This window comes from Paenibacillus woosongensis (assembly GCF_009725165.1).
Lineage (GTDB): Bacteria > Bacillota > Bacilli > Paenibacillales > Paenibacillaceae > Fontibacillus > Fontibacillus woosongensis.
Window position 1 is genome coordinate 1 of the sequence record NZ_WNZW01000021.1, and the last position, 51,330, is coordinate 51,330.

48 protein-coding genes, 1 tRNA gene, 2 rRNA genes, 1 other RNA gene and 2 riboswitches are annotated in these 51,330 nt (G+C 49.5%); of the genes, 15 read left to right on the top strand and 37 right to left on the bottom strand.

All coding sequences use genetic code 11. The annotated features are described in order from the left end of the window. Positions 1 to 186: hypothetical protein (locus GNP95_RS26320; RefSeq protein ID WP_230873999.1), on the top strand; the 186-nt coding region annotated here is incomplete at its 5' end. A 116-nt stretch (positions 187 to 302) separates the two neighbouring features. On the opposite strand, the gene GNP95_RS24735 is transcribed toward GNP95_RS26320, so the two are convergent. From GNP95_RS24735 to ffs, 6 genes are all read right to left on the bottom strand, one after another. Beyond that, positions 303 to 566, bottom strand: coding sequence for a pro-sigmaK processing inhibitor BofA family protein (locus tag GNP95_RS24735; RefSeq protein ID WP_155613522.1), 264 nt, complete (start codon positions 564 to 566; stop codon positions 303 to 305). Between the two features lie 38 nt (positions 567 to 604). Further along, the gene (locus tag GNP95_RS24740; RefSeq protein ID WP_330163613.1) at positions 605 to 901 is read right to left on the bottom strand and encodes a DUF2508 family protein; all 297 of its coding nucleotides are present in this window, start codon (positions 899 to 901) and stop codon (positions 605 to 607) included. Positions 902 to 1,044: 143 nt separating this feature from the next. Further along, on the bottom strand, positions 1,045 to 1,644 hold the full coding sequence (recR, locus tag GNP95_RS24745) for a recombination mediator RecR (protein WP_055105465.1): 600 nt from the start codon (positions 1,642 to 1,644) through the stop codon (positions 1,045 to 1,047). 27 nt (positions 1,645 to 1,671) lie between these two features. Continuing rightward, complete coding sequence (locus GNP95_RS24750) at positions 1,672 to 1,983, bottom strand: YbaB/EbfC family nucleoid-associated protein (RefSeq protein ID WP_155613484.1); 312 nt, start codon at positions 1,981 to 1,983, stop codon at positions 1,672 to 1,674. A gap of 66 nt (positions 1,984 to 2,049) precedes the next feature. After that, complete coding sequence (gene dnaX / locus GNP95_RS24755) at positions 2,050 to 3,801, bottom strand: DNA polymerase III subunit gamma/tau (protein ID WP_155613485.1); 1,752 nt, start codon at positions 3,799 to 3,801, stop codon at positions 2,050 to 2,052. Between the two features lie 234 nt (positions 3,802 to 4,035). Next, positions 4,036 to 4,303: signal recognition particle sRNA large type (ffs, locus tag GNP95_RS24760), an RNA gene on the bottom strand. A gap of 147 nt (positions 4,304 to 4,450) precedes the next feature. On the opposite strand from ffs, the gene GNP95_RS24765 reads away from it, so the two are divergent. Continuing rightward, complete coding sequence (locus GNP95_RS24765; protein WP_155613486.1) at positions 4,451 to 5,713, top strand: stalk domain-containing protein; 1,263 nt, start codon at positions 4,451 to 4,453, stop codon at positions 5,711 to 5,713. A 95-nt stretch (positions 5,714 to 5,808) separates the two neighbouring features. Here GNP95_RS24765 and rpmE read toward each other — a convergent pair whose 3' ends face one another. The 8 genes from rpmE to rpoE all read right to left on the bottom strand — a co-directional run bounded on the left by rpmE (position 5,809) and on the right by rpoE (position 14,442). Beyond that, entirely contained in the window at positions 5,809 to 6,006 is a 198-nt protein-coding gene (gene rpmE, locus GNP95_RS24770; protein WP_155613487.1) for a 50S ribosomal protein L31, read from the bottom strand. 108 nt (positions 6,007 to 6,114) lie between these two features. After that, complete coding sequence (locus tag GNP95_RS24775) at positions 6,115 to 7,383, bottom strand: radical SAM protein (RefSeq protein WP_155613488.1); 1,269 nt, start codon at positions 7,381 to 7,383, stop codon at positions 6,115 to 6,117. A gap of 65 nt (positions 7,384 to 7,448) precedes the next feature. Next, positions 7,449 to 8,786, bottom strand: coding sequence for a transcription termination factor Rho (gene rho / locus GNP95_RS24780; protein ID WP_155613489.1), 1,338 nt, complete (start codon positions 8,784 to 8,786; stop codon positions 7,449 to 7,451). Between the two features lie 156 nt (positions 8,787 to 8,942). After that, positions 8,943 to 10,196, bottom strand: coding sequence for a UDP-N-acetylglucosamine 1-carboxyvinyltransferase (locus tag GNP95_RS24785; RefSeq protein ID WP_155613490.1), 1,254 nt, complete (start codon positions 10,194 to 10,196; stop codon positions 8,943 to 8,945). 185 nt (positions 10,197 to 10,381) lie between these two features. Further along, positions 10,382 to 11,236: a class II fructose-1,6-bisphosphate aldolase gene (gene fba, locus GNP95_RS24790; RefSeq protein ID WP_155613491.1), complete on the bottom strand. Its 855-nt coding sequence runs from the start codon at positions 11,234 to 11,236 to the stop codon at positions 10,382 to 10,384. Between the two features lie 254 nt (positions 11,237 to 11,490). Continuing rightward, positions 11,491 to 11,868 (bottom strand): response regulator, encoded by a 378-nt coding sequence (locus GNP95_RS24795; RefSeq protein ID WP_055105456.1) that lies wholly within the window; start codon positions 11,866 to 11,868, stop codon positions 11,491 to 11,493. 133 nt (positions 11,869 to 12,001) lie between these two features. Further along, positions 12,002 to 13,603, bottom strand: coding sequence for a CTP synthase (locus GNP95_RS24800; RefSeq protein WP_330163614.1), 1,602 nt, complete (start codon positions 13,601 to 13,603; stop codon positions 12,002 to 12,004). Positions 13,604 to 13,887: 284 nt separating this feature from the next. Then, complete coding sequence (gene rpoE, locus GNP95_RS24805) at positions 13,888 to 14,442, bottom strand: DNA-directed RNA polymerase subunit delta (protein ID WP_330163615.1); 555 nt, start codon at positions 14,440 to 14,442, stop codon at positions 13,888 to 13,890. Positions 14,443 to 14,923: 481 nt separating this feature from the next. Here rpoE and GNP95_RS24815 point away from each other — a divergent pair, with 481 nt between their 5' ends. Continuing rightward, positions 14,924 to 16,075: a S8 family peptidase gene (locus GNP95_RS24815; RefSeq protein ID WP_155613494.1), complete on the top strand. Its 1,152-nt coding sequence runs from the start codon at positions 14,924 to 14,926 to the stop codon at positions 16,073 to 16,075. Between the two features lie 231 nt (positions 16,076 to 16,306). Here GNP95_RS24815 and argS read toward each other — a convergent pair whose 3' ends face one another. The 5 genes from argS to speE all read right to left on the bottom strand — a co-directional run bounded on the left by argS (position 16,307) and on the right by speE (position 21,552). After that, positions 16,307 to 17,986 carry an arginine--tRNA ligase gene (argS, locus tag GNP95_RS24820; protein WP_155613495.1) on the bottom strand — a complete coding sequence of 560 codons (1,680 nt, stop codon included), beginning with the start codon at positions 17,984 to 17,986 and terminating at the stop codon, positions 16,307 to 16,309. A 1-nt stretch (position 17,987) separates the two neighbouring features. After that, positions 17,988 to 18,443: a YwiB family protein gene (locus GNP95_RS24825; RefSeq protein ID WP_230874000.1), complete on the bottom strand. Its 456-nt coding sequence runs from the start codon at positions 18,441 to 18,443 to the stop codon at positions 17,988 to 17,990. 153 nt (positions 18,444 to 18,596) lie between these two features. Beyond that, a complete protein-coding gene (locus GNP95_RS24830) occupies positions 18,597 to 19,607 on the bottom strand; it encodes a hypothetical protein (protein WP_155613496.1) in 1,011 nt (336 codons plus the stop codon). Positions 19,608 to 19,840: 233 nt separating this feature from the next. Continuing rightward, on the bottom strand, positions 19,841 to 20,710 hold the full coding sequence (gene speB, locus GNP95_RS24835) for an agmatinase (RefSeq protein WP_155613497.1): 870 nt from the start codon (positions 20,708 to 20,710) through the stop codon (positions 19,841 to 19,843). 14 nt (positions 20,711 to 20,724) lie between these two features. Further along, complete coding sequence (gene speE / locus GNP95_RS24840; protein ID WP_155613498.1) at positions 20,725 to 21,552, bottom strand: polyamine aminopropyltransferase; 828 nt, start codon at positions 21,550 to 21,552, stop codon at positions 20,725 to 20,727. Positions 21,553 to 21,832: 280 nt separating this feature from the next. Here speE and GNP95_RS24845 point away from each other — a divergent pair, with 280 nt between their 5' ends. From GNP95_RS24845 to GNP95_RS24855, 3 genes are all read left to right on the top strand, one after another. Beyond that, positions 21,833 to 23,887 carry a transglycosylase domain-containing protein gene (locus GNP95_RS24845; RefSeq protein ID WP_155613499.1) on the top strand — a complete coding sequence of 685 codons (2,055 nt, stop codon included), beginning with the start codon at positions 21,833 to 21,835 and terminating at the stop codon, positions 23,885 to 23,887. Positions 23,888 to 23,975: 88 nt separating this feature from the next. Then, positions 23,976 to 24,644 (top strand): DNA-3-methyladenine glycosylase, encoded by a 669-nt coding sequence (locus GNP95_RS24850; protein WP_155613500.1) that lies wholly within the window; start codon positions 23,976 to 23,978, stop codon positions 24,642 to 24,644. 263 nt (positions 24,645 to 24,907) lie between these two features. Then, positions 24,908 to 25,291: an ArsR/SmtB family transcription factor gene (locus tag GNP95_RS24855; RefSeq protein ID WP_155613501.1), complete on the top strand. Its 384-nt coding sequence runs from the start codon at positions 24,908 to 24,910 to the stop codon at positions 25,289 to 25,291. A 234-nt stretch (positions 25,292 to 25,525) separates the two neighbouring features. Here GNP95_RS24855 and GNP95_RS24860 read toward each other — a convergent pair whose 3' ends face one another. After that, the gene (locus GNP95_RS24860) at positions 25,526 to 26,059 is read right to left on the bottom strand and encodes a YwhD family protein (protein WP_155613502.1); all 534 of its coding nucleotides are present in this window, start codon (positions 26,057 to 26,059) and stop codon (positions 25,526 to 25,528) included. A 197-nt stretch (positions 26,060 to 26,256) separates the two neighbouring features. On the opposite strand from GNP95_RS24860, the gene GNP95_RS24865 reads away from it, so the two are divergent. The 6 genes from GNP95_RS24865 (at position 26,257) to GNP95_RS24890 (ending at position 32,322) form a co-directional block, all read left to right on the top strand. Continuing rightward, on the top strand, positions 26,257 to 28,242 hold the full coding sequence (locus tag GNP95_RS24865) for a M1 family metallopeptidase (protein ID WP_155613503.1): 1,986 nt from the start codon (positions 26,257 to 26,259) through the stop codon (positions 28,240 to 28,242). A gap of 139 nt (positions 28,243 to 28,381) precedes the next feature. Continuing rightward, the gene (locus tag GNP95_RS24870) at positions 28,382 to 29,203 is read left to right on the top strand and encodes a hypothetical protein (protein WP_155613504.1); all 822 of its coding nucleotides are present in this window, start codon (positions 28,382 to 28,384) and stop codon (positions 29,201 to 29,203) included. Between the two features lie 221 nt (positions 29,204 to 29,424). After that, positions 29,425 to 29,562: riboswitch (cyclic di-AMP (ydaO/yuaA leader) on the top strand. A 5-nt stretch (positions 29,563 to 29,567) separates the two neighbouring features. Next, positions 29,568 to 30,059 (top strand): C40 family peptidase, encoded by a 492-nt coding sequence (locus tag GNP95_RS24875; RefSeq protein WP_155613505.1) that lies wholly within the window; start codon positions 29,568 to 29,570, stop codon positions 30,057 to 30,059. 197 nt (positions 30,060 to 30,256) lie between these two features. Beyond that, positions 30,257 to 30,395: riboswitch (cyclic di-AMP (ydaO/yuaA leader) on the top strand. 4 nt (positions 30,396 to 30,399) lie between these two features. Next, positions 30,400 to 30,876: a C40 family peptidase gene (locus GNP95_RS24880; RefSeq protein WP_155613506.1), complete on the top strand. Its 477-nt coding sequence runs from the start codon at positions 30,400 to 30,402 to the stop codon at positions 30,874 to 30,876. Positions 30,877 to 31,219: 343 nt separating this feature from the next. Continuing rightward, the gene (locus GNP95_RS24885) at positions 31,220 to 31,717 is read left to right on the top strand and encodes a GNAT family N-acetyltransferase (RefSeq protein ID WP_155613507.1); all 498 of its coding nucleotides are present in this window, start codon (positions 31,220 to 31,222) and stop codon (positions 31,715 to 31,717) included. 245 nt (positions 31,718 to 31,962) lie between these two features. After that, positions 31,963 to 32,322 (top strand): c-type cytochrome, encoded by a 360-nt coding sequence (locus GNP95_RS24890; RefSeq protein WP_155613508.1) that lies wholly within the window; start codon positions 31,963 to 31,965, stop codon positions 32,320 to 32,322. A gap of 81 nt (positions 32,323 to 32,403) precedes the next feature. Here GNP95_RS24890 and GNP95_RS24895 read toward each other — a convergent pair whose 3' ends face one another. Both GNP95_RS24895 and GNP95_RS24900 read right to left on the bottom strand, forming a co-directional pair. Beyond that, on the bottom strand, positions 32,404 to 32,712 hold the full coding sequence (locus tag GNP95_RS24895; protein WP_155613509.1) for a 4a-hydroxytetrahydrobiopterin dehydratase: 309 nt from the start codon (positions 32,710 to 32,712) through the stop codon (positions 32,404 to 32,406). A gap of 218 nt (positions 32,713 to 32,930) precedes the next feature. Continuing rightward, positions 32,931 to 33,224 carry a hypothetical protein gene (locus tag GNP95_RS24900; protein WP_213595491.1) on the bottom strand — a complete coding sequence of 98 codons (294 nt, stop codon included), beginning with the start codon at positions 33,222 to 33,224 and terminating at the stop codon, positions 32,931 to 32,933. Positions 33,225 to 33,417: 193 nt separating this feature from the next. On the opposite strand from GNP95_RS24900, the gene motA reads away from it, so the two are divergent. Continuing rightward, positions 33,418 to 34,221, top strand: coding sequence for a flagellar motor stator protein MotA (gene motA, locus GNP95_RS24905; RefSeq protein ID WP_155613511.1), 804 nt, complete (start codon positions 33,418 to 33,420; stop codon positions 34,219 to 34,221). Further along, complete coding sequence (gene motB / locus GNP95_RS24910) at positions 34,205 to 34,993, top strand: flagellar motor protein MotB (RefSeq protein WP_213595487.1); 789 nt, start codon at positions 34,205 to 34,207, stop codon at positions 34,991 to 34,993. Before motA ends, motB begins: the two co-directional genes overlap by 17 nt. A 67-nt stretch (positions 34,994 to 35,060) precedes the next feature. Here motB and rluF read toward each other — a convergent pair whose 3' ends face one another. Further along, a complete protein-coding gene (gene rluF / locus GNP95_RS24915; RefSeq protein ID WP_330163616.1) occupies positions 35,061 to 35,765 on the bottom strand; it encodes a 23S rRNA pseudouridine(2604) synthase RluF in 705 nt (234 codons plus the stop codon). 70 nt (positions 35,766 to 35,835) lie between these two features. Further along, the gene (locus tag GNP95_RS24920) at positions 35,836 to 37,716 is read right to left on the bottom strand and encodes an ATP-binding protein (protein WP_155613512.1); all 1,881 of its coding nucleotides are present in this window, start codon (positions 37,714 to 37,716) and stop codon (positions 35,836 to 35,838) included. Positions 37,717 to 38,050: 334 nt separating this feature from the next. On the opposite strand from GNP95_RS24920, the gene tadA reads away from it, so the two are divergent. Then, complete coding sequence (tadA, locus tag GNP95_RS24925) at positions 38,051 to 38,542, top strand: tRNA adenosine(34) deaminase TadA (protein WP_155613513.1); 492 nt, start codon at positions 38,051 to 38,053, stop codon at positions 38,540 to 38,542. Positions 38,543 to 38,639: 97 nt separating this feature from the next. Here tadA and GNP95_RS24930 read toward each other — a convergent pair whose 3' ends face one another. The 13 genes from GNP95_RS24930 to GNP95_RS24990 all read right to left on the bottom strand — a co-directional run. Then, the gene (locus tag GNP95_RS24930; RefSeq protein ID WP_230874001.1) at positions 38,640 to 39,668 is read right to left on the bottom strand and encodes a DUF6612 family protein; all 1,029 of its coding nucleotides are present in this window, start codon (positions 39,666 to 39,668) and stop codon (positions 38,640 to 38,642) included. 145 nt (positions 39,669 to 39,813) lie between these two features. Further along, positions 39,814 to 40,641, bottom strand: a complete 828-nt coding sequence (locus tag GNP95_RS24935; RefSeq protein ID WP_155613527.1) for a YitT family protein — start codon at positions 40,639 to 40,641, stop codon at positions 39,814 to 39,816. Between the two features lie 337 nt (positions 40,642 to 40,978). Next, positions 40,979 to 41,131, bottom strand: a complete 153-nt coding sequence (locus GNP95_RS24940) for a small acid-soluble spore protein P (protein WP_155613515.1) — start codon at positions 41,129 to 41,131, stop codon at positions 40,979 to 40,981. A 997-nt stretch (positions 41,132 to 42,128) separates the two neighbouring features. Next, positions 42,129 to 42,217: transfer RNA gene (locus GNP95_RS24945), tRNA-Ser, on the bottom strand. Positions 42,218 to 42,279: 62 nt separating this feature from the next. After that, on the bottom strand, positions 42,280 to 43,563 hold the full coding sequence (gene serS, locus GNP95_RS24950) for a serine--tRNA ligase (protein WP_155613516.1): 1,284 nt from the start codon (positions 43,561 to 43,563) through the stop codon (positions 42,280 to 42,282). 162 nt (positions 43,564 to 43,725) lie between these two features. Then, positions 43,726 to 44,310 (bottom strand): pyridoxal 5'-phosphate synthase glutaminase subunit PdxT, encoded by a 585-nt coding sequence (gene pdxT / locus GNP95_RS24955; RefSeq protein WP_155613517.1) that lies wholly within the window; start codon positions 44,308 to 44,310, stop codon positions 43,726 to 43,728. A gap of 49 nt (positions 44,311 to 44,359) precedes the next feature. Next, complete coding sequence (gene pdxS, locus GNP95_RS24960; protein ID WP_155613518.1) at positions 44,360 to 45,241, bottom strand: pyridoxal 5'-phosphate synthase lyase subunit PdxS; 882 nt, start codon at positions 45,239 to 45,241, stop codon at positions 44,360 to 44,362. Between the two features lie 177 nt (positions 45,242 to 45,418). Then, positions 45,419 to 46,831, bottom strand: coding sequence for a D-alanyl-D-alanine carboxypeptidase family protein (locus GNP95_RS24965; RefSeq protein ID WP_330163617.1), 1,413 nt, complete (start codon positions 46,829 to 46,831; stop codon positions 45,419 to 45,421). 139 nt (positions 46,832 to 46,970) lie between these two features. Then, on the bottom strand, positions 46,971 to 48,428 hold the full coding sequence (guaB, locus tag GNP95_RS24970; protein WP_330163618.1) for an IMP dehydrogenase: 1,458 nt from the start codon (positions 48,426 to 48,428) through the stop codon (positions 46,971 to 46,973). Between the two features lie 324 nt (positions 48,429 to 48,752). Then, on the bottom strand, positions 48,753 to 49,340 hold the full coding sequence (gene clpP, locus GNP95_RS24975) for an ATP-dependent Clp endopeptidase proteolytic subunit ClpP (protein WP_155613520.1): 588 nt from the start codon (positions 49,338 to 49,340) through the stop codon (positions 48,753 to 48,755). A gap of 48 nt (positions 49,341 to 49,388) precedes the next feature. After that, positions 49,389 to 50,525: an RNA polymerase sigma factor gene (locus GNP95_RS24980; RefSeq protein ID WP_155613521.1), complete on the bottom strand. Its 1,137-nt coding sequence runs from the start codon at positions 50,523 to 50,525 to the stop codon at positions 49,389 to 49,391. 386 nt (positions 50,526 to 50,911) lie between these two features. Then, positions 50,912 to 51,028, bottom strand: a 5S ribosomal RNA gene (rrf, locus tag GNP95_RS24985). A 77-nt stretch (positions 51,029 to 51,105) separates the two neighbouring features. Continuing rightward, positions 51,106 to 51,330: ribosomal RNA gene (locus tag GNP95_RS24990) — 23S ribosomal RNA — on the bottom strand; the annotation flags it as partial.

Sequence of the window (51,330 nt, forward strand, 5' to 3'; positions counted from 1 at the left end):
CCATTAAAGTTTGACTTGCTCATTTTGAATCTGACGAGATCAGATTTGCATCTGACTCTATTATTTAGATTTCACTTCCGTGAAACCCGCTCACTCGTTGTTCAGTTTTCAAAGATCAACCTTGTTTTGCGTGTCACCGTTGTTTCAGCAGCGACCTTTATAATATATCATAGTCGCTCTTCTTAAGTCAATACTTTTTTAAAAAAAATATTTTGTTGACTGACCCCGACAAGCAAGGCCATTTGAAGAAGCGATTTATAATGTATCACAGAACTCAATTTAACGTCAACCACGAAATGTGATTATAACATTGTTAATTTAAGCCCAAGCAGCAAACCTACACCAGGCAGGCCAAGAATAAGCACCGTGCTGATCGTGACCGGATTCATCGGAATATATGTCTCCGTGAGCAGACCCGAGAAATTGACGATATATATTCCTAGTGCAGCCAAAACAACATGAAGGCCAAGGCGAGTGAGCCATGCCAATCCCAGCCTGCGCGAAAACACGATATAACCCAGCAGCAGCAATGACACGATAAGCACCAGAGACAGTATCATTTTCATCATTCGTCACCCCTCCTAGCAGAAACATATATCGCCTATTAGTCTCGAAGATAGAATCCGTCCTTTGAGTATGATCCAAATTGAAATGGCTCCCATACCACATTCGCCTGCTTTGCCGCTTTTAAGTGAACCTGATACCTTCTTTCAGCAGCTTCCAGCGTATATATAGCTATATCCACCTCGTCCGCCCCCACCGCCTCCTGAAGGGCACAATAAGCCTGCTCCCATTGTCGCCGGGCTTTCATTACCTCACGATACAATTGCTCCTTATATTCAAGCTCATTATCGTATTGTCTCATTTTCTTCCTGCTCAGCAGCCATTGCCTCAATTTCACGTTATATCCGCCCCCCCAAATCGGTATATTTCATGTGTATCGGGAAAGGGACAAACTTAGAACTACCTCGTACAAACGGGCCGTAAAAGTAAAAAGAAGCCCTGGTCATAAAACCAGAGCTTCCGAATCAACCTTCTTTAAAGTTATCTTAATTCACGCCGCCCCTCGAGCGCCTTGGATAAGGTTACTTCATCCGCATACTCCAAGTCGCCGCCGACCGGCAGCCCATGGGCAATCCGGGTAACCCGAATGTCGAACGGCTTCACTAGGCGAGAAATATACATCGCCGTAGCCTCTCCTTCAATGTTGGGGTTAGTCGCCAAAATCAGCTCTTTAACCCGCTCATCGCTAAGACGGTTAAGAAGCTCCTTTAGCCGAATGTCATCCGGACCAAGTCCTTCCATGGGTGAAATAGCACCTTGCAGTACATGATAGTAACCATCAAATTCTTTTGTCCGTTCCATGGCCACCAAATCCTTGGAGTCCTGGACTACGCAAATTACGGATGAATCCCGCGTCTTGTCCTGGCAAATCCGGCAAGGATCGGTATCCGTAATATTGCAGCATACTGAACAGTAGTGGAGATTCCGTTTGACGCTAACCAGTGCCTTGGCAAAATCAATCACATCGTCTTCCTTCATGTTCAGCACGTGAAACGCCAGCCTCGCGGCCGTCTTAGGCCCGATTCCCGGCAAATGAGTAAAAGCGTCGATCAGCTTGGCGATCGGTTCGGGATAATACAATGAGCGTGATCTCCTTCAGTCGTATAATTAGAACAGGCCTGGAATTTTCATTCCGCCTGTGAACTTACCCATGTCGTTGTTAGCCAGCTCATCCGCTTTGCCAAGCGCATCATTTACCGCAGTCAGCACCAAGTCCTGCAGCATTTCCACGTCGTCCGGATCTACAGCCTCCGGCTTGATATTGATGGACAGCACTTTCTTATGTCCGCTCACTTCAACGGTAACTACGCCGCCGCCAGCGCTTCCCTCGACGGTTTTGCTGCCGAGCTCCTCCTGGGCTTTCAGCATTTGCTCCTGCATTTTCTTCACTTGCTTCATCATTTGGTTCATATTGTTCATCTGTCCTACATCTCCTTCTTCTTAGTCATTTATATGTTAATCAGAATTGTACAAAAATCCAGCCTGTTACTCCTTCACAACAACGAGGTCGTCCCCAAACATGTTCAAAGCCTCGTCTACCCATGGCTCCTTGCCGCCGCCATCGTCCGAAGGCTCTAATTGAAACGGCTCCTCCTCTGATGTCTGTGACCCAGCGCCTTCAATACTGTCATTCCAGTCCTTGAGCATCATCGTTACTAGACGGTACGGTGAACCCATCACCCGCTCCATAACCATTTCAATGAGCTGCTTGTTCGCTGGCTTCTCTGTAGTTTCACGGTGAATATCGTTCTTGAATGCGACGAGGATGGCATCATCCAGCACGGAAACGGGCTCGCCGTTCACGAACCAGGCATGAATGGTAATCTTCTCTTCCTTAACCCCTTGGAGCACCTGATTCCATTTCCCCTGTACCGCCATGAATTCCGGGCTGCTTCGCTGAGCTAAATAGCGATCTATCCCTGCCGGGATCTTGGCCTTCGAGGCTACGCGAGGCGCTGTCGTCCGCGATGCCGGGCGATTCCCTCTGTTGTCCCCGTCTTGGCTTCCGCCACCCAGCCCCCCCTGCATTACGCGCTCAAGCTTCTTCTCCAGCTCCGCCACCTGCCGGCGAAGCTGCTGAATCTCAGATTGATCGGCAGGGGAGCTTGCAGCAACAGCAGAGACAGCCTGTACGTTAACCGCTTCTTCGCTTTGCGGAATGCTGCAGAGCTTCAAGAGAGCTACCTCAAACAGCGTCTGCGGCTGCAGCGCATATTTCATCTCGGTCTGATAATGGTTCAGCGTATCGATAATCCGGAACAACTGCGGGCGCGTAAACACTTCTGCCATCTCCTTGAATTCCTGGAGATCCAGCGCGCGCTCCGTCATTTTTTCCGCATTCGGCACCATTTTAATCATTAATAAATCGCGGAAGTAATACAGCAGATTCTCCATGCATTTATCAGCGCTTTTGCCTTCCTGCATAAGACCCTCAATCAACTGCAGCATACCGCCGACATCGCCTTCGATCAGCGTCTTCGCGATTTCCGCGAACTGCTTCGAAGGAATCCCGCCTGTCATATCCAGCGCCTGCTTGTAGGATACATGCCCATCTGAGAACGAAGCGATCTGATCCAGGATGCTCAGCGCATCCCGCATGCCACCATCCGACAACCGTGCAATATACTGGATAGCTTCATCCTCAGCCGTAATACCCTCCTGTTCACAAATCAGCTTTAGCCGCTCGCACTGCTCCTCCAGGGATACCCGGCGGAAGTCAAAGCGTTGACAGCGGGAAATTACCGTTGCTGGAAGCCGATGCGGCTCCGTTGTCGCCAGAATAAACATGACATGCGGCGGCGGTTCCTCCAGCGTCTTTAGCAGTGCATTAAACGCTTCCGTCGTCAGCATATGAACTTCATCAATAATATAAACCTTCTGCCGCACCTCGGTAGGGGCATATTTCACCTTTTCGCGCAAATCACGAATTTCCTCGACTCCCCTGTTGGAAGCGGCGTCAATCTCAAGTACATCCATAACAGCCCCCGCCGTAATCCGGCGGCAAGCGTCACATTCGTTGCACGGCTCGGAAGCCGGCCCCTTCTCGCAGTTCACGGCTTTGGCCAAAATTTTGGCCGCACTCGTCTTCCCCGTTCCCCGAGGCCCGCTAAACAAATAAGCATGCGACAGCCGCTGCTCCCGAATCGCGTTCTGCAGCGTGCGGATAATGTGCTGTTGTCCTACCATGTCCTGAAACGACTGCGGCCGCCAAGCACGGTACAGCGCAATATGCTCCATATGCGGCACCTTCTTTCTTCTTGAAACGATAATCGTCACTTTCCCATTATACTATACTCCAGGGACGAGAAAAACTTCTATCCGGACATGTCCCCGAGTAAAAGATTAACCCTTCACTCCCTTCAATACAAGCAGGAAGATTGCAGATGATTTCGGACGAAGGGATCCGGTAAATAAAAATAAAAAAACATCTCTGTCCCAAAGACAAAGATGTCGTTCTATAAACCTATGTAGCCGTGCACCTGTTATTGATCATTGCGATCCAAGCGGCACCTTTACGGCGCAACTCGAGACAGGCTTCCCCCCGGCACAAAAGTATGACTGCTTATGGCTGCTTCCTTCCGGACCTGACCAGGTTCACAGGTACTCATTGCGGAGGACCCGTCTGTCAACGTCTGCCGTAAAGACCGGACCTCACATCGGCAAGACCTCTAACAGGAATTCAACCTCGCTATAGCGGATTGCGAGTTACAGGGCACCGCTACCTCCCCATCTAGCACGGTGAAAATAAGTATAGCTCATACCTGTCCAAAATGCAACTGACGGTAAAAGTTGTCTATTTAAGATTATTCGTGAATACATGCCTTCTCTCTCAAAGTTTGATATATTTATAGAATAATATGGAACTTCATAGAGAGGATGTACCTTAATGAGAAGAATAGGCAAATTCGCCCTCGCCGCCTCAATATGGATTGGCACTCTTGGCGGAGTGACGTCGCTGCCGCAGCAAGCTCATGCCGACACCTCAATCCGCATCATGCTTGACGGATACCCCCTGCAATTTCCAGCCGAGCCTGTCATTAAAGAGGGAACTACTCTTGTACCGTTTCGCGCGATCTCAGAAGCGCTCGGCATTCAAGTAACTTGGGACGCAAACACAAAGAGCATCTCCGCCGTCAAAGGGAATGGTCCTAGTTCTGTTCGCGTACAGCTAACCCTAAACAGCAAGAAGTCGACTGTGAATGGATCCAGCGTAGATCTGGCGGTAGCGCCCCAGACTTCAGACGGGCATACCTTAATCCCGCTCAGCTTCTTCAGCCAGCAATTCGGCGCCCAAGTCAACTGGGATCAGAAGACGCGTACCGTCTCAATCTCCTCCCCGAAGCAGCGAATGTATACCATGGGCTTCTATGCCATCTCGTCCTTCTCCGACGCATCGGTCATACCAAGCCTGGACTCCGTCGCCTTCGGCTGGAGCCGGATTGACGAGAACGGTAAATTTACGCTAAGCGGAAAAGATTTCAAATGGCCCCAGCCTGCGGGAGACATCACCCCCGAGAGTTTGGTCAATGAAGCAGCCAAATCACGGACCCTTCCCTATTTAATGGTCTACTCGGGAGACGTTAGTGGCGAGTTAACCAAAATCATCGAGAATGCAGACGCCCGAAAACAGGCCATTACAGAAATGATCGCTGCCGCTAAAAACAATCAATTTCAAGGCATCCTGCTGGATTTCGAAGGGCTGGGACTTACCACAGACAAAGTGAAGACCCGCTCTTCCTTCACTGCCTTCGTTAAGGAGGTATCCTTGCAAGCCAAATCCGAGAATCTAAGGCTGGCTCTTGCGCTCCACCCGCTGAACTCCTCGTATCAAGGCTATGACTACAAAGCGCTAGGCCAAATTGCCGACGAAATCATCATCATGGCCTATGATTACCGCAGCAGCGGCGGAACAGGGCAGCCGGAGCCTGCCGATAAAGTGGATGAAGCGATTCGCCTTGCCCTGAAGGAGACGAAGAAGGACAAGCTGGTGCTTGGTCTGAACCTTAACAGCGAGAATACCCATTCAGTGAACACGCTGATCGGCTTAGCAAAGCGCTACAACCTCAAAGGCATAGCGATATGGAGACTCGGTTTAGTCAGCAGCGACGAATGGACACAAATGCAACAAAGTATCGAATTCAAAAAATAAATTCGGTAACGACAACAAATCCCCCGCCGGATGGCAGGGGATTTTCCATGTATTTCGCGATGCCGCAAACGCAGCATGTCTCTATCAAACGTAGATTAGATGCCGTATTTCTTCTTAAATTTATCAACACGTCCACCAGCATCCACGAATTTCTGTTTACCTGTGAAGAATGGATGGCAGTTGGAGCAAATCTCAACGCGCAGGTCTTGTTTCACAGAACCTGTCTCAAAGGTATTTCCGCAAGCGCAAGTTACCGTTGTCACGTGATATTTAGGTTGAATAGCTTCGTTCATGACTTCACCTTCTTTCCGCCCTGGGCCTCAAGCGTGCACAGAGTTATAATGACACATAACGTGATTATATCACGCCATGTTTTGTCGTGCAATTGGAATATATGAGGTTTACCCCCGTACTTTTACTCGTGCTAATTCAGCAGGGGGGACATGGGTATAAGAACCGATGACTACCTCCGGCAGCTCTTGCTGAAATATTTCAATCGCCTGCTTCATGCCGAATATATCCCCTTTTGCTGGAGGAATAAGCTGCAAATAGCTCTCCGGGTCAATATTAAGGTTGCGAAGCTGAATCAGGCGAAGCTTTGTACGACGGGCGAATTCAATCATCGCCTCGATCTCTTCCTCCCGATCCGTCACGCCCGGGAAAATCAAGTAGTTAATCGACGTATACACGCCCTGATCCGAGGCATAGCGGAGCGACTTCTCTACATTCGCCAAAGAATACCCGCGAGGCTTGTAATAAGCATTATAATGATCATCCAACGCACTAATTGTACTGACGCGCATCAAATCAAGCCCGGCATCGACAATGCCGCGGATATGGTCGCTCAGCCCCGCATTCGTATTGATATTGATATAACCCAAATCCGTCTGGCGCCGAACCTCACGGATCGCTTCGATGATCAGCTTGGCTTGCGTCGAAGGCTCTCCCTCGCAGCCTTGGCCGAAGCTGATAATCGATTCCGGGGTCTTCAAATGCTCCAGCATGATTTCAACGATTTCTTCGACGCGCGGGCGGAAGTTCATGCGCGTCTGCGGAGCGACGAACCCGCTGTCATCCGGCTGCTCCGAGATGCAGCCAAAGCAGCCCGCATTACAGGAGTACGACACGGGAACCGCACCCTCCCAGCGATTCAGGAACGTGTTCGAAGCAGTCAAACATTCATATCCCAAAGCACAATTCGAGAGATGCTCGTATAAGCGGTTCTCGGGATATTTTGTCCGCAGCGCCTTGACTTGATTCTTCAACTCCAGCGGATCGCAATTCAAAGGATTCCATTTCTCGGGATCATCAGATAAACGCGCCGTTACGTAAAATTGACCGTCCTTCCATACCACCGCAGAATATCCGAACAGCGGGAGCTTATATTCTTTATCCGTTTTTACATAACCGGGAAGACAGAGACGGGTAAATCCCTGTGGAAGCAGAGCCCCTACGGCCTGGACATCTCCAGGGACCGGCATCATTTCACCGGTGTCTGGATCCATCCCTACCGGCCTCGTCGAGGGAAGCCCTACCAGAGTCGCCCCTTCCGGCAGCGGAATGAGCTCATCCTCCAGAATTTCCACGATCATGTCCCCGCTGCGAGCCAGACCGTACATTGAGGGGTGATCATATACTTGCCCTTTGTTGTCTGCATATACTAAATACATGTCGTTCTCCTCTTTGCCTTTCGATTGCGGAATGCTTCAGCCATTCCATGGAGTCAGGCCTATTGTTAAGATGACGAACCCGATCCGGAGCCCGAAGGCGCAGCGGTACGGGTCGTACGGCGCGTGCTGCTTCCACTGCCAGACGAAGCTGAATTATTGCCAGCGGTATCGAAGGAAGCCAGAAACTCCGCGTTGGTTTTGCTGTCACGCAGCTTCTTCAAGAACCCCTCCACAAAGTCGTAGGAGTCGTTCATATTTTTACGAATGGACCAAATCGTATCAAGCTCTTCTTTCGTCAAGAGCACTTCTTCGCGTCTCGTTCCGGAACGGCGGATATCGATAGCCGGGAATATCCGGCGCTCTGCTAGCTTCCGGTCCAAGTGAAGCTCCATGTTTCCCGTCCCCTTGAACTCTTCGTAAATGATGTCATCCATGCGGGAGCCCGTGTCTACTAGAGCCGTTGCCAAAATAGTCAGGCTTCCGCCCTCCTCAACATTCCGCGCCGACCCAAAGAAACGCTTCGGACGATGGAAGGCCGCGGGATCGATCCCCCCACTCAGCGTACGGCCAGAAGGCGGAACGACCAGGTTATAGGCTCTGGCCAGACGAGTTATACTGTCTAGCAGAATAACAACATCCTTCTTATGCTCTACCAAACGAAGCGCACGCTGCAGCACAAGCTCAGCCACCTTGATATGGTTCTCAGGCAGCTCATCGAACGTGGAAGCGATCACTTCCCCCTTTACCGAACGCTGCATATCCGTAACTTCCTCCGGGCGTTCATCGATAAGTAACACAAATAGCTCAATCTCGGGATGATTAGTAGAAATGCTGTTGGCGATTTCCTTTAGCAACAGCGTCTTTCCTGCCTTGGGCGGTGCCACGATCAGACCGCGTTGTCCAAGTCCAACAGGGGCTAGAACATCCATAATGCGAGTGGATAAATGGTTAGGGGTTGTTTCAAGCACGAGCTTGCTTTGCGGATAAAGAGGTGTTAATGCCGGGAAGTGCAGACGCTCTGCTGCGATGGCCGGGTTCTCGCCATTAACGGCATTCACTTGCAATAGTCCGAAGTACCGTTCATTTTCTTTGGGAGCCCTGCATTTGCCGGACACCAGATCACCTGTCCTCAAATCAAACTTCCGGATCTGGGAGGCCGAGATATAAATATCCTCCGTGCTGGGCAAATAGTTGATCGGGCGGAGGAAGCCGTAGCCCTCGGGTAAGATCTCCAGGACGCCTTCCATGAACATCAGACCGCTCTGCTCCGCCTGAGCCCTCAGGATCGCAAAGATTAGTTCTTTCTTCTTAAGCTGGCCGTAATAAGGAATCTGATACTGCTTCGCCAGCTTGTACAGCTCGGTCAGTTTCATTTCTTCCAAGTCAGCGATTTGTAAATCCATATAGTATACCACCTATTCAATTTTTTCGTTATGCAGCAATGATTAATTGTCTATTACACTATGAAACCAGTATAAGTCTAAAAATCGGAAAATTGATAGACGCATTTTACTAATATTACCCGGTTCCAGCAAAAATATGCGACCGGCAGAGAACTTCTACTCTGCCTGACGCCACACATCGGCACCGAGTGCACGCAGGTTGGTCACAAGATGATCGTACCCGCGATCAATCAACTCGACGCCGGATACTTCTGTGACCCCTTCCTTGACGGTTAGACCCGCAATAACGAGCGCGGCCCCTGCCCTCAGGTCGGTCGCCTTAACTTTGGCTGCGTTCAGCTCGCCGCCCTCGATGATGGCCGAGCGCCCTTCCACGCGAATCTTCGCGCCCATCCGTACGAGCTCCGGGACATGCTTGAACCGGCTGCTATACACGAAGTCGCTTAATACACTGACCCCTTCCGCCTGTGTAAGCAGACTGGTCATCGGAGACTGCATATCCGTCGGAAAGCCCGGATAGACAAGGGCCTTCACGTCAACATGCTCGTACCGAGGCGCGCCAAGAACACGAATGGACTCGTCCATTTCTTCGACCGTAACGCCCATTTCGATTAACTTCGCCGTAAGCGCCTCAAGGTGCTTCGGAATAACCCCGTCGATGATCACATCGCCGCGGGTCGCGGCCGCAGCGATCATATAAGTACCCGCCTGAATCCGGTCAGGAATAATCGAGTGGCGGCAGCCGCTCATCTCCCTAACCCCTTCAATTCGGATCGTCTCGGTTCCCGCGCCCTTGATGCTGGCTCCCATCGAGTTCAGCAATGTGGCAACATCTATAATTTCAGGCTCTTTTGCCGCATTCTCAATAATCGTGGAGCCTTTGGCTCTCGCAGCCGCCAGCATAATGTTGATCGTCGCACCGACGCTGCACACATCCAGATATATTTTGGCGCCTCTCAGCTCTTTAGCCTGGAGATGGATGGATCCGTGCTCATTCGTAACCGTGGCTCCCAGCGCCTCAAACCCCTTAATATGCTGGTCGATGGGACGCGGTTCGAAGTTACAGCCCCCTGGCAGTCCAATCGTTGCCTCGCCAAATCTCCCCAGCATGGCGCCCATCATATAATAAGAGGCCCGCAGCTTCTTCACGGGGCCGTTAGGCATCGGAATAGGGCGAATCTGGCTCGGATCGATCTTGATTTTGCCGTCCGTCCAGGTTACCTTCGCTCCCAGCTCCTCCAATATTTCCGTATATACCGCCACATCGCTAAGATGCGGCAAATTATCCAGAGTTACTTCCGATTCCGCCAGGATGACGGCAGGAAGGAGCGCAATCGCGCTGTTCTTGGCTCCACTAATTTGAACGGTCCCCCTGAGCGGGCGTCCGCCATGAATCATTAACTTTTCCATAAGAAGAAAATCCCCCTGAAGCCGAAAATAGTTCCTCAATTCATTAGACATAAAACATCTTGCTCAATAGCACTCAACGATTCTTATCCATAATACCACTTATGTACTGAAATAGGAAAGACACCGCCCGAGGAGCGGTGTCTTTCTTATAATATGAATTGCAAACTGTGCCTGGAGTTATGGGCTTAGGCTTGATTGCTGGAACCGAACTCGCGCATTTTACCGATAACCGTTTGCTTGATAGCTTCGCGGCCAGGTTTAAGGAATACACGAGGATCGTAAGCTTCAGCCTTCTCGGCCAGAACTTCGCGAACCACTTTCGTGAAGGACATTTGGTTCTCTGTGTTCACGTTGATTTTGGAAGTACCGAGGGAAATAGCCTTCTTAATGTCATGCGTAGGAATTCCCGTACCGCCATGCAGAACTAGCGGGAGGCTAACCGCATTGCAGATCTCTTCCATTTCCTTGAAGCCAAGATTCGGTTCGCCTTTGTAAGGACCGTGTACGGAGCCAAGAGCCGGCGCAAGCGTATCGATGCCTGTCTCTTTCACGATACGTACGCAGTCATCCAGCTTCGCGTACATTACTTCGCCGATGACGTCGTCTTCTTGTCCGCCGACCATACCTACTTCGGCTTCAACGGATACGCCTTTAGCGTGCGCATATTCCACGACAGCTTTCGTCGTTTCGATATTTTTCTCAATTGGGCTGTGGGAATCGTCAATCATGACGGAGGTAAATCCGGCATCGATCGCTTCTTTACATTTGTCAATGCTCGAACCGTGGTCAAGATGAATCGCTACAGGAACTGTGATTTTCAAGTCTTCCATTAGGCCTTGCACCATTTTCACAACGGTGTTGAATCCGCCCATGTAACGAGCTGCACCTTCGGATACGCCAAGAATTACCGGAGATTTCTCTTCTTCGGCAGCTTCAAGAATTGCGTATGTCCACTCCAGGTTGTTGATGTTGTACTGACCCACTGCATACTTTCCTTTAAGAGCTTTGTTCAACATATCTGTCATACTTACTAATGGCATGGCTCCAATCCTCCTAGGACGTTTGTTTGTATTCATTTTGCCGACATTCACACGTAATTATTATAACACAACCCGACAAAAATACTATTCAAGCTTTTCCATCTATTTATGAAATTATGCCGCCAACCGATAGTTGATCCCCACCTAAAAACCTTACCCACATATGTAAAAAAAACTCCTTCAGGCGAAGGAAAACGAATTTCCCCTCGCTCGAAGGAGGCTGTCTTTACGACATATTTGATTGCTGCTTTCGCTTAAAGGACGGCGCCGCCCTTCAGCTCCATATTTACCGCCATTCTCATTTCATCAATGTCGAAAGGCTTCGTAAAATGCCTCAATGCGCCAAGCTCTGTCGCTTCCTTGATCATATCCAGCTCGCCATAAGCTGTCATCATGATAACCTTAATGGCCGGATTGACTTCCTTAATATGCTTCAATATCTCGAGTCCATCCATGCCGGGAATCTTCATGTCGAGAAGCACCAGGTCCGGTGAATCGCTGCGGACGATCTCCAAAGCCATCTTGCCATTAGCAGCCTGGAATGTCTTATAGCCCTCGCTGCTGAACACTTCCATTAATAAAATACGGATTCCGTTCTGATCATCGACAATTAACACTTTCTTCTCTTCCACTGAGACACCCTCCTACAAGTCTAGCCCTTGTAATTCTCATAAGGTATAATTCGCCTCGATTTAGGAAATCCCTTCTAATTTGGTAAAAAGATACTTAAAATCATTCGTGATTCCTAACAGGAAGAGAAAAGAATTAAGAATTATGCGCGATCGACGCCTTCACGAACTCGCGGAACAACGGCTGAGGCCGGTTCGGACGGGACGTGAATTCAGGATGGAATTGAACAGCCAGGAACCACGGATGGTCAGGAAGCTCGACGATTTCGACGAGACGGCCGTCTGGGGACGTTCCTGAAATGCGCAGGCCTGCCGCTTCCAGCTGTTCACGATAGTTGTTGTTGAACTCATAACGATGGCGATGCCGTTCATCCACCAGCTCTGTCTTGTAGCACTGCTCAGCCAAGGAGCCCGGCACTAGCTTACATGGGTACAAGCCGAGACGCATGGTTCCGCCCAGATCCTCGATATCCTTCTGCTCTGGCAGAAGATCGATCACCGGATGCGGCGTAGCCGGATTGATCTCCGAGCTGTTCGCGCCTTCCAGGCCAGCAAGCGCACGTGCAGTTTCAATGACAGCTACCTGCATGCCCAGGCAAATGCCGAAGAACGGAACTTTCTGCTCGCGGGCATAACGGATCGTCGTAATTTTGCCTTCGATCCCCCGGTCGCCAAATCCTCCAGGCACCAGAATGCCGCCGACGCCCTTGAGCTGCTCAGCTACATTATCTGCGGTAATTTCCTCCGCATTTACCCAGCGAACTTTCACTTCCGCATTGTTGTCAAAGCCGGCATGCGACAACGACTCTACAACGCTCAGGTACGCATCATGAAGAGCTACATATTTGCCGACGATTGCAATTTCAACCGTCTTCTCCAGTTTGTTGATCCGGTCAACCAGTTTTACCCACTCGCTCATATCTGGAGCCGGTGCATTCAGCTTCAAGTGATTGACGACAATCTCGTCTAGCCCTTCCCCTTGCAAGTTAAGAGGAATTTCATATAATGTATCCGCATCGCGGCACTCTACTACCGCATTGGCATCGATGTCGCAGAAGAGAGCGATCTTCGCCTTCATGTCTTCGGACAACTCATGCTCCGTGCGGCATACGATCACGTTCGGCTGAATGCCGATGCTGCGAAGCTCTTTGACGCTATGCTGGGTCGGCTTCGTTTTGACTTCGCCAGCAGCCTTGATATATGGGATAAGCGTGACGTGGATATACATGACATTGTCGCGGCCAACGTCGCTCTTGATCTGGCGGATCGCTTCCAGGAAAGGCAAGCTCTCGATATCGCCCACCGTTCCGCCAATCTCTGTAATAACCACGTCCGAGCCCGCCTCGCGGCCAGCCACGAATACACGCTCTTTAATTTCATTCGTAATGTGCGGGATGACTTGAACTGTTCCGCCGAGGTATTCTCCGCGGCGTTCCTTGCCGATGACGGAGGAATAGATTTTGCCCGTTGTTACGTTGCTGTTCTTGGACAGGTTAATGTCGATAAAGCGTTCGTAGTGACCAAGATCGAGGTCAGTCTCGGCCCCGTCATCCGTGACGAACACTTCCCCGTGCTGGTAAGGACTCATCGTACCCGGATCCACGTTAATGTAAGGATCGAATTTCTGGATCGTTACCTTTAAACCTCTATTTTTTAACAGCCTGCCGAGTGAAGCGGCCGTAATCCCTTTGCCTAGGGAAGATACAACCCCGCCTGTTACGAAAATATATTTTGCCACAGTCAAAAAACCTCCTACATAATAGTCCAGAAATTCAGGCGACTCAGATCATAGCGTAACCCATTAGCCCACGAATCATAGCTAAAATGGACATAAAAAAACAAAAAAGTGACACCCGAATAGGTCGGGGCACTTTTAAAATTTAGAACATATTTATAGGTTTGAATCATAAGCCCATGCAATAGTTTACCCGTTAGCATCTCCCCTGTCAAGTAAAGAAGAGAGCATTTCAAGAGGTTACAATTGTGGCAATTTCGTGCAAATTCAAAGGATGAAAATCAGGTTTATTTATCTTCGAATTCATCCTCGAATTCCTCATCTTCGGAATCCGAATCTTCGTCCTCTTCATCGAGTTCTTCATCATCGATCAGCGGCTCTTCATCGACTTCGTCGACGCTGTCATCGTCATCATCCGAGAACAGCTCGTCTTGATCGTCCTCTTCATCGATAGCATCGAAATCGTCGTCTTCCGTGAAATCGTCTTCCTCATCCGTGAAGTCCTCGTCTTCCAAATCGTCATCATCATCGTTAATGATGCGTGGACGCTTCGCATTCGCCACAGGATCCTCAGATTTCTCAATCGGATACCAGCGCTTCAAGCCCCACAGGTTCGTGCCTACGCAGGCAAATCGACCGTCAATGTTAATCTCCGTGTACAATTGAGCGATCGCTTCATTAATTTCTTCCTCCGACATATTGCGGACCTTCGCTACCTCGTTCATCAGGTCGCGGTAATAATACGGTGTATTTGCCGCTTTCAAAATCAAAAAGGCCAAGTCAACCATTGGAATTTCATGGACCTTCTCCGGGTCGATTTTCAAATTAAGTGGGGTACTCACCAGGCGGACACTTCCTCTCACGCAAAGTTCACTATACAGGTGCCGAAATCAAATTGGAACTTGATTCCTTCACTAACATATCCATATCACACCTAAGTAAAACCTATTTGGTATTAAGATGTCAAGTTTAATAGTGTGGTTAAAACGTGTCCAAATCGTGTATTGCCCTACGGCGCTAAATCCATTAGAAAAGACGGGAACAAATCGTTCGCCGTCTCTCGACTGTATCCGACCGAGAAAAAGGCGCGAGCCTTCTCTTCGGGTGGTCATGAAGACCATTAAGGCCTTCACTTCATCCTATGTCTATATTCTTCCTTTGGACACGGGACTTAAAGCCTTTTGCAGCATTTCTAACAATATTTTTATTATTGATAGCTCAGGCCTGTTTGCCCATTTCCTCGGAACAGGGCCACTTCCCCACTCCCGGTCAGCAGCTTCATCATAATATACTCCAACACGCTAACTCGGGAGGATATCATCTATGGATTACGCCAAATTACTGCGCTTTTTGAACGACTCCATCGACCCCTCCGGAAAAAGCGGGCGGCATATCGTCCGATTTCTGCAGCCAAGCCACTATTATGAGTTTATCCGTCAATGGTTCAAGTATCGGCACAAATATCCCGCCCTGCAGTCCATCCGTTCATCGCCGCTGCTGCAAGCCCTGTTTTGCCCTTTGCGTCTTCAGGAAGGCCAAATTGACTCCGAACCCGGGCTATATGTCGAAAGTGATTCCACCATCAGCGTTAATTCGCCAGCTTCCCGCACCAAAGAACGCGCCACCGAGATCCCTTGGGGTGTAAAGCGGATTGGAGCGCCTGAAGTGTGGTCTGTCTCAACAGGACATCGCATCCGTATAGCCGTCATCGATACGGGAGCGGATTACAGCCATCCCGATCTGCGTTATTCATTGGCACGCGGCATTCATTTGCTGAACCGTGCCAGTCTGCCTCATGACGATAACGGACACGGCACCCATATTGCGGGAACGATCGCCGCAGCCGGCGGCGCGCAGGGGATGATTGGCGTGGCTCCTCGTTCATTAATATATCCCGTCAAGGCATTTGATCATAACGGATCAGCGTACGTGTCAGATATTATCCTTGGAATTGACTGGTGCATCAGAAACCGTATGCACATTATCAACATGAGCTTCGGTATGAAGTCGACAAGCATATCCCTTAAAAATATTGTCAGGAAAGCCCATGAAGCGGGCGTCGTTATTGTCGCCTCCTCAGGAAACGACAAAAAACAGCGCACCGCGGATTATCCGGCAAAATATGCCCAGACCATTTCCGTCGGGGCTACGAACCGGGACGGGAAGGTCGCCTCTTTCAGCAATTACGGCCCTTATATCGACATTTACGCCCCAGGGGAAAAAATCACGTCCTCCTGGCTCGGTGGAGGACACCGCGAAATGAGCGGCACATCGATGGCGACGTCCCATGTCAGCGGCGCTATCGCTTTGCTGCTGGCGGCGCGTCCGAATCTTACACCGGACGAGATCAAGCAGCGTCTTCGCCGCACGGCGCGTCCGCTGGCTGGGTCGCTACCCCGGGGGCGGTCCAGGCAGGGCGAGGTCAGCGCAGTGCGCCTCCTACGAGGCAAAACATCGCGGCGCCGGCAGGGCTGACGCCAGCAAGATCCGGCAGGGCGGCCTGCAAGCTGCAGAGGAGTGCAGCCCTGCCGGACGCCGCACGGCGGAAAGCCGCCGCACAAAAAGCCGCCCTCTTCGCAGTCGCGAAGAAGACGGCTCCCGAGCCAGGCGGCTCGGCATGCGGGCAGCGCAGCAAGCGGCACTCCCGCCCATGCGCAGGCGCGACGACTCGCTGCTTGCCGCTGTTGCGGACAACCCTGGCCCGTGCTACATCCGTTCCGGCGCAGATACGCCGATCAGCTTCAGCACATTGGCCAGCACGGTACGCACGCCGCCAAGCAGCGCCAGCCGCGCAGCGGTCTGCTCCGCGTCCTCGGTAATGACGCGCTCCGCTTTGTAATAGCTGTGGAACAATGCCGCCAGCTCATACAAATAACGCACCAGGCGATGCGGCGCGAAGTTCTCGGCCGCTACGCCGATTTCTTCCGGCAGTTCGCCCATTTTGCGCAATAGATCGAACTCATGCTCAGCGGTCAGCTTGCTCAGCTTCACATCTTGGATGGCAGGAATCACGATGCCTTGCTCCTCCGCCTGACGGAAGATGCTGCAGATCCGCGCATGCGCGTACTGGACATAATAAACCGGGTTCTCATTGGATGTAGAAATAGCCAGATCCATGTCGAAATCCAAATGTGAATCCATGCTCCGCATTGTAAAGAAATAGCGAATCGCATCGACTCCGACCTCATCCATCAAATCGACCATCGTTACGGCTTTGCCTGTCCGTTTGGACATTTTCACCTTCTCGCCGTCCTGGAACAGGCTAACCATCTGAGCGATCAACACCGTCAGCTTGTCCGGATCGTTGCCAAGGGCCTGCATAGCCGCTTTCACCCGCGGAATGTAACCGTGGTGGTCGGCGCCCCAAATGTTAATCATCCGATCATAGCCGCGGTCGTATTTGTTGCGGTGATAAGCGATATCCGGCGTCAAATAAGTATAGGTTCCGTCGTTCTTCACGAGTACCCGGTCTTTATCATCCCCGTACTCCGTGGATTTAAGCCATGTCGCACCGTCCAGCTCATAAGTTTGTCCCTTGGTGCGCAGCTCCTCCAGCGACTTCTCCACCTGTCCATCCACGTACAGAGAGGTCTCGCTAAACCATACATCGAAGCCCACCCGGAAACGGCTCAGGTCGCGCTTGATCTTATCCAGCTCTTTCTCCAATCCGTACTTGCGGAGGAACTCCTCTCTTTCGTCCGGCGGAAGGGACAATAACGCATCTCCCTTCTCGGCAACCAATTCCTTTGCGAAGCCTTTGATATCTTCGCCATGGTATCCGTCCTCCGGCATTTCCACATCTTGGCCAAGCTCCTGCATATATCTCGCCTCGATGGATTTCACGAGGTTCGCGACCTGGTTGCCAGCATCATTGATATAATACTCTCGTGTAACCTCGTAACCGGCATAATCAAGCACGTTGCACAAGGCATCCCCCACTGCCGCCCCCCGTGCATGTCCTAAATGCAGGCTGCCTGTCGGATTGGCGCTGACGAACTCGACTTGTACCTTTTTCCCTTCCCCAAGCTTTACCCGGCCATACTTTTCGCCTTGCGCATAAATCTGCTCCAAGACAGGGTACAGATAGCTTTTGCTAAGGAAAAAGTTAATGAAGCCCGGACCAGCAATTTCCGCCCGTTCGACACCAGCTTGTTCATAATCGATGTTCTTCACGATTTCTTCCGCGATTTGGCGCGGATTTTTCTTAGCGATCCGTGTGAGCTGCATAGCAGCGTTCGTGGCGAGATCCCCGTGCGCTTTATCCTTCGGCACCTCCAATACGATAGCAGGCACCTCATCGCGATTTGCGAGTCCAGCAGCAACAACTGCGTTAAGAATCGCTTCCTTCACGGACTGATTGATTTGTTCCAAGGGATTAACTGTCATCTTAAACTTCCTCCTGTATATGTAAACTGATTACAAAGTGTCCGGTGATTTCTTCATGAACCCATAGGTCGTATTCCCAGGCTACCGACCCGCCGGACTCATCCAGACGAGAATCCAGCTTGCTTGTATCTGTAGATAAATTGAACCTCGTATAAGGTGACCTGTAGAACCCCGGCAGCCGCTTGCCCTGCTGGAACGTCTGCTCGGATTCCACCTCCCCGTGGCGCATGATTTTGAGCTCGTTCTGCGAAATTTTAATCGTGGCCCGCGTCGTACCGCCCGTTGGCCCTGGTTCAGGCTCGACATATCTGACGTACAGCGTGCTGCCCTTGCTTAATGTCTCGCCCTTGATACGCTGTTCTGAAGCCTCATCGCCTTGCTGGCTATTAATGACGATGACGGCTGGCTTCCAGTTCGGCACCCTATCATCTCCATCCATCAGCCTGTTCTTCAACATTTTCTTATTGTACTACTATATCCAGTTCAACGGTGCAATTCAATATTTTAGCTTCAGCAACGATCATTCAAAACTTGCGGGGAGTTCCCCGCCGCCGGTTCTACATGAAGAACACCGCTCTCACGAGCGGTGTCTCTAATTTAAAGGATTTAGTTAAAGCGGCTGGCTTAGAGCCATATATTTGACCTTGGAACCGTCGAAATGAAGATGGAACCGGAAATAATCCCCCGATTTATAACTCCATTTACTCGGCAGCTTCATCGGGTCTGCATGCAGTTTCTTGCCGACCTCTGCCGCCGTCAGCCCTACCTTCACTCCGCCGGGCGTCTCGTGAGAGCCGTCGCAGAAGATGATTTTGTTGTTAAGCACAAGAATTCCGTTACTAAACTTGCGAACCTCTTTGACTTCGCCTACGGCGTTATCGTAGTAAGGAATACTCCAGTCAGCGGTTTCGGTGTCCAGCCGTTCCTCCCATTCTGAATAGATTAAGCCGTCCACCGCGATCTGTTCCCTTTCAACCCCTTTGGGTTCCGACAATTCGGCTTGCTTCTCCGCTTCCAACCGGGCCCTTTCTTCAAAAGCATCAAACACCCCGAGCTCCGAATCGGGTTTCATCAGACCATGCATTAGCAGCAGCACCTGGTCATCGGCATAATATGCCTTCCCCGCGGATTCAAATGCGTTATTGTCCAAATTATAGGGTAATTCAATGATCCTCTGATCGCTAAGTGCAAATTGCAGAATAACCTGTCCTGCTGGGGAAGCCGTCTCTGTTGCCGCGGCCTGCATATCTGTAAAACGCAAAGATTGCAAGATCACGTACTGGCGTTCAAGCGGTAATTCCTTCTTCGTTCCCTTCCAAACCGCAAGGACGGATTTCACCTCTTCCTCCTGGAATGACAGGTGATCCAGCAAGTAAGGGGACAGTGCTTCTCCCTCTTGATCCTGATACTGAACCTGTTCCAGCGATATGTCAGATTGCTCTTCAAGGTCTGGCTTTACCGGCAGTTCCCCGTCAAGGGCAACACCCGCAGCGGAAGCATCCGTAACCTTCAACGCTTGATCCCGTTCCTGCAGCTTCACGATACCAATGATGAGAGCAGCAGCCAAGACGACCAAGCCGCCCGCCAACAAATAGCCCTTTAGATTGCTCTTTTTGTTCATCTTTCCTCCTTAACTGCCTGCCAGTTCATATGCTAAGTAAATATTTCAAATGCCATGTGATTAGACGCATAAATTGGGTAAAGGTTGCCATAATTTCTCACTAGACATGCAAAATAGTTCCAAGGGCATACACTGGGACAAACGCCGGTCAGAGCACAAAAATACCCTGCAGCCAGTTGCGCTGCAGGGTATTTCCAGCATTTGAATCTGAACAATAAATAAGCCATTTAAAACTACTTCACAAAGCCCAGCAGCATTTCGCGAATGAGCTTGGCAGCCACGATTTGCGTCTGCTCGGTCGGGTCATAGATCGGAGCAACCTCTACAAGATCGCAGCCGACGACGTTCACGTCGGATCTAGCAATCAAATGAACCGCTTCAAGCAGTTCCTTCGAGGTAATCCCCCCCGCTTCGGCCGTTCCTGTACCCGGGGCGCAGGACGGATCGAGCACGTCGATATCGATCGTTACATACACCGGACGCGAGCCCATTTTCGGAAGCTCGGTCTTCAGCGGCGCGGCTACCTCGAATGGATGGAAGTTAATATTCTGGCGTCCGTAAAGAAATTCTTCCTTCGATCCGGAACGGATTCCGAATTGATAAATGTTCTTGCCGCCCATCAATTCAGCCGCTTTGCGAATCGGCGTAGAGTGGGACAGCGGCTCGCCTTCATATTGATCACGAAGATCGGCGTGAGCATCAATATGAATTACAGCCAAATCAGGATACTTCTCATACATCGCTTGAATGACCGGCCAGCTGACCAAATGCTCTCCGCCTAGTCCGATCGGGAATTTCTCGTCTTTTAGCAAACCGCGAACATAGTCGCCAATCACGTCAAGACTGCGGGCCGCATTGCCGAAAGGCAGCAGCAAGTCCCCCGCATCGAAATAATCAGCGTCTAGAATGCTCTTATCCAAATACGGGCTGTATTCCTCCAGACCAACCGATGCCTGGCGAATGCGCGCAGGGCCAAACCGCGAGCCCGGACGATAGCTGACGGTATAATCCATCGGCATCCCGTAGATGACCGCTTTGGCATCCTCATACGACTCGGAACTGCAAATAAATACGTTGCCCGAATATGCCTGATCCAATTTCATTGCTGCACGCCCCCTTATTTCACGAGATCTTCTACGAATTTAGGCAGCACGAATGCAGCTTTGTGCAGACGCGGCGAGTAATATTTCGTATCGATCTCCGGAATTTGGGTCTCATCTACTTGAAGCGGATCATGGGTTTTGCTGCCCATCGTAAAGGTCCATAGACCGCTCGGATACGTAGGAATGTTAGCGCCGTATACCCGGACGATCGGGAAGATTTCCTTAACGTCCTTATTCACCTTTTGAATCAAATCCGCTTTGAACCATGGATTGTCGGTTTGAGCTACAAAAATGCCGTCATCTTTGAGCGCCTCGTAGATCCCTTGGTAGAAGCCGCGCTCGAACAATGGGGCTGCCGGACCTACAGGCTCCGTGGAGTCCACCATAATCACGTCGTATTTATTCTTGCTCTGAATAATATGCATATAGCCGTCATTTACTTGAACTTCAACGCGCGGGTTATCCAGCTCGCAAGCGATTTCCGGCAAATATTTTTTCGAATATTCAATGACCTTCCCGTCAATATCAACAAGTACAGCCTTCTCCACCTTAGGGTGCTTCATTATTTCGCGAATAACGCCACCGTCACCGCCACCGACAACAAGCACATGCTTCGGATCCGGGTGCGTAAACAACGCTGGATGAGCTACCATCTCATGGTATACAAATTCATCCTTCACCGTCGTCATGACCATATCGTCAAGCACTAGCATTCGTCCAAACTCTTCGGTATCAATGATCGCCAAATCCTGAAAATCCGTCTGCTCTCTCACCAATGTTTCCCGAATTTTTGCCGTAATGCCAAAGACGGGCGTCTGTTTCTCCGTAAACCACAATTCCATCGTATAACCCTTCTTTCCCGTTAGAATAGTGTTTAGCCGTCATATTAACCCTTACCGGAGGCCGGGGGCTGTCCAGATTCACTTCTCGCAAAGTTTCTCTTCCTATTGTACCAAACAAATTTGATTATATTAAAACAAGGTGAAAATGCAACTGTTTCTGGAAATCCGTAAAATCGATCTTCCCCATGCCTCCGCCATGAATATCTCCCCCAAACTTTCCCATACTGAACAGTAGCCGCATCAAGAGCGGAAAATCGAAGGTTGGAGGCGATTGAGAGCTATGCAAAGACTTGTCCGCAGCAGCAGACGGGGCTCGCACCGCAGAAGATTCCTTATATTCAAATGTTTCCTGGCCTGTGGCGTTACCATGCTGATCGCCTCCGGAGCGCTTATCTTCTATTTATATCAAGCGGATCTGCCGCTAGCATACTCCGACCGGCATTCACAGCTCCTCAGCCGCCAGGGCGAGGCTATCGCTGTCTTTTCCAGCTCCGACCGGAGCCGTTCCAACGTTGCGCTAAATCATATTTCACCATACCTCATTCAAGCGACGCTCGCTGTAGAAGACCGGCAGTTCTATAATCATTTCGGCTTTGATCTTAAAGGGATGGCCCGGGCCGTTCTCGTCAATCTCAAGGAGATGAACAGAGTGCAGGGAGCAAGCACGTTGACGCAGCAGCTCGCGCGAAACCTGTATTTATCGCACGAGCGTACATGGTCGCGGAAGCTGAAGGAAGCGATGTACACTGCACAGCTGGAAATGAAGCTGGGTAAGGATGAAATCCTGCAAATGTATCTTAACGAAATTTACTACGGCCACGGTGCTTATGGCATCGAGGCGGCAGCCCAAATGTTTTTCGGCAAATCCGCGGAACAGCTCAGCCTGGCCGAAAGCGCCATGCTGGCCGGTGTGCCGAAGGGGCCTACTTATTACTCCCCTTTCAATCAGATGAAGAATGCAAAGGACCGCCAGCGTCTCATCTTAAATGCCATGGTGGAAACGGGAAACATCACCGAACTTCAGGCGGAAAAAGCCTATGAGGAAATCCTCCAGTTCCAATCTCCGAAGCTGCGGACGACTGGAGATCAGGCCCCATATTTTCGCGACTACGTCCGAAATGTGATCATCAACGAGCTCGGATTCGATGAGAGCCTGCTGGAAAACGGCGGACTCAAAATATACACCACCTTGGATATGGATGCGCAAAAGGCGGCCGAGCTTGCCGTGACAAGCGAACTGAAGGACTCGCCCGATCTGGAGGCAGCCCTGATCTCCATCGACCCGCGCACCGGCCATATCAAAGCGCTCGTTGGCGGCGTGAACTATGTACGGAGCCAGTACAACCATGTCTTCGCAACGGCCCGTCAACCTGGCTCAACCTTCAAGCCGATTATGTACTTGTCCGCCCTGTCTTCCCGCAAGATGACAAGTGCCAGCAAATTCTCCAGCCAGCCGACCTTGTTTCATTATGATAACAACCGGAAAACGTACAGCCCCAAAAACTTCGGCGACAAATACTTGGGAGAAATCGATATGCGCCAGGCCATTGCCGCCTCGGACAATATTTATGCGGTCAATACAATCCTGACGGTTGGTGCCGATCAGGTCATTGAGTTAGGCCGGAAGATGGGGATTACCAGCCCGCTGAATGCGGTGCCTTCCCTGGCGCTGGGTACGTCGCCGGTCAGTCCGTTTGAGATGGCTACGGCGTTTGGGGTAATCAGTAACCAAGGCAAACAGGTCAAACCGGTTGCCGTACTGAAAATTACCGACGATGAGGGCCACATATTATATGAAGCTCCCTCCGCTGCCCCCGAGCAAGTCGTCGAGCCTGCCGCAGCTTACGTGCTGACCCATTTGCTGGAGAGCGTATTCGAAGCCGGAGGAACCGGAAACCGGGTGTCGGCGGACATCAAGCGTCCGGTTGCCGGCAAGACAGGCACGACAAGCACCGATGCCTGGCTGGTGGGATTCACGCCAGAGCTGTCTACGGCCGTCTGGGTTGGATATGACAAGGGGAAAATGCTAGGTACGGCTGAATCACGCAAGGCGGCCCCTATATTCGCCAAATATACCGAGAAGGCCCTGGAAAAAGTACCGCCAAAAATTTTTCCGATTCCCGACGGGGTTGTCAGCGTATATCTTGATCCCGCGACAGGCAAGCTTGCGACGGAGGATTGCCCCAGCAAAAAGCTGGAGGTATTTATTGAGGGCACAGAACCGACAGAGACGTGTGATGTTCACGGGGATAAAGAGCCTGAACCGCTGCCCGTCGAAGAAAAAACTCAGAGCCGCTCCTGGTGGAGCGATCTAAAGCGCTGGTGGATGGACTAGGCGCAAAGCATGCTGTAACATGTGAGATATCCTCATTCGGCACGCATAGGACGTACGAATGATGTACAGAAAAGGAGATCTCTTAATCATGAGCTTACCGTTTACCCCATACCCGGAAGGTATGACACTGCCTCCTGAATTCTACGACACGACAGCTCTGGAAGCAGCCCCCCGGCTAATCGGACATACGCTCGTCCGCCGAACCGAGGACGGAGATATCCGCTCCCGCATCGTCGAGACGGAAAGCTATGGCGGCATAGAGGATAAGGGAAGCCACGCTCACGGCGGGCGAAGAACCGCTAGAACGCAGATCATGTTCGGCCGAGGCGGAACAGCCTACATTTATCTAATCTATGGAATGTATCATTGCCTGAACGTCGTTACCGGTGCCGTCGATGATCCGCAGGCTGTACTGATCCGGGCTGTTGAGCCCCTGACAGCGGAGGATGAAGCTCTAATGCGTAAATATAGAGGCGCGGCGGCCAGGAAGCCCGTTGTTTTATCCGGAGGTCCAGGCAAGCTGTGCCGCGGACTTCGCATCGATAAATCGCTAAATGGCCAATCTTTGCTCGAGCAGGGCGGCCCGTTATGGATTGAGGCGGGCAGACCGCTGCGGAAGGAGACCATCATGCAGTCGCCGCGTATTAATATCGCGTATGCACAGGAGTATGCTGCTAAGCCATGGCGTTTTTTCCTGCGGGATAATCCTTATGTTCCTCTGCTTGATAAGAACATGAACGTGTTTCAAGAGTTTTAAACAACGGCGACCCAGACTACATGCGTTTGTGCAAAATTTACTTTCTAACGGTTCCTCCAACCCCTGTTCCAAAACAATTCAACTTTTGTTGAAGCATCTGCTGGAGCGCCTACTTGGCGCTTTTTTGCATTTATTTAGTTCAGTGCTCCGTCCGTACATTCAAGCGGACATTTGATTATAATGGGCAGCAGGAGTACAGTATACACAACATTCAAACAAACACTTGAATGTTCTTCTTAAAGAATTTAGGAGGTTCCTTACATATGACAAGTCCGATTCTAGTCCAAGCTGAAGTTCGCGAACAATCCCACCTACACAGCGGCATTACAGATGAACTTCGCAGCAGTCTCAATGAAGATGATATCCTCGGCATGACACAGATGTTCAAGGCGCTGTCCGATCCCAACCGGATGAAGATCGCCTACTTGCTGCAGCAGAGTGAGGAACTATGCGTTCGCGATGTCGCTTTGATTCTGAACAGCTCCGTCGCTACGGCCTCCCATCATTTACGATTATTAAAGCAAATGGACATTACGAAATCACGAAAAGAAGGCAAGAACGTATTCTATTCTCTGAAGGATCATCATATCCAAACGCTGATTACGATGACGCTGGAGCATCAGAAGGAGAAACATTGCCATGGGTAAGTCCCCCACTGTCTAAGGGCTGGATCGGGGCATGCCTTGATTGAAGGGCCTGTCCTGCACCTGTGCCCGCGCTGGCTGCTGACCCTCAGGATCGCGATCATCCGATATAAAGCCGGCATCGTCGCCTTCAGAAATCAAATAAGCACGCGTCCGGCTGAGGATCCCCTCTGAGCTGCGCGTGCTTATTTATATGACAATCTCGATGGATTGCTGTTTTGAATATGGAACTCGCTTCTATTCCGTCTCCAGAGCTGCCTTCAGCTCGTCTGAAGACTTCTCCCACCATTCTTCGTTGGTTTCTATGAGCAGCTTCTTCAGGGCGGCCTTTTCTTCCGTCCCCAGCCCATCCAAAATGACTTTGCGCTTTAGAGCATAGTCCATCTTGTTGACATGATCGGCAAGAATTTTCCATCCGCGGCGCGCTTCCGTATCGATCAGCATTTCGCAGGCAGTCATCCCGCCGTAAAATTGCCCCAGCTCCGGCGTCCGGTCCACGGCTACCCATACGATCCATACTTGGCGTCCGTTAGGAACGTCCTCCTTATTCGTCGAGAACTTGATGCCCTTCTCCACCTTACTCTTGGCATGCATAGCGCCGATATCGATGTAAGCTTCGTTCCCGTCGATGATGACCGGCGACATGCTGTTCAAATCGATGGAGCCTGCGCCGAATCCTTTATGCTTGCTCTTGTCATCGTTACTAATAATATTTAAGGCGAATATCTTCTTGCCCGTCTTCTGTGAAGTATCTTTATCTTTATTATCCATAATTCCCTCCACCTGGCTTGAGCGGTCGCTTGATCAGAACCTGAACAGCGTCCGCCGAAGGCAGTTTCTGCATGTATTCTTTCCTCATAGAGATGCTTGTTCAGCCGACATACACATTAATTTTATTTTAGCTAATAATCTCCCAAATGCAAACATATACATGCTGTAGATGCTTGTCAACAGGAGGTATCCATGGTATGACCCGTCGATCGATAATAATTAGTATGGCTATTCTTACCTTGTGTCTTTTAGGCGGTTCCATCATGTACATGCTTCATGACGACCACACGGACGCCCCCTCATTTGCCCCGCAGCAGGGCAAGACCGCCTCAGTGAAGGCCTCTTCTTCCCCGCAGGAGAGTATACAGCAGCCGACAGCAGAAATACTCAGCAACCGGGTTACAGAATACCATATTGACGTCAAGCTGAACGAACAGGAGCGAACGCTGACCGGCACCCAGACGCTCTCCTGGACCCATCCCGGGGAAAAAACGGTGAACGAGCTCTACTTTCATCTATATCCCAATGCCTTCGCTTCCTCAGAAACTACATTTATGAAGGAATCCGGAGGACGCCTGCGTGGAGATGTTATGCCGAAGGATGGATGGGGTTTCATCGAGCTGACCGATATCCGGACGATGGACGGCATTTCTCTCCTGCATCGGATTCAGTATGTCCAGCCCGATGACGGCAACCCGAGCGACAGGACGCTTGCCAAAGTGCGTCTGCCCATGTCGGTGCAAGGCGGCGAGACCATTACGCTCAAGATGAGTTTCACCGTGAAGCTTCCTAAAGTTTTTGCACGAATGGGCACCGCCGGCGACTTTGTGATGGCTGGACAATGGTTTCCCAAACTGTGCGTATACGAACCTGTCTCAAGAAGGGGAAGAAGCACGGAGGGCTGGAACCTTCACCAGTATCACGGAAATTCGGAGTTCTATTCCGATTTCGGCATTTACAGCGTGAATATCGACGTCCCCAGTGAGTATAAGGTAGCTGCTACAGGATTTCCGACCAAACCTGCAATACAGCGGGGCGAACGCAAAACCGTCCAGTATTACGCGGATGATGTGCATGATTTCGCCTGGGCCGCTTCGCCAAGCTTCATCTACGCCGAGGAGCCGTTCTCTTCGGAGGAGGTGCCAGGGGTGCGGATCAAGCTGTATCTCGATCCAGTCCACAAAGACTTGAAGGATCGTTACTTCTATGCCGCTAAGGTTGCATTATCAAACTTTAGCAAATGGTATGGCAGCTACCCCTACTCCACTTTATCCATCGTTGTCCCCCCGGCTGACGGGAATGGTGCAGGGGGAATGGAGTACCCGACCCTGATTACGGCGTTCGGGGCGACTGGCGACTCCCCTGGCTATGACGAGCTGGAGCGAACGGTCATCCATGAAATCGGGCATCAATTTTTTTATGGAATGGTGGCCAGTAATGAATTTGAAGAAGCCTGGCTGGACGAGGCCTTCACTTCCTATGCCGAAGACCGCCTGATGGAGCAGGAGTTCGGAATCACGACCAGCCTGCCGATTCAAGCCGCATTGATCCACGACCCTAAGCCGTTGACTCAACCTTCCTGGGAATTCGGCACAGCGGATACTTACGCTAGGAATGTCTATCACCGCGGTAAACTCGTTCTTCTGGACATCGAACGGCAGATCGGCAACAAAGCCATGAATCGGGCACTGTCCCTCTATGCGCATAGATATCGGTTCAAGCATCCGACCACGGCGGATTTTCAGCGGGTACTTGAGCAAACGACGGGGCGCTCCTGGAAAAATTATTTCAACCAGTATGTATATAATGGAAAAATGGCGGACTACGCCATAGAAAACATTGATATCTATAAGGCCCAGAAGGACAGCAATACTCTGTATGAGGCCGTCGTAGACATCGCCCGCAGGGGGGGAACCTATGCGAAGGTGCCGATCCTCTTCACCTTCCAAGACGGGCATACTGTACGTAAGGTCCTAGACGGGAAGGAAGAGCGTTCCCAATTGAAATTATCCTATAGGGAACCCCTCGCATGGGCCATGCTCGACCCGGATTACACGCTGGTGCTGGAGAATAAACATATTAATAACTATTTTAAAGCCAGCCTGGACGTGAAGGTCAGCACACGTGCCAATATCACCGTAACGAAGCTGATGGAAATGCTGACCAGCTCATTCCTATGGTAGGCAGCTTACGATGCCAGTTTTGTTCGGAGCCTACTCAGAGCAGTATTGCTCACAAAACTAGGTTCATGCTTACGATGCAAGTTTTGTTCGAGGCTTATTCAGTGCAGTGTTGCTCACAAAACTTTTAGGAGGGAATACCATGCCCTATATTCGCAATGGGTGGAGCAGCGTCAAAAGACAGTTCCCCTCCGTCATCATTCTGTTCCTGTATCAACTGCTGTGGGGAGTATTTCTATATCGGCTGGTCAATACGGCCGTGGTGCAGGTGCTGCACCGCTACCCTGACCCTCCTCCCCACGATCTAAGCCGGCTTCTTTTTGTCATCGAGGGGCAGAATAGATTTTGGCAAATTCCCGAGGTTCATCATTACTTATGGATGGTCATCGGCATGGTTTTGCTTCGCCTGCTGCTCACTCCTCTTGTTCAAGCGGGAATCTTGTATGGGCTGCTTCCTGGGGAGGAACGGGCGCCTGGCCTTCCGCTTTTCCGGGGCATGCAGAAATTTTGGAAGCCTGTGACGCTGTTCTACTTCATAGAGCTAGTATTGATTCTAATTCCTACGCTGTGGCTCTTGCCCAAAGCTTACACATCCCTGTCTCCCATTCTCCAGGGAAGCAGCCACATATCAGCTGCCGTCATCGCTATGGCTTATGTAGTCGGCTGGCTCTGCTATAGCTGGTTCATCCGCCAGACGGTGCTGTTCCTGCAATTCGGCTACTTATTTAGAGGCAATGCCTGGCCGTCCCTGCTCCTTTGCTGGAGGCATCTGCTTCCCGGACTTGGCATCTCCTTTATTCTCGCAGCCTCTTGCTCTATCATATTTATCTTATTCGGTACAGTATCCTGGATCTGGACGGGTCTGCTGGCCCTTATTTTGCAGCAAGCATATCCATTCTTCCGCAGCGTTTTCAAAATATGGAAAATATCCTCGCAATATTGTCTATGGCAACAAAAAAGTTAAAATTTCTTCATCTTCTCTCCTCCCTAGAGCCACAAGGCTTCCGCGCAATCGCGGGGGCCTTATTCTATGCTTGCTATATAATTCTCGCAATTTAACCATTGCCAAATGATCCCTGCCTTGTTACAATAACAACAGTACTTTTTAAGTAACAGATTTGTAATCATTTCTGTCATAATTCACAAAGATGCTTGACAGCATTGTCGAATAAGCTACAAAGGGTGTTAAAATCACAGCCGAATTCCCGTCACCGGGGAAACGGGGGAACCACTTTGGGTGAATTGATCTCGCTTCAGAGGGATCATAGGGGACCTTCAACCCGAATCCTTAAGCTAACCTCGTAGGCATTGGAAGGAGCATAACTTCTTTGAAGAAAAAGTTGGCTGTAGCTGCTGTAAGTTTGTCCATCCTGTTCACCTTAGGGGCTGGCAGCGCTTTCGCAGACTCTAAACTGGATTCAACCATCGAGTCCGCACTAGGCACGAAATATGTATCTGGCGGTACGAGCACCGATGGCTTTGATTGTTCCGGATTTACCTCTTACGTTTTCAAGAGCCTTGATATTAAGCTGCCTCGTACATCAGCATCCCAATACAATATGGGAACAGCTGTCAAGAAGGATGAGCTGAAGGCTGGAGATCTCGTATTCTTCAACACTTCCGGTAATGGAATATCCCACGTTGGTGTTATGGTTGATGGCGAGAGCTTCGCTCACGCTTCAACGAAGAAAGGCGTAATCATCAGCAAATTAAGCGAAGATTATTATGTCAAACGTTATGTCGGTGCCAAACGCATCCTAAGTACAGACAAGTACGAAGAGGTTGCAGTTGATGGCCACGATCATGACGATGTAGAATAATACGTCCAGAAAACCTGTAACGGTTCTTGCCGAACCCACCTACAGGTTTTTTTATTCTTAAATGGCGCAGGATAACTTTACCAACACACTGCAGCAGAGCCTTTCTTGCAAAAGATGGCCGTTTTTGTTAGAATAACCAAAGTGATAAGTTACAATCTTGTCATTATTGTTGCAAGTCGTTTCGTTTCGGGTGCATACAACTTGATAAGCCGAATTCCCGGCACCCGGGAGACGGGGGAACCATTTATGGGTGAATTGATCTCGCTACATAAGAGATGATAGGGAACCTTCAACCGAATCCTTAAGCTAACCTCGCAGGCCTTGGAAGGAGCACAACATCTTGAGAAAGACTTTGACAGCAGCGGCGACGAGCTTGGCTATTCTTCTTACGATGGGGACAGCAAGCGCATACGCCGACTCGGACACGACATTGAACAAAGCGGTTAATGCCGTCTACGGAACACCTTACAAGCTCGGAGGAACGACCGCAAAAGGTTTTGATTGCTCCGGATTTACAAGCTACGTCTTTAAGAAAATGGGTGTTAAACTAGCCCGCGTCTCGGCGGCGCAGTACAAACAGGGCACACCTGTTGCAAAGGACCAGCTCCAGGAAGGAGATCTCGTATTCTTTAATACCACCGGCAAAGGAGTATCTCACGTCGGTATTTATATCGGCGATGGAAAGTTCGCTCATGCCTCTTCTTCTAAAGGAATCCGCACTGACAAATTAAGCAACAGCTACTACAAGAAACGTTACGTCGGAGCGAAGCGGATCCTCAGCAAATACGGCTATGCTACCCATGCCGCTCAATCCTAATCACTCAACCGGATTTATGTCTACTGCTTTTACTTCATCGCCGCGACAATTCCTGCCAGAATTGTGGCGGCTTTTTGTTTGGAATTCCATCGGTCTACCTTAATAACGAAGAGCTAGGAAAAAAGGTTGCAGTCATCCGCGCCATAGGTACTATTTTTTTGACGCCTTGCTAAACCGTTTACACTATAAATGGATGACCCTTCCTCATAATTCCCTTGACCATCAAAAATCTCTTGGCTAGAGCCTTTACAATAAAATAAAATCCCGTTACAGTGATGGTAAAACGTTCGCGCCGGCGAAGTTCCATGGCACGGCATTTCCCATTTGTACAAGGAGGCGCAAGATGGATAAACGAGATATTCAGTTTCAGATCGTTCCTATGGAAGAGCATCATGGGGAAGCAATCAGTACTTGGCGCTACGATTCTCCCTATGATATCTATAGCTGGCTGCCTTGGGAACAAATGAAGGCTCTTGATGTTGAATTCGGCAATCCGGTCTTACGGGCAGAGCAGTATGTATCCGTTCTGGACGAGGAAGGAAATTTGGCCGGTTTCGCCCAGTATTTTCCCATGGAGAATGTCACCAGGCTCGGAATCGGAATGCGGCCCGATTTATGCGGCCAAGGTTTGGGTAAGTCGTTTGTATTAACGATCGTTAAAGAGGCGCAGCGACGCGCACCGTCCAACGTCATCGATCTTGAAGTGCTCACCTGGAATACGCGCGCCATCCGCGCTTATCAGAAATCGGGGTTCGTTATTACCGATCTGTACGAGAAAATGACTCCAGGAGCAATATCCAAGCCGTATTATTGTATGGTATATCGGGGTGAGCGTTTATAGCATGGTCTACAAAGCGTCTGAGGACGCCTTTAAGACGGTCTCAGGCATAGATATGCCCATCTTACAGTCTCCTCCGAAAGACGCCATATGGCTTGATTCTGGCGCGCTGTGAGGATGCTCATAATATATTGTGAATTTTGGGCTATTATACGTGGAATTCGTTGCTTTTTTTGTCACAAATGCTATGATCAAAGGGCATGTTCCGTTATAATAATAAGGTAGCTTACATAGGAGGGACGATTTGAATGCAAAAGTGGGTTATGAGCGGGCTATTCTTTGTCGCGTGTGCACTAGCCCTGGTGCTTATTTTTACTCTGCCCGGCAAAGATCAGGTGGCGCAAGAAAATAAGACGCAAATGCCTGAAGTCACTTTAAACGCAGAGCAAGCGGAAGCCGTCATCAAAGCAAACTGCATCAGCTGTCACGGGGATCAACTGGAAGGCTTGGCTGGGCCGAATTTGCAGCATATTGGGGCCACCTTGTCAACCGAGCAGCTTTATAAGATTATTGCGAAGGGTAAAGGCTCTATGATGCCTGGCTTCAAAGATAAGCTGCAGGATGAGGAAATTGCGAACGTCGCGCTCTGGCTTGCCGAGAAGAAATAATGAGCATATTACAAATACGCCCACTAGGAAACGAAGCGTTCCCGGTGGGCGTGTCTCGTATTTAATCCATTACTATCACAGCTATAAGCTTTTTTCGGGTGAATTCATTTTCTCGTATGCTTCATTGTATTGCTCGGCTTCCTTAATATCTATGGCCGTGATTCCACCTGCTTCCCATGATGTCAAACGAAGCGTAACCGTTTTGTAATCGATCGTAATAAAAGGATGGTGGTTAAAGGCCTCTGAGATCGCCGCGACCTCGTCCACAAAGGCTATGCCCTTCATATACTCGGAGAAGGTAAATTTGCGAACGATCCAGCGTCCCTCCTCTAGCTCCCATCCCTCCAACTTTTCCAAATGCGCCTCAACTTCTTGTGGTGTAAACGGCATGTTTTTTTCCTCCCTGTTCTTTTTCAAGAACTTCCAAGACTATGTAGTACTCCCTGTACCTTTAATGCACACGGCTTTATAGGTAGTTATTAATTCTACTTTTGGATTATTGTTATTCTTCTCAGGCCATATTCATGCCTAAAGCCAAGAGATGATTGGCTGTCCCTAACTTCATATTTTACCACGCTCCAAGGCGCATGCAAAATTATTTAATTCTGCTAAACCAGCTTCACTGATGTCAGCTCCTCTTCGCCGATCAATACGTTAATGCGATGTGCCTCCGGGTCATAAATAACAACCGCGCTGCCCACAGTGATCACCGGCTCGGAGCCAAGTCCGAAGAACAAGTCCTCAGCCAGCGCCTCCAGCACCTCATGCTTCTCTTCCTTGGATAGCCCTTCCCATTCTGCAGGCTCCATCTCAAAAAAAACATAGCAATCCGGAATACGGCCAACTGCCTCCGTAAATTCCGCCAAAATATATTCATATTCCCTTCCGTGCTTTACTCCCACGGGCGATTCGCTCCCTTCACGATCTCCTAAATAAGCCATTGTCTTATTATAAACGAAATTACCACTTAAAAAAAAAAGGATTTCTGTCGATAAAAAAGATAACCGTTTATTTTATTGGATGGTTTCTGTCTTTTCGCAAGGATGCTTAAGGACGAAAGCACGGTTTCAATTTATCTCAAGGACGAGGTGTATAATGGAAATTTCATCACTCATCGGTATTATTCTCGGTTTAGTCGCCGTAGTTCTGGGGATGTTCCTTAAAGGAGCTCCAATCGTCAACTTGGTTAACAACCCGGCGGCGTACGTCATTATCTTGGTAGGAACCGCAGCGAGCCTGTTCATAGGCTTCCCTTCCTCGGAATTGAAGAAGATTCCAAAGTTGTTCAAGAAATTATTCGTCAAGCAAAGAATGATCAGCAAGGCAGAGCTCATCTCGCTCTTTATGGAATGGGCTACCGTTACCCGCCGCGAGGGGCTCCTGGCGCTCGAATCCAAGGTCGAGGAAATTGACGACGATTTCCTGCGCAACGGTATGCGCATGATCATTGACGGCAATGACCAGGAGTTTGTCAGCGATGTACTTGCTGAAGATATTGCAGCGACCGAAGAACGGCATCGGGCAGGTGCGCTCATCTTCTCCCAAGCCGGGATGTATGCTCCGACCCTCGGGGTATTAGGAGCTGTAATCGGGCTGATCGCTGCCCTTGCAGATATGTCCGATATGGACTCATTGGCCCATGCGATCGCAGCCGCCTTCGTAGCGACCCTGCTCGGTATATTTACCGGTTATGTGCTATGGCACCCTATTGCGAATAAGCTGAAGCGCCTTTCGAAGCAAGAAATCGAAATCCGCCTGATGATGGTGGAAGGACTGCTGTCCATCCAATCTGGTGTCTCAACGATTGCCATCCAACAAAAGCTGGCTGTATTTCTGACTCCATCGGAGCGCGCCGGTCTATTAGACAAGGTAGGTGATTCCGGTGAGCAAAAAGACTAGGCATGAGCCTCACGAGGAACATGCTGACGAATCCTGGCTAATTCCTTATGCTGACCTAATGACGCTCCTGCTGGCCCTATTTATTGTCCTCTATGGCATGAGCTCTACGGATGCCAAGAAATTCGAGGAAATGAGCCAAGCGTTCAGCAGCGTCCTTACCGGCGGAATTGGCGTGCTTGATCAGAATGCCTTCGAAAGCAACACCAAGACGAACCCGATAGCTAAAGACTCATCCGAAGGCTTGATGAAGAAAAATGAGCTTATGCGCAAAGAGCAAGCGAACCTGGAAGCGCTCAAGAAGCGTCTGGACAATTACATTAAAGAAAACGGGCTCACAACACAGCTCGATACACAGCTCAATCATTCACGCCTTATGATTACGATTAGCGACAACGCCTTGTTCGCGTCCGGCGATGCTGAAGTGAAGCCGGAAGCCCGGAAACTCGCCAAAGCCATCTCCACGATGCTGGAGCAGTTCCCGGACTACGAGGTCGTTGTATCTGGACATACAGACAACATACCGATTTCGACGAGCGAGTTCCCGTCGAACTGGGACTTGAGTTCAGGCCGCGCCCTGAACTTCATGAAAATTCTGCTGCTTAATGACAAGCTCAATCCGAAGATGTTCAGCTCAACTGGTCAAGGGGAATACCACCCTGTCGCCTCGAACAAAACAAGCGAAGGACGTGCCAAGAACCGCCGAGTTGAAGTATCGATTATCCGGAAATACCAAGAAGAATCGAAAACAGGCATCCCGGCGATTAACAAATAACCGCTTGCCAAGCTGATGAACACTCAGGCCCCATTAGAGGCCTGAGTGTTTTGTTATGAACAGCTTCTTATTTCAAGTCATAGTTCAGCGCGGCCCCGAGCTCCTGCTTCTCTTGCGGTGTCAAATCACGCCATGTCCCGATCGGCTGGTTCCCCAAATGAATATTCATAATCCGAATACGCTGCAGCTTCCGCACTTCATAACCGAGCGCACTACACATCCGGCGGATTTGCCGGTTCTTCCCCTCAGTCAGAATAATGCGGAATACCCGTTCCGTCATTCGAGTGATTTCGCACGGCCTAGTCTTCGTGCCGAGAATCCGCACCCCTTCGCTCATTGCTTTCACGAAAGATGGGGTGATGGCTCTATCTACTGTAACGATATACTCCTTCTCATGCCGCCCCTCGGAGCGCAAGATTTTATTCACAATATCCCCATCACTGGTCAACAATATTAATCCTTCAGAGTCTTTATCTAGACGCCCGATGGGAAATATCCGCTCCTCATGCCCTACGAAGTCCACAATATTCCCTTGGATATGCTGCTCCGTCGTACTCGTGATCCCGACCGGTTTATTAAGGGCAATATACACATGTTTCGATGACTTCAGCGTCAGCGGCTTCCCGTTAATCCTTACGTCGTCTCCTTTCTCGGCCTGGCTGCCGAGCTCAGCGGGCTTCCCGTTAATCGTAACTTGACCGGACTCTACCAGCTTGTCTGCTTCCCGCCGGGAACAGTATCCCGTCTCACTAATGAACTTGTTGATTCTCACCTTCGTTGTCACCCCGTATGCGATCTCTGATCTCTTGATAGAACTTCATGTCTCAATAGCCCTGAAAATACTATGCATCCTGTGGGAGCTCTTCCTTGCCGTGCCTTCGCGGCAAAGTAATCGTGACGACAGTTCCTTTGCCGACCTCGCTCTCAATTTGAAAGCAGCCCTTATGGGATTCGATGATTCTCTGACTGATCATCAGGCCAAGCCCCGTTCCCTTCTCCTTATTCGTATAGAAAGGCTCTCCAAGCTTCTGCATCCGTTCCTCAGGGATGCCCTCGCCTTCGTCTATTACTCGAATGACAGCGAGATCCGGCTCATCGGGATAGAGCATTAACGTAATTTTTCCTCCGGACGGCATGGCTTCCATGGCATTTTTCAGAACATTGATGAATACCTGCTTTAATTGGTTCTCTTCACAGTGTACCAGAATCGCTTCCGACGAGAAATGAACACTAAATTCAACGTTATGTAAGTGAGCCTCACTATCCAGCAAGGAAACGACGTCACCGAGAGTATAGCGCACATCCTTGGTTTGGTAGTTTACGGCCTGCGGCTTGGCTAAAATCAAAAACTCACTCACGATCAGATTGATTCGATCCAGCTCGGACAACATAATGTCCGTATGGAGCGGGTTGATCGTTTTGGAGTGCTGCTGCATCTGCAGGAATCCCCGAAGCGTTGTTAGCGGATTACGGATCTCATGAGCTACGCCAGCGGCTAATTGCCCTACCGTGGTAAGCTTCTCTGACCTCCGCAGCAGTTCTTCCATCCGGTTATGCTCGGTCATGTCTCTGGAGATGCAAATATAAGCCGATATCCTTCCGAATTTGTCGAAGATTGGAGACTCGCTGATACTGACCTCCACGAGACTCCCATCTCTGCGTTTGCGTACGGTTTCGGACAGAATAACGGATCTGCCCTGTTCCAGCTCCCGCTGCCACTCTTTCCTATCCTGCTCTAAAAATGGCGGAATATAATCCAGCTTCCGATCTACGATCTCCTCGCTCTTCCAGCCGTATAAACATTCAAAAGCCGGGTTCACCCGCAGGATTCTTCCCTCCAGATCAATCAAGTGTATCGCATCAGCAGTCTGGCTAATTATGGACTCCAGGTATTCATTCATAGAGCGGATTTCTTCATTTTTCTGCTCCAGCTCTGCTGTGTAATGGCCAAGACTAACCGCCATAGTATTGATTTTCTGACCAAGCAATCCAAGCTCATCCCGGCGATTTACCCGCATCCTCGTTTCAAATTTCCCCGATGAGAGCTGGTTGACCTTAATCAGAATATCCTGAATCGGCCGAATAATTTCACCCGCCAGAATATAACTTGCAAATATGACGATTTGCAACAGCACTAGGGAGATCGTAACCTGGCTGAACATCTGCTTGGAAATAACCGATGAGATAGGCTCATAGCTGGACACGATCCGGATCACGTACGGCCCTTTATTTACAGGTGAAATGGGGACAAAACTCTCCAGCACTCTTTCCCCGTTGATCGTGGTGTCATGAAGTAGGCTCTCCCCCTTACGGATGACCTCCCTGATCGCCGTTTGATCCATCCTGTCATTTACATAGCTATAAGTCCCAAATAACAGCTTGTCGCCGCCTCGGAAGGTCTCGGGATCCATGCCTGTTATCTCAAGCAGGTGCTCGTTAGAACGTAAAGTCTCCTGAGTAATTCGTTCTGGACTAGTCATTTGAAGCATGCCTTCCGCCATGACGCGACTGATATTCCCCTGATTGTGCCTTTTGATGTACTCATTGACGGAGCGACTCTGTTCGACAGCCAGGGCGATCTGACGGGCGGTGACCATCATGTTGGCCTCGCTCAAATTCCTTAAGTTATCCCGGGTTGAGAAGTAACTTAAAGCAATATTTAAAGAAAGCAGAATTAATGCGAAAAACGACATGATCAGAGACAGCTTTGTTTTTATTGACAAACTTCCCCCCACCCTTTTGAACCGTTTGGTGATTTTTGGAATTAATCTATTTCTATCATCATAACTGTAACGACATGTTTTGCAAAGACGTTGATATTCCCACTCTCTTTCCCTACAATAAGTAAAAATACCTATAAATCAGCCTAATTTGACTGAGTTCAAAAAGTTATGCACAAGTTATGAACATATCAACAGATATAAAGTCCTTGTTGTGTATAATAGTGGGGATAAATCTGTGGTTATACACAGACTTACCCACAACATGTTAACAACGAATATTTGTTCGTTGGACAGGTCTTTTTTCTCATTATTTTGAAGGAGTTGACCGTATCCCATGGATTCATCCTATCCTGTTACCCCGCCTGCCTCTACTTATTCCGATGAACATTGGATGCAGGAAGCGATTAAAGAGGCACGCAAGGCCGAAGCGATTGGGGAGGTCCCCATTGGCGCTGTGATCGTGCTTGGCGATGAAATTGTCGGAAGGGGACACAACCTGCGCGAAAGTATCCGTGATGGCACGGCACATGCCGAAATGATCGCCATACGGGAAGCGAGCCAGACCTTGGACGCTTGGCGCCTGCTGCATTGCCGGCTTTACGTGACATTAGAGCCCTGTCCGATGTGTTCGGGGGCCATCGTGCAATGCCGTATTCCCCGCGTCATCTACGGGGCTGCTGACCCCAAGGCGGGATGCGCAGGAACGCTTATGAATTTACTCCAGGAGCCCCGTTTTAATCATCGTACCGAAGTAACCCCGGGGATATTGCGGGAGGAATGCGCTTCTTTGCTTACGGAGTTTTTTCGGCGGTTGCGCAGGAAGTAAAACCATCCATAAAAAAGAAGGGCGCCTCAGGGTCTATGCAGACCTTGGAGACGCCCTCTTTGTTGTGCATGTTCGAACTGTTTTGCTTATTTGGCTCTTAGTAACCTAGAGCATTCATTTCTTGCAGGAATTCATCCATTGTCATGACATCCGTAGGGATACCGATGCTGAATGTCGGCTTTTGGTTAATGCTCGTAAATTGGCTCTTCATTTGCAAGGCCAACTGGATTTTGTCCTTCGTATCCGGATCACTGAAAGCCATATCCATGTTCATCTCTTGGTAAGAAGGATAATTGTCTTTATCGATGGCCGTGTTCATATTGAACTGGTTAATTGTCAAATATCGCTGCATTTCGTCCAAAGTTGTCTGGAGTTCGTTTTGATCCATTTCTTCTAGACCCTTCTTCGCTTCCTCGATATCCTCCGGCGTTAACTGCATCATGGCGCGGTATTCATCCTTAGCGATAATATCCAGTACCTTCGGCAGCGCCTCTTGCAGCAAAATGCTGATTGCTTCCTTGGCCGTATCATTCGTTACATAGAATTGAACAACCTGCTTCGCCTTAAAGCCTTCCGGAAGCTCGATGTCTTTCGGGTCAATATCCTTGATAAATTTCTCATTCTCATACTCAGATAGAATTACATTCGCGATTTCCGCCACAAATTTTTGCGTTTTTTCGGTGTCGAGCAAATCCGGGTCAAACTCTTCCCCGCTGTACTCCGCCAATTCCTTCAGATCAAGCTCAAGGAATTTACCAACGGCTTTCTCCGGCAGAGGAAGGAATGGAATGCTTGGTATTTTAACATAAATCTTGTCCTTGGTCGTTACGAATTGCAACGTAATTGTCGTTGAGAAATCGCCTGTCAGCTTCACTTCCAGCGAAGCTTCCGACTGCATCGGCTCTTTCTGGTACACCTGAGTTAAGTTAATCTCAGCGTCCTTCAGCATAGAAAAAACTACACCCATCTCGGGAGACGATTCCCCCTCGAGCTTAAGGTCGGTAATTTTGATCTGGCTCTCAGAGGCATAGGAGTCCATGTTGAGCGCAGTTACTGCCGCGCTTTTCAGCGCTTCCTTCGGCTCCTTCTTTGCGCCGCACCCGGTTAGAACCAGTGTCACAGACATAAGTAAAATAAGGACTGACATAAAAAACTTTCTTGACATACTAATTTCTCTCCCCTTCAAAGATGACAATACATAATATTTTTGCTAAACCACTTACTATATTAACCATAATTGCGAAGGATTGAAACATAAATTATGAAAAATCTTAATGAATCGCCTTTTTCTTAAAACGTCCACCCTTCACATCATGGATATTTCCCACTGCCAGAAAAGCATTTTCGTCAAAATGGTTCACGATATCCTTAAGCTTGGCTTCCTCTAATCGGGTAATGACGCAAAATATTACCTTCTTTGGGTCGCCTGAAAAACCGCCTTCCCCGGATAGGTAGGTTACTCCCCGTCCTAAACGACTCAAAATCGCCTCGCCAATCTCATCAATCTGGTCGCTAATGATCCACACTGATTTGGATTCGTTTAAACCATCCACAACGATATCTATAGTCTTAAAAGCAATATAATACGCCAGAAGCGAGAATAGTGCCCTCTCCCAAGTAAATACGAAGCCTGCTGAGAGCAGAATGAAGAAGTTCATGAACATGATAACTTCCCCCACCGAAAACGGCGTCTTGCGTGACACCAGGATCGCCACGATCTCCGTGCCATCGAGAGATCCTCCAAAGCGAATAACCAAGCCGGTCCCGAGTCCAAGCAAAATGCCGCCAAACACGAATGCCAGCAAAGTATCCTTCACAAAAGGCTCCACCGGATGCAATACCGCCGTACCTACCGACATGACCGTAATTCCAAGCAAGGTGGAAATTGCGAAAGTTTTGCCAATCTGCTTGTATCCAATAATCAGAAAAGGCAGGTTGAACAGAAACAAGAACATGCCTAAAGGGACACCCGACAAGTAAAAAGACATAATGGAAATGCCCGTAATGCCACCGTCTGTAATTTTATTCGGAACCAGGAACAATTCCAGGGCCACCGATACAATCAATGCGCCGATCACAATAAAAAAGGCTCTGAGCATAATGCTGCCAATTGAACGCTGCTTATGATTACGAATAGATTGAGGTGAAATGGAGACCTGAGGAATAGAACCTGCATTGTCAAATTCCAATACGCATCACTATCCTTTCACTTTGGCTACGAAAAGCTTCTCTTCTATTATGACATTATTTGAACCACATGTCCTGTAATTATTGCAAATTAGAAATAAACCCCTCAGCCTGAGGCTGAAGGGTCGAGATGCGATGATCATGGTCTTTCCGGTTGGATTCAGTTTCAGACCAGATTCAGAATTCAATTTTGCTCTGCTTCGTCCTGGTATCACAGTGTTTCGCAACAGGGAGTTAACTTCATATTGCTTAACCGCCCTGAGGATTGTTATGACTAACGTGATTCCGGTTCTTTACCTTTTTTGAACCCGATAACGGCTCAGGTCCCCCGTTTCCTCGCTCTCGGCCCTGATTGGTGTCGGGCTGGGTTCCCGGTGTGGTATAGGACTTTGGTTTACTCATGTACGCTGCATCCCCTTTGCTTATCGAGCTTGGTTGGTTTCATTTACTCTTAAGGTGTGGGGAACTTGATCTATTTATGCATGGTGATCCTTGGATGACGTCCTTGGGGTGGCTTCCTTGGAATGGACCCTTAGGGTGGCATTTCTAGGCCCAGTACCTGCGTGGCGAAGTGTGTTACTCTTGTGCCTCAAATGTATTCTTGCTCGCTGCGGGGCTTTACGCATTCCATGAGCTTAACTCAAGAGTACAGAGATTGGCTAGGCACCGAAAAGCAAGCGGTCAAACTGGTACCGGACATACACAATTTTCCCCAAGACTGAGTCGTAGCACGAAACTTTTTAACGAACCTAACGATCACTATTGTTTAAAAATAACCTTCTTCAAAATGTAACGAATCTGGAGAACGTTATTTCAAATCTTTATTGCTCTAATCAGAGGATAAGCCGTAAATAGCGTGGCTAAAAATCGTTAGATTTAAAACAAGCGCAAATAGGTACAAATAACGAGGATGAGATTCGTTAGACTCCGGTTAACAGGATAGTGGCCACCAATCGGATGGCCTTATCTCAAGTGTATGGTGGGTTCTTCCCACGCGAACGAGCACTACTCCCCTGTACGCACGAAGCAAATCCGAGGCATGGATGGCACCTAGTCTTATCCCTTCATTTCTTGCTTACAACGGCGGCTCGACGAAGGGGCAACCTTTCATAGTAGTTTGTAATGCCGTGCCCCTTCTCCTTCGCCCCCCTGCGTGCGATCTGAGCCACGGGGCTTGCCTTCCCGCACCATCATATCAAACGGCCTACCGGGCATTGCTGAGAAGACATAGCCTTACTAAGCGGGTTCTTCTACAACCATCAGCCCTTGACTCTAGGTTATTACTTTCTAATATCAGCAAAAAACCGCCTCCCCGGCGGGAAGCGGCATAATCATTATTTCCTAGTTATCGTTAACGAAGCCTACGCTCCGACGAACCTTCGTGAGTTCTTAATAAATCTGGCGGAGAGGGTGGGATTCGAACCCACGTGGGCTTGCACCCTAACGGTTTTCAAGACCGCCCCGTTATGACCGCTTCGGTACCTCTCCAAAAGGTGAATCTGATTAGCGTAACAAATCAGATTCTACCATAGAGTTTATTCGCATGCAAGTTATTTCTTGCTGGTAATGTATTCAAGATTACCCATGTATGGACGCAGTACTTCCGGTACTTCAACACGGCCGTCTTCCGTCTGATAATTCTCCAGAATAGCGGCAACTGTGCGTCCTACGGCAAGTCCAGAACCGTTCAAGGTATGCACGAATTCTGGTTTGGCTTTAGCCTCCGGACGGAAACGGATATTCGCACGGCGAGCCTGGAATTCCTCTACGTTAGAGCAGGAAGAAATTTCGCGGTAAGCACCCGCCTCCGGCAGCCACACTTCGAGATCGTACGTTTTGGCAGCTGTAAAACCTAGATCCCCCGTACAGAGTGCCAGCACGCGGTAGGGAAGCTTCAACAGCTGCAGAACGCGTTCTGCGTTAGCTGTCATTTTCTCCAGTTCTTCATACGAGTGATCCGGATGAACAATCTTGATCATCTCCACCTTGTTGAACTGATGCTGGCGAATCAGACCGCGAGTATCGCGGCCAGCCGCACCCGCCTCCGACCGGAAGCAAGAGCTGTATGCCACATAATTCCGGGGAAGGTCCTCTATGCCCAGAATTTCATCACGATGGAAGTTCGTTACGGGTACCTCTGCTGTCGGAATCAAATAGTAACCATCCTCAGTCAGCTTAAACAGGTCCTCCTCAAACTTCGGAAGCTGACCCGTACCGTACAGGCTGTCGCGGTTGACGATATATGGCGGCAGCATTTCTTCATAACCGTGCTCATTACTGTGCAGATCCATCATGAAGTTGATCAGCGCACGCTCAAGACGGGCCCCCAGCCCTTTATAAAAGGTAAATCTCGAACCGGCTACCTTCGCCCCTGCCTCAAAATCCAAAATGCCGAGATCCGTGGCGATATCCCAATGCGCCTTTGGCGTGAAATCGAACTGCCGGGGCTCGCTCCAACGGCGAACTTCCACATTCTCTTCCTCGGAGCCGCCAACCGGAACATCTGCATGAGGAATGTTAGGAATAGAGAGCATCAGCTCATCGATCTGTGCTTCAAGAGCCCGGACTTCGTCATCCAGCTCCTTAATACGGTCACCCACCTCACGCATTTCGATGATCAGCTCGTCTGCATTTTCCTTGTTTTTCTTGCGCTTGGCGACTTCGGCCGATACCATGTTACGACGGTTCTTCAGCGATTCGCTCTCCTGCAGCAATTCGCGGCGTTTGCCGTCCAGCGGGGCGAAGCCGGATATAAGCTCCAGCGACTTACCTCTGTCCTTAAGCGCCTTCTCGACGCGTTCGAAATCATTTCGCATTATTTTAACATCTAACATGGGTTGTCCCTCCTAGAATCGTCCCCGGACCGCCTCGCTCGGCTCGCATGCTTCAACGGAGCAAGACAGGCCGTCATGGGATCACCAGAGAACTCGGGTGTCCTCCGTTAAAACAAACAAACCTTAACCCTTGGGAAAGAGTCAAGGTGTCTGATCAGCCCTTTACTTAGCAGCCGTTTTGTTAGCCTGAATCATTTCTGTAAAATATTTATGCAGCGAGGCATCGTCCGTCAACTCCGGATGAAATGACGATACCAGCAAATGCCCCTGACGTGCCGTTACGATTTCATCGTTATAAGTCGACAGCACTTCGACTCTTTCGCCAACCTCCGTGATTAACGGCGCACGTATAAAGACTGCGCGAAGCGGCTCCTCAAGACCTTTGACCTCCAGGTCGGTCTCAAAGCTCTCCCGCTGACGCCCAAACGCATTACGCGATACGCTGATGTCCATCACACCCAGGTGAGGCTCCTCGCCGCCTTCGATTTTCTTCGCCATCACAATCAAGCCAGCGCAGGTGCCAAAGAGAGGCTTGCCCTCACTGGAGAATTGCTGAATAGCTTCGATAAAGCCATACTTTCTCATGAGCTTGCCGATGGTTGTGCTCTCCCCGCCGGGGATAATCAATCCATCGATATCCAGGAGCTGCTCGGGCTGCTTCACAGCAACGCCCTCAGCTCCCGTGCTCTCAATGCTTCTTATATGCTCCGCAACAGCGCCTTGCAGCGCCAGTACTCCCACCTTCATGGAGAAACCTTCTTTCTATCTGACTCAAAAAAAGGGATTGCTCTGCCAATTACCAGCCGCGATCCGACATACGCTCGGCCGGAGACAACTTGGAAATTTCGATGCCTTTCATCGGCGTGCCCAGGTTCTTGGACACTTCGGCAATCAATTTATAATCGGTATAGTGCGTTGTAGCTTCAACGATCGCACGAGCGAATTTCTCAGGGTTTTCGGATTTAAAAATACCTGAGCCTACGAATACGCCGTCAGCGCCAAGATGCATCATCAACGCCGCATCAGCCGGAGTGGCTACGCCGCCAGCTGCGAAGTTCACGACAGGAAGCTTTCCGTTCTCATGAACTTCAAGCAACAGCTCATAAGATACGCCCAAGTTCTTAGCCTCTGCATACAACTCATCCTTGGACATATTCTGTACGGAACGGATTTGGCTGTTGATCAGCCGCATATGGCGAACAGCTTCGACAATGTTGCCTGTTCCCGGCTCACCTTTTGTACGGATCATGGATGCGCCCTCTCTGATGCGGCGCAGCGCTTCGCCGAGATCCTTCGCTCCGCAAACAAATGGAACGGTAAATTCCCGCTTGTCGATGTGGAACACCTCGTCTGCCGGCGTCAGCACTTCACTCTCGTCCAAATAGTCTACCCCGAGAGATTCCAAAACTTTCGCTTCCACGTAATGCCCGATCCGTGCTTTGGCCATAACCGGAATAGAAACGACTTTCATGACTTCTTCAATAATCGTAGGATCAGCCATACGGGCTACGCCGCCAGCTGCACGGATATCAGAAGGAACGCGCTCCAATGCCATGACAGCCGTTGCTCCAGCCGCTTCGGCGATCTTCGCCTGCTCCGCATTCATGACGTCCATAATGACGCCGCCTTTTTGCATTTCGGCCATACCTCTTTTTACACGTGATGTTCCTGTTTCCATGTCCACGCCTCCCGATTTTAATCTAAATATATCCCCATGTTAGGAGGCCAAGGCGCAAGACCTTGTCCCCATAAACATTACTTCTGTCTCAATATCGCAAGCGATAATCTAACTTGATATTTTACAATATTTACGCTAAATATACAACCCGTTTACTCGGGATTTATGTTTCACTTACTAGAAAAGATTTTTGATTCCGTTAAACAGATCCTTGAAAAAGTCCCCGATCGCACGCAGAAACAGCTTAAACCAATTCGCCTTATCCGCGTCCTGGGCGGTAATTAGCTTCACCGTCTTCTCTACAGGCTCGTCAGAGCCCGGAACTTTGTAGGAGTATGTCACAGTCCCCACTTCTGTTCCTTGCTTCAGAGGCGCCACCAAAGCCATCTCCTCATTCAGAGACACCGTTGCTTGCAGGCTGCTCATATCCGCACCCTTAGGTACAACGAAACTTACGCCTTGATCCGTAACGACAGGAACATCTACATTCTTTGCCTTCTTAACGGTAACCGTCTCGGCTCCTTCTACCGTCGTCTTAGGGGCAACGACCTGCTTAATTTCAAAATTGTTGAACCCGTAATCCATCACTTTGCGCGTTTCAACGAAACGTACATCCTCGGCCTTCATCGTTTTTGTAGCTTGCGTTCCCATAACGACACTGATCAACCGCATTCCGTTCCGCTCGGCCGTGCCGGTAAAGCAGCTCCCTGCTCTGGAGGTATGCCCGGTCTTCAAACCGTCCATCCCCTCATAGGCAAACTGTCTGAAGTTGGTTACATTCTTGTTCGCTTCGAGCATGTAGTTCCAGTTCACCATCGGCTTCTTGTCACGAGGGCGGAACGTATATTCTTGAATCGTTGTAAATTCAGTAAAATCAGGATGGTCAGTCACGATGTATTTAGCAAGAATTGCTGCATCCATAGCCGACATTACCGTTTCCTTGTCATTTGCCGGCTGAAACTCCTTAGGCATATCTCCAATGTCCAAACCTGTAGAGTTTGCAAAATAAGTGTTGGTCATTCCCATGCGCTGGGCTTCGTCATTCATCATCTTAACGAATGCTTGCTCAGAACCGGCGACATGCTCAGCCAGCGCTACTGTTGCATCGTTCGCCGATCCCACCGCCATGGCAATGTATAATTCCCGGATCGTATGCTGGTCGCCTTGCGCCAGGAAAATCCGTGAACCAATCGTCTTCGATGCGTTCTCCCGTACGGTAACTACGTCGTCCCAGCTAAACTTTCCTTGCTTGACTAAGTCTGCAACGATGTATTCCGTCATCATTTTGGTCATGCTTGCCGGAGGCAGCGGTGTATCTCCATTTACGTTTAATAGAATTTGGCCAGATACCGGCTCCATTAATATCGCAGATTTAACATTAAGTTCAAGAGATTCCACGGATGGAATGCTAGAGCTGATTTGCTCTACTTCAGGTTTGGTAGACGTCGTCGCTTCGGTTTGCTGACCTTCAGCAAGAACCATCGCCGGCACCGTAGATAGACATAACATATTCAATAAAAGAACAGAGGCGACGCTTTTACGAAGGATTTGCCGTTTCGATGTTCTAGGTTTCTTTTCTTTCAATTTCACTGCACTTAAAGCTCCCCTCATATACTCGTTCGATGTTCGATTGCTTTATCTATTCTATCACAGCGCAATACGCAAAAAAAGACAGGCCGGGCAGAATTCGCCCAGCCTGTGTTGGAAAATAGTGGTGTGGTGATTATTTTTACAAGGAATAGTTCGGTGCTTCCTTCGTAATTTGCACATCGTGCGGATGACTTTCGCGAAGGCCTGCTCCCGTAATACGGATGAATTTTGTATCGTTACGAAGCTCATCCAAGGTAGCTGTTCCGCAGTATCCCATACCTGAGCGTAAACCGCCTAATAGCTGGTGAACCGTATCGGATAGTGGCCCTTTGTAAGCGACACGTCCTTCAATACCTTCCGGTACCAGTTTCTTGTCGTCGTCCTGGAAGTAGCGATCCTTACTGCCTTGCTTCATTGCTCCAAGGGAACCCATCCCTCTATACACTTTAAAACGGCGCCCTTGATAAATCTCCGATTCGCCAGGGCTTTCCTCCGTACCGGCAAGCAAACTTCCCAGCATGACCGCATGCGCTCCAGCAGCAATGGCCTTCGTGATCTCTCCGGAATATTTAATGCCTCCGTCGGCGATGATCGGAATGCCATATTCGCGAGCAACCGATGCGCAGTCGTATACGGCGGTAATTTGCGGTACACCGATTCCGGCGATGACACGCGTCGTACAGATCGAACCTGGTCCGATACCTACCTTGACGACAGAAGCGCCAGCTTCGATTAAATCGCGAGTTGCTTCGCCAGTCGCTACGTTACCGGCGATAATTGTAAGTTCCGGATACCGTTTGCGAAGCTCACGTACCGTGTCCAAAATGTTAATATGATGCCCGTGCGCGGAATCAACCGTAATAACGTCAACGCCTGCCTTAACCAAAGCCTCCGCCCGTACAAAGGAATCGGAAGATACACCGATAGCCGCTCCGACAAGCAGTCTGCCCTGCTCGTCTTTTGCCGCATTCGGGAATTGGATCGCCTTCTCGATATCCTTGATCGTGATCAAGCCTTTGAGCGTGTTGGAATCATCCACCAGCGGCAGCTTTTCGATTTTATGCTGCTGCAGGATAACTTCGGCCTCTTGAAGGGTCGTCCCCACAGGAGCTGTGACCAGATTCTCGTGCGTCATGACTTCGCTAATCTTAATGTTATAGTCATGTACAAACCGCAAATCCCGGTTCGTCAAAATTCCGACCAACTTCTGCTCCTCGTTTACGATAGGAACCCCGGAGATCCGGTACTTGCCCATCAACTCCTCGGCGTCCGATACCAATCGATCCGGCGTAAGGGAGAATGGGTTTGTGATAACGCCGCTTTCCGAGCGCTTAACCCGATCTACTTCCTCAGCCTGCTGCTCTACTGACATATTCTTATGAATAATGCCGATGCCGCCTTCCCGGGCAATGGCAATCGCCATAGCCGCCTCCGTTACTGTATCCATTCCGGCGCTGATGAGCGGCATGTTCAGCTTAACCTTATCGCTCAGCTTCGTAGACAAATTTACCTCTTTCGGAAGGACCTCCGATTTACGAGGGACGAGCAGCACGTCATCAAATGTTAAGCCCTCTTTATCAAATTTACTTTCCCACACCTTAGTTTTTCCTCCCTTATATTCTATTCCTCGTCGACCGAATTCCCTTATATATCAAGGCCGGAAAGACACTTACGAAAATATATTATTGTACATCTTAGCAAAGGGCATATAGCCTGTCAAGGACAAGCGCCAGGAAATTACACCAGACTTTCACAGGCACACGAGTGTCCACGGGAGGGATACAATACACTGTTTCAGGTATTCTCCCGCCGATCTATTGTTCCCCTTTTGCGGCTAATATCATTCCAGCTAAGTAAACCGTCCACCCTCCCATATGAAAAAGAGCACTGTCTAAGGACAATGCTCTCTTACATACCCTGCTTACCCGGCCTTTGAAATCACCTGATCGATGACGCCATATTCAATCGCTTCTTGCGCGGACATGAAGTAATCCCGATCCATATCTTTGGCTATGCGTTCCAGCGACTGGCCCGTATGCTCAGCGGCAATCGCGTTTAGTCTCTCCCGGGTACGGAGAATCCGTTTAGCGCTAATTTCGATGTCACTGGCTTGCCCTTGGACACCGCCATGCGGCTGATGAATCATTACCTCGCTATTTGGCAAGGCGAACCGTTTTCCTTTAGCACCTGACAACAGTAAAATTGCCGCAAAAGAAGCAGCCATACCGGAGCAAATCGTCTGAACGTCAGGTTTGATGTACTGCATTGTATCGTAGATGGCAAACCCAGCTGAAGTGGAACCCCCAGGGCTATTTATATAGAAATGGATATCCTTCTCTGGATCCTCAGCCGCAAGCAAAAGCATTTGTGCAGTTATGCTATTGGCTACCTGGTCATCAATCGCCGAACCGAGAAATACGATTCGATCCTTAAGCAGCCTGGAATAAATATCATAGGAGCGTTCTCCTCGGCTCGTGTGTTCGATTACGTACGGGATAAATGTACTCATTTAATCAACCCCCTAGATAATTAATATCTAATACATGAACGGCCTTCCTTAGGCAGCTGCCCATACGAACGTTTGCCTGTAAACCGCTGCTTTTGGATTATCCTGATGTCGAGCATTTTGCTGCCTATGCTTCTGTAGAACGGGCGGCTGCAGCTGCTCGAGCGCGTTGGATTCATTCATGAGCATGAGCAGTGCCCGTGGATTATGCTCCCGGAATGCCTTTAAGTACGCGTATACGATATGCTCATTGTGAGGGGCGGCCGCTTGTGATGAGCCGTTTCTTTTTCCTAAGCGAGAACCTTTATCGGCTTCCGTTCCCTTCCGCTCCGATCTAAGCTTCGTCCGGGCGCGATGTAGCAATGCTTTAACAGCTCCTTCGGTCGTAGAGAGCAGTTCCGCCGTTTCTGCGGCCGTGTAACGAAATACATCTATAAGCATTAACGTAATGCGCTGATTGATAGGGAGGCGGTTTACGATTGTTTCCATGGCCGTCCAGAGGGAGGCTACATCCGACTCATTTGCCTGAAGCTCATCAACTGCTGTCCCGTCTATCGAATACGACTCTGCGCCAGTTCTATTTTTGCGACGTCCATCAATGTATATATGGTTAGCAATTTTGTATAGGTACGACTTATTGACACTGAAATCGCTGCCCTTTTCAAGAGAAATTCTCCAAACCTTCAGCCACGTTTCTTGGACAAGATCTTCCGCCTCCCATGATGTACCGACCAGGGATCGGCAATATTGACTCAGTGCCCCCTGATAAGATTGAACCCATTCAAGAAAGCTGTCATGCCTTGTCTCCATTTGGAGGCTAGCAGTTAATTGCTGATCTGCAACCACAAGGTTAGGCTGCTGATGTGGGTTTAATCGTTGTTGCAACTTGACTTGTTGGATTGGCTTCAATTGTTGGGATTGTCGGTGTAATTTGGATTGCTGTAGTGCCTTTGATGGCTGCATGGATCTTGCTTCCTGATGCAGCTTCGGCATCAGTTGTTTCATATGCTTGATTTGTGGCACCACCTTCGCTTCCGTCGAAGGTTTGTATGGGTGCACAATTACTGTGCCACTTATGGGCCTCATATTCTCCACCAGCTTTGGTTCTTGCAGAAGCTCCGCTTCCTGTACAGACTTTATTTGTTCTAGAGTTCTAAATGGCTGCATCGTTGCGTACTTGCTGCTCATTACGCTTTACACCTCCCTACACACTTAATCATTTTTCTATTTACTTATATAAACGACGGAATTGCATAATTCGATACGGTCATAAATTATAAAATATTTTCGCCATTCATTTTGATTGCTCTTTTCGGACCCTGGTTCAGCTATTTCGCAAAATTGCTGTTTTTTCTGGACCTAACGGACACAAGGGATCCCTATTGATGTAAAAATCCAGGGTTTCGACGAGCATTTCCACTAAATAGCGCCTTCTGTGTCCGTTGGCTTGCCGACTTTTGTATCAAACCAGCCAATACCAGATCTCTTGTCCGTAAAAACGTGAGTTTGATGGCACACTTAGAAAAAAACAAAGAAGCACTGCCGATTCAAAGATCAGCAGTGCTTCTCACGTTGCTTGGCGACGTCCTACTCTCCCAGGACCCTGCGGTCCAAGTACCATCGGCGCTGGAGGGCTTAACGGTCGTGTTCGAGATGGGTACGTGTGGAACCCCTCCGCCATTGCCACCAAACATGTTCAGATGACTTGATCACCTGAAAACTGGATACGAAACTTCATTTGCGTGTTAGCCCTACTTCACATAGGGAATTGGATAAGCCCTCGACCGATTAGTACCTGTCAGCTCCATACATTGCTGCACTTCCACCTCAGGCCTATCAACCTCGTCGTCTTCAAGGGGTCTTACTAATTGGGAAATCTCATCTTGAGGAGGGCTTCACGCTTAGATGCTTTCAGCGTTTATCCCATCCGCACGTAGCTACCCAGCTATGCTCCTGGCGGAACAACTGGTGCACCAGCGGTGCGTCCATCCCG

Excerpts from the sequence above, each read along its gene's own strand:
- GNP95_RS24735 (WP_155613522.1), bottom strand. The coding sequence starts at position 566 with ATGAAAATGATACTGTCTCTGGTGCTTATCGTGTCATTGCTGCTGCTG.
- motA (WP_155613511.1), top strand. The coding sequence starts at position 33,418 with ATGGAAATTTCATCACTCATCGGTATTATTCTCGGTTTAGTCGCCGTA.
- pdxS (WP_155613518.1), bottom strand. The coding sequence starts at position 45,241 with ATGGAAACAGGAACATCACGTGTAAAAAGAGGTATGGCCGAAATGCAA.
- dnaX (WP_155613485.1), bottom strand. The coding sequence starts at position 3,801 with ATGGAGCATATTGCGCTGTACCGTGCTTGGCGGCCGCAGTCGTTTCAG.
- GNP95_RS24785 (WP_155613490.1), bottom strand. The coding sequence starts at position 10,196 with ATGGAAAAGTTAATGATTCATGGCGGACGCCCGCTCAGGGGGACCGTT.
- GNP95_RS24850 (WP_155613500.1), top strand. The coding sequence starts at position 23,976 with ATGAGCTTACCGTTTACCCCATACCCGGAAGGTATGACACTGCCTCCT.
- GNP95_RS24935 (WP_155613527.1), bottom strand. The coding sequence starts at position 40,641 with ATGCTCAGAGCCTTTTTTATTGTGATCGGCGCATTGATTGTATCGGTG.
- serS (WP_155613516.1), bottom strand. The coding sequence starts at position 43,563 with ATGTTAGATGTTAAAATAATGCGAAATGATTTCGAACGCGTCGAGAAG.
- GNP95_RS24855 (WP_155613501.1), top strand. The coding sequence starts at position 24,908 with ATGACAAGTCCGATTCTAGTCCAAGCTGAAGTTCGCGAACAATCCCAC.
- speE (WP_155613498.1), bottom strand. The coding sequence starts at position 21,552 with ATGGAATTGTGGTTTACGGAGAAACAGACGCCCGTCTTTGGCATTACG.
- GNP95_RS24825 (WP_230874000.1), bottom strand. The coding sequence starts at position 18,443 with ATGTTGAAGAACAGGCTGATGGATGGAGATGATAGGGTGCCGAACTGG.
- GNP95_RS24830 (WP_155613496.1), bottom strand. The coding sequence starts at position 19,607 with ATGAACAAAAAGAGCAATCTAAAGGGCTATTTGTTGGCGGGCGGCTTG.
- GNP95_RS24885 (WP_155613507.1), top strand. The coding sequence starts at position 31,220 with ATGGATAAACGAGATATTCAGTTTCAGATCGTTCCTATGGAAGAGCAT.
- fba (WP_155613491.1), bottom strand. The coding sequence starts at position 11,236 with ATGCCATTAGTAAGTATGACAGATATGTTGAACAAAGCTCTTAAAGGA.
- GNP95_RS24890 (WP_155613508.1), top strand. The coding sequence starts at position 31,963 with ATGCAAAAGTGGGTTATGAGCGGGCTATTCTTTGTCGCGTGTGCACTA.
- pdxT (WP_155613517.1), bottom strand. The coding sequence starts at position 44,310 with ATGAAGGTGGGAGTACTGGCGCTGCAAGGCGCTGTTGCGGAGCATATA.
- GNP95_RS24895 (WP_155613509.1), bottom strand. The coding sequence starts at position 32,712 with ATGCCGTTTACACCACAAGAAGTTGAGGCGCATTTGGAAAAGTTGGAG.
- rho (WP_155613489.1), bottom strand. The coding sequence starts at position 8,786 with ATGGATTTACAAATCGCTGACTTGGAAGAAATGAAACTGACCGAGCTG.
- rpmE (WP_155613487.1), bottom strand. The coding sequence starts at position 6,006 with ATGAACGAAGCTATTCAACCTAAATATCACGTGACAACGGTAACTTGC.
- speB (WP_155613497.1), bottom strand. The coding sequence starts at position 20,710 with ATGAAATTGGATCAGGCATATTCGGGCAACGTATTTATTTGCAGTTCC.
- GNP95_RS24765 (WP_155613486.1), top strand. The coding sequence starts at position 4,451 with ATGAGAAGAATAGGCAAATTCGCCCTCGCCGCCTCAATATGGATTGGC.
- GNP95_RS24775 (WP_155613488.1), bottom strand. The coding sequence starts at position 7,383 with ATGTATTTAGTATATGCAGACAACAAAGGGCAAGTATATGATCACCCC.
- clpP (WP_155613520.1), bottom strand. The coding sequence starts at position 49,340 with ATGAGTACATTTATCCCGTACGTAATCGAACACACGAGCCGAGGAGAA.
- GNP95_RS24940 (WP_155613515.1), bottom strand. The coding sequence starts at position 41,131 with ATGAGTAAACCAAAGTCCTATACCACACCGGGAACCCAGCCCGACACC.
- GNP95_RS24865 (WP_155613503.1), top strand. The coding sequence starts at position 26,257 with ATGACCCGTCGATCGATAATAATTAGTATGGCTATTCTTACCTTGTGT.
- GNP95_RS24870 (WP_155613504.1), top strand. The coding sequence starts at position 28,382 with ATGCCCTATATTCGCAATGGGTGGAGCAGCGTCAAAAGACAGTTCCCC.
- GNP95_RS24980 (WP_155613521.1), bottom strand. The coding sequence starts at position 50,525 with ATGAGCAGCAAGTACGCAACGATGCAGCCATTTAGAACTCTAGAACAA.
- GNP95_RS24930 (WP_230874001.1), bottom strand. The coding sequence starts at position 39,668 with ATGTCTGTGACACTGGTTCTAACCGGGTGCGGCGCAAAGAAGGAGCCG.
- GNP95_RS24815 (WP_155613494.1), top strand. The coding sequence starts at position 14,924 with ATGGATTACGCCAAATTACTGCGCTTTTTGAACGACTCCATCGACCCC.
- tadA (WP_155613513.1), top strand. The coding sequence starts at position 38,051 with ATGGATTCATCCTATCCTGTTACCCCGCCTGCCTCTACTTATTCCGAT.
- GNP95_RS24860 (WP_155613502.1), bottom strand. The coding sequence starts at position 26,059 with ATGGATAATAAAGATAAAGATACTTCACAGAAGACGGGCAAGAAGATA.
- argS (WP_155613495.1), bottom strand. The coding sequence starts at position 17,986 with ATGACAGTTAATCCCTTGGAACAAATCAATCAGTCCGTGAAGGAAGCG.
- GNP95_RS24750 (WP_155613484.1), bottom strand. The coding sequence starts at position 1,983 with ATGAACAATATGAACCAAATGATGAAGCAAGTGAAGAAAATGCAGGAG.
- GNP95_RS24845 (WP_155613499.1), top strand. The coding sequence starts at position 21,833 with ATGCAAAGACTTGTCCGCAGCAGCAGACGGGGCTCGCACCGCAGAAGA.